We start from the raw sequence: 46845 nt of genomic DNA, 5'->3' as shown, positions 1-46845 counted from the left end.
GGAGGATGGAACTGAGGTCCGGCTTGGGGTGTTTCTCAGCAACAGCAAGAGCCGCCGGGCCAAGCTGACCGCCGACAAGCTGCGTGCGCTGGCCGCCCTCGGACTCAACTGGGCGTGAGCCATCAGTTCAAGGGGAGGGCCGTCTACCGGGCGCTTGCGGGGCGCCGTCGTCACGACCGGGCCGGCATCTCCATCGCTTTGCAGCGGGCTCCATACCGCCGCTCGGCGCGCTGTAGAAGCTGCAAACACGCCTTGGACAGCTTTTCGAGCTTTTCGTCGTCGACCCCGAAGTTCACCAGGTAGCCGTCAGGTCCACGGTTCAAATCAAGGACCTCAGCGGCACGGAGGTTGGGCCAAAAGCGGCCATGCGCGAGGCCGGAGGCCACGCGCCACAGCGCCCGCGTCTGGTCGGGTTCCATCTGGGCGGTCGCCGCAGCTTCAGTGATGATCTTTGTCGCGCTCGGCCTGGGCAACCCCGGAAGGCCCAAGCTGACGGCGAGCTGCCGGACTTCTTCATACCGCTGGGTGCCGGTCCTCCCCCAAGGACTGGTGATGTGATTGACGTCCGCCTCGTGGTCGGCCCGGTTGCGGAAGTCTTCAGCCCACAGAGTGAGCGTGCGGTGCCGACGCTCGACTCGGTCCTTGCCGTCCAGCAGCCACACGGCCGTAGCGAAGTTCTCCAGGGCGGCTCGTAGGAGCGTCCAGGGGCTGACCGGATCCACCTGTCGTGCCTCGGTCACGAGCTGAGTGAGGGCTTCGACATGAAGGAGGCCTGCTGAGAAGGACGAACTGATGAACTTGGATGCACCCCATGGATGCAGCGGCTTGTCGTCTGTGGCCAAGCTGCTGCGGACCTCAGGATCAGGCAACAGCCTGAAGTGGTCCTCAGCTCGATACTCCGCGGCGGCACCGAAAAGCGGGGCCAGGTAGGAAAAGTTGCCCAACTCTGGGGCAGAAGCGTTCATAATTCGGCCAGGTTACGCACCTTCGTGGTGTTGCGCCTTCGGTTATCCCGAACCAGAAGTCCGGGTGTACCCGACGCTGTCAACAGGCCCGGGGGCTTTTGCTGTCCGGGGCCAGCAACCTCGCATCCCAGGGGCTACACGCACTGGAGCGCGATGCCGTGGTTCTGAGCTGGGGCATCGCACTAGCGTGCGTGTAGCCCCTGGGATCTTGGGCCGCTCCCCCTCTGCGGGCTACGTGGCGGCCGGAGTCTGCCGGAATCCGGCGGCGATCTCATGGTGGCGTGCGGGCACCGTGTTCGGGCCGACGCGGACGTAGAACTCCGGGCGCTGTGAGTCACGGTCACGGTAGGCGTACATCTGGCCCCCGCCGGAGACCTCGATCGCGAGGACCTTCTTGCCGTCGTGGTCGATCACGCGTGACTCGTACGGCGGCACCGGCTCCACGCTGTCCCGGATCATGCCGACGACCTGGAGTTCCTGCTTGTCGACGGTCGGCTTCTCGGGCAGGCCCACGATCTGCAGGTCGTCGCGGACGCCGATCAGGACGGTGCCGCCGTCCCGCGATGCGAAGGCGGCGATGGTCTTCAACATCTTCTTCCGTGAGTCGCCCTCCGGGACCTCCCGTTTGCACTCCAGGTACGTTCCCTCTCCGTTCGCCAGGAGGATGTCCAGCTCCGGGCCGGGCTGCTCCCAGACGACCGAGGCATCGCGGGCGCGCCCGTACGCGGGAGCCGGGAAGTGGCGCCAGTCCAGCCACCCGTCTGCGCGGCGGAGCATCAGCAGGCTGTCGTGCGCGAGTCCGTGGGGCAGCGGGAAGCGATAGGTGCCGGGACCGTTGACGGGCTGGGGCTGGTTGCCCGCCGCCCAGCTCAGCGCCAGTTCCGCGCCGTCCAGGGCCTTGCCGGCGACGACGGCCGTCAGCAGGTCGGGCCCGATGGTGATCTGCTCAAGCCAGCCCGCGCGCTGCGGCTGGACGATGCGCCACAGGTCCGCACGGCCCGCGTTGCTGTCGTGGGGGGGCGCTGGTAGAGGAAGGCGCTGAGCGCCTGGTCGAAGTTCAGGAAAGAGGGGCCGTCCCCGACCAGGAGGTCGTGGCCGGGCTGGGGAGTGTTGGTGTCCCGGTTGAGGATCCACTCGGTGCGCGGCCACGGCGTAGTCACCCGGTCCCACTCTTGCTGGCCGCGCAGCCGGGAGGTGGAGGCGCTGGAGGGAGGCGGGCTCGGGGCGACGACTTGGAGGCCGTGGACGTCCTGGTCGTCACCGCGCAGCAGCGCGGCGACCGTCGGGCCGGGCAGGGACAGTTCCAGAAAAGCCGCCGTGCTGTAGCGCCAGGCTCGCTCCGTCACCGGGGTGTCGTCGTCCAAGGTGATCTGGCCATGGTGCAGTTGCCACTGTTGATCGTGAGGAACCAGTGCCAGCCGGACGTTCACGGTGGTGCGCTTGCTGAGCATGGCCACCAGTTCGGCCGTGTCCGTCTGCCCGTTGTTCGCCATGCCCGGCTTTCCTCTCCCTGCAGCGTGTGGAGTGCCGGACCAGACGCATCGTCACGGCCCGTGCTCCCGAGCAGGCTACGCCGGGGGTACTGAGCGGGAGACCAAATGCCTGCTGCCTCAGCGCAGGTGGTAGCCGAGCAGCACGATGCCGGCGGCCCGGCGCTGCGTTGCCCACCTGTGTAGGTTCAATTCCGTGTGTTCGAGACGGAGATTGAGATACTGCCTTCCTTTTGAGACTGGGAGGCCTGGTTGATCATCTTTGATACGAACGCGGTGAACCTTCTGTCACCTGATGGCGCGCGTGCCGACATCATCCGCAAGCTGCGGCAATCGGGACATCACAGGGTGGCCGTGCCGTGGATGGTGCTCGAGGAAATGGCCGCCCATAAGGCGCGCCTCTACCCGGTCAAGCACCAGGCTGTCCTGAACACCCTGGAGAAGCTGCGGGACATCCTGCCCTGGGAGCCGGAAAGCTCGCTGGAACCGCTGGACCTGGAGCGCTTCCTGGATCACTGGCGGAAGGTCTACGGAGAGATCTTCGAGGTGATCGAGACCAGCGACGGGGTCATCCGCAGGGCATTCCAGCGGGAGGCGATGGCCCAGCTGCCAGCGAAGCGCGGCAAGGACCACTCTGAAGGTGGCCGCGATGCGGCGATCTGGTTCTCCGTCCTGGAATTCCTGGAACAGAGCCCGGACCAGCACGTCCACTTCGTCACGAACAACAGCAAGGATTTCAGCGACGGGACCAGCTATCCGTACCCGCTGAACGAAGACATCCGTGGCCTGGAACACCGGCTCACTCTGCTGCAGGACTTCGACCAGGTCGTCTCCCAGTTCACCGAGGCGGTGTCCGGGAAAGACGCGGAGGCCGCTGTGCTCGAACTTCTGAAGTCGGCGTCCGTCCAGGAAGGGGTCGCCCAGGCAGCGGCGGGCCTCAGGCACCCTCACTGGTTTCGCCGGTCTCGGCGACGGCACCACGGTGGAGCAGTGGTGCGCGTGGTGTGAGGAACCCGAGATCGAACTGCTCAGCGTCACAGACGTCACGGGCCACAGGATCGAAGATGACGTCTGGTACACGGCGAAGGCCCGATGGCTGTTGTATGGCCTCGCGGTCGACGAGATGGAGTCGCTCTCCGGGCACATCGCCTGCGTGTGGGAGACGAAGGTCCTCTTCTCCACCCGCAACGATGAGACCCGACGCTCCTTTCGCTGGATGAACCGTCGCCGCCGGACACTGGAGACGAGTCGTGCATGGAGATCCTGCGGGGCCTCAAGAAGCGAGTCGCCGGCATCGCGGCGGATGCCAAGCGCAGCCTTCTGGCAGTTCAGACTCCGCTGGCAGGCTTGGGCACCGACCAGCTGCCTCCCTTGCTCGCAAAGCTCGATCTGGCCTCTCTTCGGCTTGCTCAGGATGCCGCCCGGGCGGCAGCACTCGTGAATGGCCCAGCGCAGCGCCTTGCCCGGCAGATCGCTGCCAACCAGAAGCTGATCGATGGTCCTGGCCTACGGTTCGCCCGGCAGATGGCAGCTCACAGTGCCGCCCTGCAGGCAGCAGCCAACAGTCCCGGGCTGCGCCTCGCTCAGCAGGCCGCTGCCTCGATGGCCAAGCTCGACATCGCCGCCTCAATCCCTCAGATCGGCGTGCCCGTTGTCACTCAGCCGACAAGCGGCGGGGCCGCCGTCGCTGAGGACGGTGAAGAGGAGCTGGAGGTTTCCGATGCCCAAGTCGGGCGGGACGTAACAGCCGAAGAAGGCGACGGCACGGCTGAGTAGACCTTCCGGATGAGCCCACGCGGCGGCTCCGGATCCGGGGGTGCGGCACATCTAGCGTGCGTCCATGGAAAACACCCGGATGCCCGAGCCGCTGCGGCGACACCGTCTCGTCTCTGAGGTGGTCATGCACTGCCAGTAGGTGCTGCGCTACACCGGGCCGGATATCGCGCATGACTGAAAGTCGCAGGGTCGTTGGATCAAGTGACTCCATAAAGCCGGGTCCCGGAGATGTCTTCACTTCCCGGGGCCTGTGGTGTGTCCGGCTGGCGTCACCGGAATTCGAGGGGTTTGGGCCGGCTGTGGCACGGCTCCTTGGTCATCGCCTCCAGGAACCCTGGGGGTCACGTTCGGGCATGGTTCTGGGGTGAGTGAGTTGGCCGGTCGCCGCCTCAGCGAGCCAGGCGGCCCACCGGCCGATGAGCTCGTTCAGGTCCCCGATGACGAGCGGGATGAAGGGCCAGGCCACCTGGTGCATCATCATCCCCGGGCCGACGGCGGCGCGTGATTCGTGGTGAGGGTCGAGCGCGAAGGGTTCCATGGTTCTCGCGGTGCCGCGCAGCGGGGTGTCCATGAAGGCGGTCTCGAACCACTGGTACTGGTCTTCTGTCTTCGCGTCGGCGTACCAGAGGGAGTGGCTGCGGCCCTCGTAGCCGTGGTGGTTGGCGGGAACTTTCAGGGAGAGGGTCGCTGAGGCGATGACGTCGAACGGTGCCGGTGTCGAGGTGGTGCGCCAGACCTCGGGGGCGGTCTCCCTCGGTCCGGACAGGGTCAGCTGGGCGTCGTCGATACGGACGGTCCACCCTCCCTGGTTGCCTCTGCGTACCTCCGCGCTCGGGGCAGCGGTCGTGAGGGTCGTAAGGAAGGCGTCAGCGATGAAGGAGAACGAGGTCGTGGCGGCATCGAGCAGGGCCTTGCGGCGGTCGGCCTCGGTGGCGTGTGCCGACGCCCGGCGGTCGGCTTCGGCTTGGCGCGCGACCGCGCCCTGGTTGGCTTCCGGGAGCGCGGCCAGCCCGCCGGAGAGTGCGGCGACGGGGATCTGCCCCAGCCGGGCGAGCGCGTTGCCGACTGCGGGGCGTGCCTGGGGCGCCTTGTAGAGGCATTCCGTGATCAGCGCGGCCAGGAGCGGGGGCGCGGCAGTGAGCGGTGGCTGGGTTCCGTGCAGGTGCTGGTCCTGGTAGTCGTGCTCGGCCGGTCCGGTGAAGGGCCTGGTGCCCTCCAGGAGCTCGTAGGCCAGGACGCCCAAGGCGTAGATGTCGGTCGCGCCGGTGGCCCGCTGGTACTTCCAGACCTCGGGTGCCATGTACGGCAGGCTTCCCCCGCCCTTGTAGGTGTGCTGGGCGGTGGTCGCTTCGGCGTAGCGGGCGATGCCGAAGTCGGCCAGGCACCAGCGGCCACCGAGCAACAGGACGTTCTCCGGTTTGAGGTCGCGGTGGACGACCTCGCGGTCCTTGAGGTCGTCGAGTGCTTCGGCGACGTCGGACAGGACGGCGACCACCTCGTTGAGGGGCAGCCGTCCGTGCTCCTGGATGTGGTCGCGCAGAGACTTCTCGGCACGGGGCATCACCAACACCCACTGGTCTTCGTGCTCACCGCTGTCGATGACCCGCACCATGTTGCGGACGCCGTCCAGGTCGGTGAACAGCATCTCGCGCTCGGTACCCGGCGCCTTGGGCACGAGCTTCACCGCCGCCTTCTCGCCGGCGGTGCTCTCCGCCTCAAACACGGCGCCGAAGCCGCCATCCCCAATGCGGGCGCCGACGGCCCACTCCTCATTCAGTGCCAGTCTCATGGTGCGCGTTGTCTCCATCGTCAACTGCTGTCCCATGAGGGCGGTTTCGCCCCGCTTCTATGGTCTCAGCCCCCACTGACATCGGTGGATCCATGTTGTCCCGGCCCTTCGGGGCGGGTCCCGGAGATGGCCGGCCTTCTCCGGGACCCGTGGTGGCCAAGGCGGGGCCAGATCTCTCCGGCCGCCGTGGGGATGAGCCAGTCGGCAGCTTCGGCGTCGGTCAGGAGCAGTGCCTGCGCCGGGTGGGCGGTGCCGTCCTGTACGACGTAGTCGCGGCCCGGTGCGCGCAGGGCTTCGGAGCGGGGCCGGCTCTCGGGGCGAAGCGCTGCCAGGTGTCGGCGCCGACCCGCGCGAGGATCACGGTGGCGAACTGCTCGCGGGCGGCGGATCCGAGGACGTCGATGGTGGGCCGTCCGTCGAAGAGGATGTGGATGCAGGCCTAGCATCCCGCGTCGGGACCAGATCAGAAGGAGACGTCGATGTAGTCGATGTCGGTGAATTCGACCTCAAGCTGGTCGGCGCGGCGTCCTCGGTCTTTGAAGTACTCCTCTTGGAGTCCTTGGGCGATGACTTCGTTGGGTGTCTGGTCGCCGATGCCGCGCTGTGCGTCGAAGAGGCGTCGGGCGTAGTCGGCCGGGAGGTGGACGGTGATGCGGCGCTGGCGGCCGTCGTCGGTCGTGCCGATCGGTGCGCTGTAGCCGAACCGGGCGCGGGCCTCCACGGTGATCCCGGTACGGGTCGCGGCCTGCTTGCGGCGCCGGTCGCGGACCCTCGGCTGCCAGCGGGCGCGTACCGCCGCGTCGATACGGTCGGCGATCTCCTTCGGCGGCTGTTTGCGCGCGCCGGTGCGGTAGCGCTCCACGGAACGCTGGGTGATGCCGAGTTCCTGGGCGACGGCCTTGGTCGTCTTCAGCTGCCGCAACAGGAAGTTGATCCGCCCTTTGAGGGTCTTGGGCGGTTCGTGGGTGAAGACTTCCTGGCCGGCGCGCTCGATGGCTTCCTGGACCAGGGCGTCGTCGGCGTCGGCGTTGCCCGGGCGGATCCGTCGCACCACGGGGCTACTCCCCTTCGTCCGCGACGGCGTCGCCGCCCTTGATGTGGCGGGCGGGGTTGTAGCCCTGTTCCATCAGGTCCACCGCCCACGCCATGTCCTGGACGCCCTCGACCTTGCAGAAGCCGGGGTTCGCGCCGATGCGGAACGTGCCGTAGACCGGTGTGCCGTCGCCGTTGCGCGGGAGGAAGTCCAGCGGGGAGGAACCTGGGCTGGCGTAGGCGACGCAGTCGGACAGCACCGCGAGCGGATACAGGCCGGTCAGGGCGGCGAGCTTGGCCATCTTGCGGTGCATGTTCACGCGCGCCTTGGCGATGAGCGTCGCCCGGATGTGCGGACTCCACGTCGCCCGTTCCAGGGCGGGCCAGCGCTCGCCCTCGGTGTAGTGGCGGCCCTGGGGTCGTTCGCGGAGCTTGCCGATGCCGCCCTTGACCGTCGACTTGATGGCGGACAGGACCATCGCGCCCTGCCGGTGCCGGCGTACCGCGGCTGCCAGGTCCTCCTCATTCTGGCCGGCCAGGTGCGCCAAGTCGGCGCGGCCGGGCGCGAGTTCACGCAGTGCAGTGCGCAGCACTTCGACGTCGTCCTGGTGGGCGGCGGCGTAGGTCTTGTGCAGGGCCATCGCGGTGAGGAACGCGTCTTCGTCGGTGTCCTTGTCGGTGGGTACGCCCATGTCGGCGGTCGTCGTGAGGAAGGCGTCCTTGAGACGGTCGTGCCACGGGTCCAGGTACGCACCCGTCCCGTGGCGCAGATATGCCTCGCCCGGTGTGACGTCGTAGCCGAGCTCGACCGCGTATGCCACGGTCGGTGTCGCGTACCAGCCGGGTCCTTCGGGGCGCTGTCCGGTGGGCGTGAACGGGTTCGGCAGACGCGGGTCCAGTGCGATGTGGGAGAGGTCGACCAGCCAGCTGCCGGGGATCTTCTTGTCGAAGGCCGGGGCCATGACGTGGACCGGCTCCGACAGGCCGACGGTGAGGCGGGCGGCGGCCGCGAGGAAGGCGGTATTGATGTCGATGCCGACCGCCCACGGGAGCAGGCACTCCTCATCGGACAGCAGCCGGGGGTCGCGGACCCACTGGTAGGCCTCCTCGTCCAGGAAGCCGCCCGTCCAGCCCTGGGCGGCGGGGTGTTCCGGCGGTGCCTCCGGCGGGGCCGGGTCGATCGGGCGGGTGAGCGCGCCCGGGTTCGGACCGGACACCCACTCGCCGGTCGCCTCGTCCTGCACAGGGCGGGTCGGCGGCCGCGTCGCGGTCATCAGCTCCAGCCCCGATACGGCGGTGGAGCCGCGCGGGGTGATGACCCGGGAGGCGTACACGCCCAGTACCCGGGCGAGGTCTGCGGGGTGCAGGGTGGCGGCGGCGCCCCAGGCGCGGGTGTCCAGGGCGTCCCAGGACAGGATCGCCAGCTGCACGCACTGGCGCTGGCTGCCCTTGGCAGGGCGGTAGATACGGGCCCAGGGGCCGAAGCCGCGCTGGGTGAGTTTCCACTTCGCCTTCGTGATCTGCTTGACGACCGGGTGGTCCTCCGGCAGCCGCAGGTCCCGGCGTGCTTCATGGCCCTCCAGGCACTCCGGCAGGCCGAACCGTACGGCGGCCGCCGCGGTCAGCACGATCAGCGGATCGGAGTCCTTGCCGTTCCTGTTCAGCCTGGGGGCGCCGATCCCGGACTCTTTCAGCGTCCAGTCGGCCAGCTGCGGAATCGTCGTCGCCGCGCACTCCAGCAGTACCCCGCCCAGGCAGAACGCCGTGCCCTCCCCGTCCAGCACCGCGAGCGGGCCATGGGGGAACCGGGGATCCGCCACGGAGGCGACGGCCTTCGGCCGGGCCGGGCGCGGCGATGTCGGTGCCCGCCTGATGGCGCCTGCCGGACGGAAGGCAGCAGAGGCCGGGCGCGGCGGAAGCGGGGAGTCCACAGAGGCTGGCACGGTCACCGGGGCACCGGCCGGACCGGCGGGGAAAGTCCGCGCATCCGGAGCAGCAGCGGCACCGGCCCTGCAGGGGGCGGGGATGACGGCCTCCAACGATCTGGCCGGCGCAACCGGGAGAGACGTTCCGTGATCAGCCGTGAGGAGATCGACGCGAAGAGCGCCGAGCTCGGCGTCGGCCCGTCCCACGTGCAGCGGGACTACGTCTTCGGCTGGCTCCTGGCCGGGCTCTACGGCGAGAGCCGGCTCGGCGACCGCCTCGTCCTCAAGGGCGGAAACGCCTTGCGGAAGGGGTACTTCGGGAACACCCGCTTCTCCGAGGACCTCGATTTCGCCTTCCCGGGCCGCATCGACCCGCAGGACTTCCTCGACGCGCTCAACGACATCGGCCGGATGGCGCAGGCCAGGACCGGAGTCCAGTTCCACTTCGACCGCACCGAGCAGCTCAGCAGGGAGAGCATCAACCGCGAGCAGACGGTCTACACGTACCAGCTGTTCTTCACCGACTTCTACGGCAAGAGCAGCAACGTGCCGGTGAGCCTCCACCTGGACGTCACCGAGTTCACCCGCCTCCAACTGCCTCCGCGGCTCCGATTCCGGCTCGGGCTCCGGCTCCTCCCTCGGCTCCGGCTCCGGCTCGGGCTCCGACCCACAGACGTCGGGCGCCTGCGTGCTCGACCGGGTGGTGTCGTCGTACACCCCGACACTGCGCGCGCTCATCGAGATCCGAGAGGCCCGCTCCCCCGTCGGCCTTCCAGGCAGGCTGCTGACCGTCGGCATGCCGGACACTGCGGGGCTCGAACCCCTGCCGCAGGTGGACGACGAACTCACGGCGCTCCGGGACCTGTTCCCCGCCGTGACGGAACTGCGGGGCACGGAGGCGACCCGACAGGCCGTGCGCGAAGCGCTGCGCGGTCACCCCTGGACACATCTGAGCTGCCACGGCGGCCAGAATCTGGGCCGCCCCTCGCGCGGCGGCATCGTGCTGGCCGAGGGGACGCTGACCATCGCCGATCTGCACACCGACCGCTTCGGACAAGGAGAGTTCGCATTCCTCTCGGCCTGCCGTACGGCCATGGGCGGCGCCACCGTTCCCGACGAGGTGATCACCATGGCGAGCGCGCTGCAATACGCCGGCTGGCGGCGTGTGATCGGCACGCTGTGGCCGGTCGGCGCCGACACGGCGGCCCGGCTGTGCACGCGGCTGTACGCGCGCCTGACCGGCACGGGCCGCTTCGACCCCGAGCCGACCGCGTACGCCCTGCACGACGCCGTATGCGAGCTGCGGGCCGACGATCCCCGACAACCGGCGCGCTGGGCTGCGTTCATCCAGGAGGCTCCCGAGCACATGGCAGTGTCAGAGCCGTCACCCGACCTGTCCCCCGATGTCATCCACCGTTTGGAACTCGCCGTCGAACTGAGCAACGACGGCCTCCACGAGCACGCGGAGCCCGAACTGCGTGCGCTCTTGGCCGACTTCGAACGCCAGCTGGGCCCGTTGCACGAGGAGACTATCGCGCTCTACGACAGACTCGGGCACACGCTCTACCAGTTGGAACGCCTCCCCGAGGCCGAAGCGATGCACCGCGAGGCCCTGTCCCGCAGCCGCCGCGCCCACGGCCTCGACCACGCCGACACGCTTGCCTACGCCCACAACCTCGGCGCGGCCCTGAGCATGGCCGGGCACACCGAGGAGGGCATCGGCCTGCTGACCGACACGGCCGAGCGCCGCGAGCGACTGCTCGGACCCGACCACCCGGAGACGCTCGAGACGTCCGCCGCACTCGGTTCGATCCTCTACTCGGCAGGTCGGACCGCCCACGGCCTGTCGATCCTGGAACGCGCCCACGGCCGATGCCTCGCCGTCCTCGGTCGCGACGCCGATCAGACCATGAGGGTCTGCAGTGACCTGGTCGCCGCCCTCTACACCTCCGGCCGCCGGCAGGAGGCGGCGGCGATGCTGGCGGGTCTCCTCAGAACCTACGAGCGGGTGTTCGGTCCGGACGACATCATGACTCTGCGGACACGGCAGCGGCTGATGGCGATGGGCTGGTTTCCCGGATGACCGAACCGGTCTCGTCCGGCTCCTGAACGTGAATGCGTCATGCCGTCGACATCCACGCCCGGCACGCCGGCAGCTCACGTGCTTCGAGCTCTTGAACTTCTTGATCGCCGGGGAGCGGTGTGCGAAGCTGCCGGTCGCACGGGAGGGGGCGGTGTGGGGCGTAGGCGTGCGGGCGGCAAGCGGCGGCACGGCACGATCGGCGCCGCACAGGCCGCGTTGAGTGTTCTGGTCGTGGACGGAGTCGTCCTGGGAGCACTGCTGCTGCACCCCGTCACGGGCCTGTTCGCATAGGGCCGCGGGCCGCTCGGCGGCAACTCCGTCCTCGTGGTCGGCCTCGCCCTGCTGTCACTCCTCGGCGGCGTCGCACTGCGCGGTAAGTACCTGGAGCAGATCGGCGCCGGCCGGGAACTCGGCCCGGTGGAGCAGCGGTTGGCGGACAGCGTGGCCCGCGTCCTACTGGCCGCACCGCTGGTCGTCCCGCTGCTCGTCCTGGTCCTGCACCGGTTCGGTTCGTCCGGCAAGAGCGACGAAGCCGACCACAGGCCCTTCCGCCCTCCCCACGCGCGGCAGGACCCGGTGCTCACCCCGCCACCGGAACTGCATGCCCCGCACAGTGACAACAGCGCGGACTCCGGGCTGACGCGCATCCTTCTCGTACTCGGCATCGCCCTGCTCGCCGTGGCTGTCCTGGTCACCGGGCTGCGCCTGTGGCGGTACATGACCCGGCCGCCGGCGCCGGAACTCACGGCGACGTACGCGACACCCGACGACGAACAGGAACACCTGGCTGAGGCTGTGAACTCCGGACACCGCGCCCTCCTCGACGGAACCGACGCCCGCGCGGCCGTCATCACCTGTTATGCGGCCATGGAGGAGTCGCTCGCCGGTTCCGGCATGGCCCGGCGCGCCTCGGACAGCCCGCAGGACCTGCTGGAGCGGGCCGTCGCGAGCGCAACTCCGTGTTGGGGGCGCCGGGTTCGGTGCGGCACTCGCTGGCCGTACTCGGCGTCGTCGCGGTCGCGGCAGAAGTACTGCTCGCCCTGGACGACGGCATTGCCGCGGCCTGCTCCGGCTTCGCCCTCATCACCGCCGTTGCGCTGGCCCTGGGGCGCTACGTTGCGGGCGGCGGCGCCCAGGACAGCGGCTACCGCAGGCCGGTGCGTCTGCTGGGCAGCCGCGCGCCGGCACTCGGCGAGTGGCGGCGCATCGTGGCCGACACCCTCACGGACGACAGCGGAATACACCTCCACACCGTCATGCGGCCGCAGTTGCAGCGGCTGTTCGCCGCCCGGCTGGCCGAACGGCACGGGGTGGCGCTGTACCGGAACCCGCAGCGGGCCCGGGTGCTGGTCGGTGCCGCGCTGTGGCCGTGGATCGATCCCGGGGCCGCCGCTCCGCAGCCCACTCTCCCCGAGCCCGTTCTGCGCTCCCTGCTCGACCGTCTGGAAGCCCTGTGAGTGGTGGCGCTGCGGCCCCACCCCGCAGCCCCGGGCACATCGACCCACTCCATCACCGCGCACCCCGCCCCCACGTACCCCATCCCCGCCCCGTGAGGATCCGACCGTGACGAGCCCCGTATCCCACCCCGGACCACCACATACTGACGCCCTGTCAGGCGGGCGAGCGGGCCGCGGCCGTGCTCGACGAGATCCGTACCGCCGTGGTCGGCAAGGCGGAACCGCTGGCGCTGGTGATGCTCGGCTTCCTCGCCGGCGGGCACGTCCTGATCGAGGACCTGCCGGGACTCGGTAAGACGCTGCTGGCCCGCTCCTTCGCCACCACTCTCGGCCTGGACTTCCGGCGCATCCAGTTCACCCCCGACCTGCTGCCCTCCGACGTCACCGGAGCACCGTTCTACGACCAGCGGACCGCCGACATGGTCTTCCGGCCCGGACCGGTCTTCACCCACCTGCTGCTCGCCGACGAGATCAACCGCACCCCGCCCAAGACGCAGGCCGCGCTGCTGGAGGCGATGGCCGAGTCCCAGGTGTCCATCGACGGAAGCACCCGGCCGCTGCCGGAGCCGTTCGTGGTCGTCGCCACCGCCAACCCCATCGAGTACGAGGGCACGTACACCCTGTCCGAGGCGCAGCTCGACCGGTTCCTGCTGCGGGTGCGGATGGGCTGTCTGACGGATTCCCAGGAGGCCGGCATGCTGCGCGCGCGTGTCGATCGGGCGGCGCCCGAAGCCGTTCTGCGCACGCTCAGCGGTCCGGGTGAGGTGCTGGCCATGCGGGCTGCCGTCGAACGCGTCGAGGCGGACGACGACCTGCTGGAGTACGCCGTCGCGCTGGTCGGTGCCACCCGGGCCCACCCGCACGTCCAGGTCGGTGCCTCGCCGCGTGGCGGCCTGGCCCTGGTGCAGCTCGCCCGTGCCCGTGCCGTCCTGGACCTGCGGGACTACGTGACCCCGGAGGACGTCAAGTCCGTGGCCGTGCCGGCCCTCGCGCACCGCGTCACCCTCAAGCCTGAGCTGTGGGTGCGGCAGATCGACGGCGACGACGTGATGCGCGAGATCGTGCAGTCCGTGCCCACCCCGCAGACCCTGCCGCGTACGCCGGTCGCGTCATGACGGAGCCGGTGTCGGGGCGCAGAGCTGCCGCCGCCGTCCAGCGGGCCCTGGACGGCCGCCAGGACGTGAGCGCCGAGCCCCCTCCGCCGCCCCCGCCCGGCCGGTGCATCGGTGAACGCGCGCTGCGGCTGGGCACGTTGGCCGTCGTCGCGCTGGCCGCCGCACTGGTCACCGGGCGCCCCTGGGTGCTCGCTCTCGCCGCCGGGCCTCTGGTGCTGCTCGCCCTCGCCCTGCCGGGCGGGCCGCGCCCGGACGCGGTGACGGCCGAGGCCGAGGTGGAGCCACGGCGGTGCTTCGAGGGCGAGCAGGTGACGGTGCGGATCGCGGTGGCCTACGACGGTGAGCCGGGCCGCCTGGATCCCGGCGTCACCCTCGGTCACGGGGTCCGGCTCGACCACCTCGCGGTCGGCTCGTACCGCGTCGATCTCGTCCTGACCGCGCGGCGCTGGGGCCGTTGGACGCTCGGCACGGTCGACGTCGACGTGTACGACCGTGGCGGGCTGGCCCGGCGAACCGTGCGGGCCGAACTCGACGAGATCGCCGTGTTCCCGGTGCCCGAACACGCGGGCCTCACGCCCGTCCCGGTCCGGTTGCCGCAAGGGCTCGGCGAGCACACCGCCGTTCAGCGCGGCGAGGGCGTCGAGGTCACCGGCGTGCACCCGTATGTGCGCGGCGAACGGCAGCGGCGGATCCACTGGCCGGCCACCACCCGTCGCGGCACCCTGCAGGTCCACCAGTTCGCCGCGGAGCGCACCGCCGACACCGTGGTGCTGCTGGACGTGCTCGCCGATGTGGTCGAGCCGGGCACCGGCGCGTCCTCGCTCGACGAGACCTTGCGGGCCGGCGCCGGGCTGGTGCGCGCCTACCTGCGCACGCACGACCGGGTCGGTGTCATGTCGGTCGGTGGCGCGATGCGATGGCTGCAACCGGGCAGCGGGCAGGGGTACTTCTACCGCATCGTCGAAAGCGTGCTGGGGGTCCGCAAGGACCTCGCGTACCGCACGGCGGGCCTCGGCCTGCTCCCACCGCCCGCGTTGCCCGAAGGAGCGCTGGTGTACGTCGTCACACCGCTGACGGACCAGCGGATCTTCGACGTCCTGCACCAGGTGCGCAAGCGGGCCAACCCGATGGTCGTGGTCGAGATCCCCACCGGCGACCCGGTCGTGGAGCCCGGCGGCACCGAGGGCGAACTCGCGCTGCCTCTGTGGCGGGCCGACCGCGACGCCATGCGCTTCGCCCTCGTGGAACGCGGCATCGCGGTCGTCGCCCACCGGCCCGGTGGGACCCTCGACCTCGCTCTCGCACCGCTGTTGCGCACCCGCACCCGCATCCGCACGGGGCCCGATGACTGCCGCCCCCGCCAGCTCCGCCCGGTCCACCCGGTCCACCCGGTCCGCCCGGTCCACCCGGTCCACCCGGTCCGCCCGGTCCGCCCGGTCCGCCCGGCCGGGCCCGCGTGCCGCCGGCAGCCGAACCGCCCGGCTCCTTACCCGTCTCACCTCCCGCATCACCGACCGGCTGCTCGGAACGGCCCTCGCCGTCGCCGCCTGCAACCCGCCGACCGCCCTGCACGCGGCGCTGCCCGTCAGGGTGCTGGTGCTCGGCGCGGCGGCTGCCGCGTGGTGGGCCGCTCCGATGGTCGACGCGCGCCCCGTCCTGACCTCGATGCCCTGGCGGACCGTCGCGGCCCACCGCAGGACCACGCTGCTGCCGGCCGCGGCGATCGCGGTCGCTGCGGCCACCGGCCCCGCGCTCTGGCTGGTCGTCTGCATCGCCGCCCTGCTGCTCGCCTACCTGCTCGTCACCGGCGCGTGGACAGCCGGTGTCACCGGACCGCCCGGCCGGCCACAGGCGACACCCGCGCTTTCGGCCGCCGCCGCGACCGCGGTGGTCCTGCTTGCCGCCCAGGCGCCGGTCGCGGGCACCTCGTACGCACGGCTGCCCGCCGCACTCGCCGTCATCGCGACCACCGTCTGCCTGGTACTGGCACTGGCACTGGCGTCGGCGCTGCGCACCCGTCGCCGTCCGCCCGGCTGAGACCGGCCAGAGGATCCTCCGTATGACCGTGCTCGGCGCTCGCGCCCTCAACCGCGCCCTGCTCGAACGGCAGTTGCTGATTCACCGTGATCCGCGTCCCGTCACGGAGGCTGTCGTGGACCTGGTGGGGCTGCATGCCCAGATCCCCACCAATCCGTACGTCGGGCTGTGGTCGCGGCTGCGGGACTTCGATCCCGTGGTCCTCTCGGAACTCGTCGAGAACCGCGGGCTTGTGCGGACGGCACTGATGCGATCCACCATCCACCTCGTCACGCCGGCGGACTGCATGGGCCTTCGGTCCGTGGTGCAGCCGGTGCTCGACCGCGATCTGTACAGCAACAGCACCCACGGAAAAGTGGTCAAGGGGCTCGACCTCGACACGGTCGTGGCGGCAGGCCGGTCCCTGCTGGACGAGCGGCCACGTACACCGGCCGAACTCGGCAAGCTGCTCGCGGAGAAGTGGCCGGACAGCAAGCCCGAGTCACTCGCCTACGCGGTTCGGAACCTGGCGCCCCTGGTCCAGGTTCCCCCGCGTGGTCTGTGGGGGAAGTCTGGCCGGCCGAAGCACGCCACGGCCGCACACTGGCTGGACCGGCCCGGCGAGGTCAGCCCCGAACCGGAAGCGATGATCCTGCGCTACCTGGCCGCGTTCGGACCCGCCACGGAAAACGATGTGCAGACCTGGTGCGGGCTGACCCGGCTGAACGAGGTGGTCGAACGGATCAGGCCGCGCCTGCGGACGTTCCTCGACGAGAACGGCCGGGAACTCCTCGATGTACCCGGCGCTCCCCTGCCCGACGAGGACACCCCGGAGACGCCGCGTTTCCTCCCCGAGTTCGACAACGTGTTCCCTGTCGCACGCGAACCGGGCCAGGATCATCCCGGACGGGCTCACCTTCGCCGAATTCTCCAAGAAGTGGGGCTTCTTCATGGCCCCGCGCGGCGGTGTGCTGCGGGGCAACATCCTGGTGGACGGCATGCTCCAGGGGGTGTGGCGGATCATGCGGCAACGCCGCGACCACACCCTCGTGGTCGAACCGTTCGTCCGTCTCTCGGCGCAGGACGCCGCCGCCCTGGAGGAGGACGGCCGAGCACTCCTCGCCTTCGCCGCCGACCGGCCTGCGGCACTGCGCGTCGAAACAGCCCCTCCCGCTTCCTGACCGTCGCCGGGACAGCGGGAGTTCGGTGCCCTGTGCGCCGGCCCGCGACGCTGTGCTGCGCCGCAACCGCAGTGCGTCACAGCGTCGCGGTCGTCCCCTCGCCGGACGCGCTGCCCGCGAGCCACTCGTCCCATCCCAGGTTGAAGTCGGCGTAGCCGTTGTCGGCCGGGGCCTTGGCGCGGGACGAGCCGGTGATGGTGACGGGGTCGCCCTGCTTGACCTGGCCGTAGAACCACTTGGCGTCCGACATGGACAGGTGGACGCAGCCGTGCGAACCGCGGGCGCTGCCGCTGCCCGGGGTGGGGTCGCCGGTCGAGTAGTGCACGTACGTGCCGGACTGGGTCAGGTGGACGTCCCAGGGCAGCGTCAGGTCGTAGTAGTTGGGGCTGCCCTTGTCGCAGCTGATGCCGACGCTGCAGGAGGTCATGTGGACCTTCTTCTGCTTGTCGATGACGGCCATGGTGCCGTTCCACGTCGGATACTGAGGGCTGCCCGCGTTGATCGACAGGGTGCGCACCAGCTTGCCGTTGCGGCGCACCTTCATGGTGTGGCCGGTCACCGAGACATCCGCGCGCACGTCGTCGCCGATCTTGAAGGTGTGCGTGTAGCCGTGCACGCCGTAACGGCCGTTGCCGTTGCTGACGCCCTTCATGTCGGCGTCGATCTTCACCGTCGTGCCGGAGGGCCAGTACGTCTTCGGTCGCCAGTCGGCACGCCTGTCACCGAACCAGTGCCAGGCGCCCGCCACCGGCTGCGAGGTGCTCACCTTCATGTGCTTCTCCACCGTGGCCCGTGCCTTTGCCGCCACAGGGTTCGTGAAGATCACCGAGATCGGCATGGCCACGCCGACCGTGGTGCCCGTCTGCGGGGTGATCGTCTCCAGCAGCATCGGCGGGCCGGCGGGCTTCGTCGGTGACGGAGAGGCACTCGCACCCGGCCCGCCCGACGGCTTCGCGTCGCCACCGCTCGCCGTGTCCTTGCCGCCCTGGCCGCAGGCACTCGCACCCACCAGCATCGCACCGGTGACGAGTGCGATCCCTATGCAGTTCTTGCGCCGTCCCACGACCCGCCCCGCTCTCTCGCTCCTCGGCCCTGACGGGCCCGACTCTCTGTCAGACAGCGAGTATGTGGCCCGCAGTTGCGTGCGTCGCGTAAAGCGTGCGTCAAGGCTTGGCGCGGCGCGTACCGCCGGATCGCGGACGACGAGGGGCGCGACGTCGTCGCCTCGCGGATGAAGGAGGCGGTGTCCGTATCCGAGCCGAGGGGTGCAAGAGCGCGTGGGTGCACGGGTGCGTGGGTGCACGGGTGCGTGGGTGCGTGGTGCACGTCGATGCGCTGATTGCGGGCGGCCCAGGTGTACGGGAGATTGGCCTCATGCGCCGGACTCCCGATCCCGGAACCCTGGCCGGCACGTCCGTGGCCGGGGCGTCCGTGGCCGGGGCCGACGCGGCAGTGTTGATCGTCGGCGGCGGCCCGGTCGGGCTCACCGCTCGCGCCCTGCTGGAGCGCTGGGGCGTGCGGACCCTGTTGGTCGAAAAACACGGGGAGCTGTCACCGCTTCCTCGGTCCCGGCTGGTCAACGTCCGCTCCATGGAGATCTTCCGCGGGCTCGGTACCGCCGCCGCGATCACGGCCAACGCGTTCGCCCCGGAGTACGGCCGCGTCCGCTTCCGCGACACCCTGCGCGATCGCGACTTCGCCTCGGCGGCGATGATCGGGGTGAACGCGCCAATGCGCGAGAGCCCCATGAGCGGCGTGGTCACCTCGCAGGACCGGCTGGAACCCGTCCTGCTCGCCGCGGCACACGGGCCGGTGCGGTTCGGGGCCGAACTCGTCGGCCTGGTCGAAGAGGCCGACGCCGTCGTGGCCCTGCTCGCCGACCGCCGGTCGGGGGAGCGGACGAGTGTCCGGGTCTGTTACGTCCTCGCCGCCGACGGCGCGAACTCCACCGTCCGGCACCTGCTGGGCATCGGCACCACCGGTCCGGGCGCACTGGGGAAGGTCACCACCGTCGTCTTCGACGCCGACCTCGGCCGCTGGTGCGCCGGGCAGCCCGCCGGGGTCTACTTCACCGCGCTCGGCTCCTTCATGCCGCTGTACCCGGAAGGAGGCTGGGCCTGGTTCGGACCCACGCCCGAGGACGCCGAAGGTACCGACTGGGCCGACCTCGTCAGGCACGCCCTCGGTCCCGGCGACGGCGTACGGCCCGAGGTACGGCGGGTCGAGCACTGGGGGATGAACGCGTTCGTCGCCGAGCGGCTCCGGCACGGACGGATCCTGCTGGCCGGAGACGCCGCGCACGCGGTCCCCATCATCGGCGGCCTGGGCATGAACGCCGGGCTGGCCGACGTGCACAACCTGTGCTGGAAGCTGGCCGGCGTGCTCCAGGGGTGGGCCGGGCCGGGACTGCTGGACACCTATGAGGCGGAACGGCGGCCGGTGGCCCACCTGACACTTCGCCAGGCGGTCACCAACGCCCGGCTGCTACGCGACGCCCAGAGCCGACGGCGCGAGCAGCTGCGGGCCGGCGGCGCGGCACCGGACCAGGTCGAACTCCCCTGGACGGAACAGTACTTCGCGCAACTCGGCCTCGTACTCGGAGTCGCCTACCGCTCCGCGGCCGTCCTCACAGGCGACCACACCCCGCCCGAACCGTCCGATCCCTCCACCGACTACGTGCCCACCGCTGAACCGGGCCACCGCATGCCCCACCTCTGGCTCACCCACGACCACTCCACCCTCGACGCCTCGGGCGAATGGTTCACCCTCCTGACCCCGGACCCCGCCACCTGGGCACCCCACACCACTGCGCCGCCGCCCGTGCGTATCGAGCCCCTCCCGCGCGAGCACACCGCCGTCTGCGGCGTGGGCCCCCGTGGCGCACTCCTGGTCCGCCCGGACGGCCACATCGCGGCCCACTGGCCCGCCGGCCCGCGCACCCCGGACACCCTCACGGAAGCTCTTACCGCCCTTACCGCCCTCACGGGCTCTCATGACGGGCGGCGGCCCTGAAACGGCCGGACCGGTCATGCCGAGCACCTGAGGCAGGCCCGGACTTCGCGGCCGCTGCGTGTCTGGTGGACCTCGGTCGACTGGGCGAGGTACTGGACGATGCCGGTGCCGCGGCCGTGTTCGTCGGGGGCGACGTCGGGGTGATGGCGCTCCACTGACATGCCGGAGTCGGTGACCACGATGTGCAGAATGCCGTCGCCGAGGACGAGCAGCAGGGTCATGCGTTCGCGGCCGTACCGGGCGGCGTTGGCGGCGAGTTCGTCGACGATGAGAACGGCCGAGTCCCGCTCCTTTGCGGGAACGCTCCAGGTCTCCAGCAGGTCTGCCGCGAAGTGACGAGCGGCGGAGACGTGCGCCTCCTGCGCGGGCAGGGTGAGCAGCGCCTCGTGGCGGCAGGGCCGGCCGAGCCGTGAACTCGTGCTGGGGGAATCGGTCACATACATGGTCTTCTGGCTTTTCTGTGGATGTGCGCAGAGCGGAACGGTGGGGACCACCGGCAACTTCGGGGGCTGTCGGTAGGCCCGGTCCTGAAGTGGCGCGCTTATTCAGTTCCACGGACGACGCATGCCAAATGGTTCGAGTCATTCATCCCTTTTACTGGCCTTGGACCACCGGCCCCCGGAGAGAGAATGCCCGCCCCGTCGTCACACACAGGTATCAAGTCGGCTGAGTATGCAGTCGGTTCGGCGCACCGGGAGATAGCCCGGCCGCAGGACCGACCAGTGCCGGCACACTGCAGCCGGCCTCGCCTCACGCGTGGATGGTGACCATTCTCTGACCGCTGTCCGCGAGGATCTCGAAGTGATCGATGGCTCCCGGGGACATGGCAACCGCACCTGGGATCGTCGTGCCGGGAGGATACTCGCCCGCACGCCAGGTGGCACCGACCGCTCTGGCTCCGCCGGGCCCGACCGCCTGCAACCGGCACGTGACCCCGGCGGGCGCCCCCCTGGCGGAGACTTGCAGGACACTGCCCCAGACAGAGGGCGAGACCTTCACCGAGGCGGAGACACCGGTGGTGGGATCACTTCCGGAGAAGGTACGCCCGGCAGCCGGTGCGCTCGGCCCAGGCGGTGCCGCCTGACTGCCCACGGTTCCGACGGCCGCCAGCCATGTGCCGCCGGCGGCTGCCGCGATCAACGTCAGCGAGGCGGCCACGCCGGCCAGTTGCATACGCCAGGTCCTGCGGCGCCGGGCCGCGGCCTGCTGGAGCAGCCCCTCCAGCACTCCCCCAGCCGACCCCTCGGACGCCTCCGACGCGGCGGGCGCCTCCGACATCGCGGGCACGGCGGACGCGGCGGGCTCGGCGGGCTCGGCGGGCCGTTCGAGCGGGGAACCCTGCACGCTTTCGGCGGCCCGTGCCACCAGCCGGTCGGCCGGGTCCCCGCCGGTCGTCGGCACCGTCAGACCTGAGGCTTCGGCTTCGGTCACCGTCGACAGCAGCGCCGGCAATCCCGCCAGCCGGGTGTATTCGGCCCGGCACGCGGCGCATTCCGCGAGGTGGACGCGCACCCGTTCCGTTTCCGCCGGGGGCAGCGTCCCCAGGACGTATCCCCCCAGGGCCAGCCGGAAATCGTCATGCTCCGCGCTCATGGTCGCCACCTCCTGCCCGCCACGCTCATGGCTCGATGCCCCGTTCCTGCAACGCCAGCCGCAGGGCGTGCAGGGCGTAGTACGTCCGCGACTTCACGGTTCCCAGCGGGATGCCCAGGACCTGCGCGGCCTCTGCCATGGTCCGGCCCCGGTAGTAGGTCTCCAGCAAGACGGCGCGGTGGTCCGGGGACAGCGACCGTACGGCGTCGGCCACCGCCCAGCTCTGCAGTGCCTGCTCGATCTGGTCCTCGCCCGGCGTCTGCTCGGCGGCCCGCTGAAGGGCGTCGCCGCCGGCCTCGGCCGGTCTGGCCTTCCGGGCCCGGTGGGCGTCGATGACCAGGTGCCGGGCGACCGTACACAGCCATGCCCGAGCCGGGCCACGTGCGGGCTCGAACGCGGCGGGATGCTGCCACGCTCGCAGCAGGGTCTCCTGCACCACGTCCTCCGCCCATTGCCAATCCCCCGAGGTCAGTCGCAGCACGTAGTGGAACAGGGCTCCTGCGTGCTCCGCGTACAGAGTGCGTAGCAGTTCCTCGTCTGCGGTCGAAAGCGTCCCTTTACCAGAGACACGATGCGCGGAGCGATTCGGATCCGTCCTTGGACCACGTTTTCGGGAACTCCAGGGCATAGGCCGATCATCGCGCACATGCACCACTTTGTCCCGTAACGCACAGCACGCCACGGGTGGCGCTCTGTGCGCACGGCGGGTGATGCGCCCCCGCCGGGCCTGGTGGCACCCAGAGCCGGGCCGTGGCACCAAGAGCCGGACCTGGTGGCACCAAGAGCCGGACCTGGTGGCACCAAGAGCCGGGCCTGGTGGCGCCAAGAGCGGTCGATCGCGCACAGCGCCCGGGGGGGGTCGACTGATCTGCGACTACACCACACATCCTCACAAAAAGCGCATATCCACCGAACCGCGGGACTCCTTCCGTCCGTGGAACCGGACAAGAGCCGACCAACGCGCCATTCCTCCTCGATTCCCCCTGCGGCAAAGGACGGATCAGAGGTGACCGAGATACACCACGCGACGGGCGCGTCCATGAACACGGCATCCACCACATGTTCCCGCGGTGACGTGCGCCGAGCCGGCGCAGTCCCCGTCTCCGCCTGATCAGTGAGGAACGGACATCATGCACCTGAACTTTCGCGCACCGGGCAGGCGATCACGCGCTGCGGCCGGGCTGACCGCAGCCGTCATCGCCACCGCCGGCATGGTGGGGCTCCTCAGCTCATGCGGCCAGTCGTCGCACGCCTCGGCCGGTGGAGCCGGCGCCATCACGCCCGGTCCGGGTCAGCACCAGACGGCGGGGATGCCCGGCGAGGCGAGGTCGGGGACGGGCTCCGCACCCGGCGCCTCGCCGATGCCCGGTATGGGCATGCCCATGAGCCCTTCAAGCACGGGCGCACCGGCCGCGCCGGTGGCCGGGAACGCCGTTGCGATCAAGAACTTCGCCTTCTCCCCGGCCACGTTGAAGATCAAAGCAGGCACGAGGGTGACGTGGACCAACCAGGACACCGACGCCCACACCGTCACGAGCGCCGGATCGGGCGGTCCGCTGCGTTCGGCCGCCCTGGCTACCCATGCCACCTACAGCTACACGTTCACCAAGCCCGGCACCTACGCCTACCTCTGCACCATCCATCCGTTCATGACCGCCACCGTGGAGGTGACCCGATGACCGGTTCCTACGACAGTCACGACGGAGCAGTGGCCGGCGACGACGGTCGGCCCGACACCGAGCACGGTATGACGCGACGTCAACTGATGCGGCACGCGGGGTGGTTCGGCGGCGCGGTGGTGCTGACCGTGGCCAGCGGAGAGGTGATCAGCCATATCGCCGACGCGCAGGGCACCAACGCCGGGGCCACTGCCGCTTCCACCGACGCTGCCGCCGCCCCTGCCGCCGCCGTGGGAAGCGACGCGCTGCGGTTCGTGCAGGTCTCCGACAGCCATATCGGGTTCCAGGGCCCGGCGAACACGGATGTGGTCGGCTCCTTCTCCGAAGCGATCAAGCAGGTCAACTCACTCGGATTCAGACCTGACTTCGTCATGCACAGCGGCGATCTGACCCACCTGTCCACGGCCGGACAGTTCGACCAGGTCAAGCAGATGATGACCGGAATGAAGACAGACCGCGTCTTCACCGTGCCCGGCGAGCACGACTCCATCGGCGATGCGGGCCGCGCCTACCGGCGGGCCTTCGGCATGGGCACGCTCGGCGAGGGCTGGTACAGCTTCGACACCCACGGTGTGCACTTCATCGCCCTGGTCAACACTCTGAGCCTGGAGAAGCTCGGCCATCTCGGCACCGAGCAGATCGACTTCGTCCGCAAGGACATCGCCGGACTGCCGCCGGACACCCCCATCGTGGTCTTCAGCCACATCCCGTTGTTCGCCATGTACCCGAAATGGGGCTGGAGCACCGACGACGCCCTCAAGGTCATCGCCCTGCTGCGCCGTTTCTCCTCCGTCACGTGTCTCAACGGGCATGTCCACCAGCTGTTCACCAAGACGGACGGCAACATCACCTTCTACTCCGCCACCACCACCGCCTACCCCCTGCCCAAACCGGGCCGCGCCCCCGCCCCCACGCCTCAGGTCGTGCCCGCCCGGCAGCTCAAAGAGGCACTCGGCATTCGCAGCGTCGGCTACCGCCAGGGCGATCGCGCACTGGCCGTCAAGGACCAGAGGCTGGCATGAACACCCGTAGACTCCCGGCCACCGCCTTGCGGCGGGCCACTGCCGCAACCCTCGCCGCCGGCGGGTACATCCACGCCCAGCTCTACATCGACGAGTATCGCTTCATCCACGTCATAGGCCCGCTCTTCCTCCTCCAGGCCAGCGCGTCCTTCGCCCTCGCTGCCCTCCTGCCGGCAGGGACGCCACCCCTGCTGCTGAGGGTCGTCGCGGCAGGGGTCTCACTCGGGGCCCTCGGCGGCTTCGCCGCCTCGCGCACCGTAGGCGTGTTCGGATTCACCGAGCACGGTCTGCAGCCCGCACCACAAGCCGTCCTCAGCCTCGTCGCCGAAACCGGCACGCTGCTGCTCCTCGCCACCTGGCAGACGACCATGACCACACAACACCGGGCCGCCCGACCACCAGTCAGGTCACCGATCCCAGAGCGGGCCACCACCCGCACACCACCCAGCTGAACCGCCACCATACGGCCGCTTCGTGGTCAGTCGGCGGGTTTCTCCCAGACCGAGACATGCTGACGGCTCTCGCTCGTGAAGGCTTCCCGCGTCCACCCCTCCCACCGCTCACGCGGTCGCAGCCCGGCGAGTTGGGCCATCAGGTCGAGTTCCGACGGCCACACATACCTGAAGGGAATCGATCTGTACGAGCCACGGCCGTCGACGACCTCGACGTAGTTCGAACTCGTCGCCTGGGCCGCGACGTCGTAGACGTCGAAGGCCCATCGCGTCGGGCTCACGTGGTAGGGCACAACGTTCTGTCCGGCCGGGAGCCTGCGCAGTTCGGGGACGATCACCTCGATGACGAAGCAGCCTCCGGGCTCCAAGTGACTCGCGGCATTGCGGAAACAGGCCACCTGCTCCGCCTGCGTCGTCAGATTCATGATCGTGTTGAAGAGCAGGTAGACGACGGAGAACGTCCCCTCCACTCTCGTCGTCGCGAAATCACCGATGGTGACGTCGATCGAGTCACCGCCCGGCTTGTCACGCAGCCGGGCGACCATCGCTCGCGACAAGTCGATGCCGTGCACCGGGACTCCGCGTCGCGCCAGTGGCAACGCGATACGCCCCGTCCCGACTCCCAGTTCAAGGGCCCGGCCACCGTCGGCCAGGCCAGCCAGGCCGGCCAGGCCAGCCAGAAAGTCGACCGTCGTGTCGATGACCCCCGGCTCGAACATCTCCCCCGACGACTCGTCGTAAGCCGCCGCGACCCGCTCACCGAAGTAACCGTCTCGTTCGTCCACCGCCAGACCGTACTGCGGGAACCCTTCACGGCGCGCGTGCATTTCGCTGTCGGAGTGCTTCGCTACTCGGCCATGTCCCCAGCGACCTGTCCGACGCCCGGTGGACTGGTCCCTGATCGAGCCCTGATCGATCCGACATTGACGGCGTGCTGTGGGTGGACGGCGTCGGCCGCCACCCACAGCGTCACGAAGTGAGCCGGATCGGGAAGGGGTTCACCACTGGCAGTGAACGTGCGTGGCGTGGCCAGCGTCTCCGGGACCGAGGACCAGGCTGGCCCCCGACTTGCGGCAGGCGGTCATGAATACGCGGTGAGCAGCGCCCTTGCCCACACGCCGACCGTTGATCCAGGTCCCATCCACGGCACGTCCTTCCTAGTGCTTGGACCCGCCGCTGTGGCGGCCACCGACGAACTCGGAGACCTGGAACTTGAAGTGGTACTGCGTGCCGAGTTTGAGGACACCGCCTAGCCTCGCCGTTTCACTTGGGTACGGCTGGCTTTGGGGCGCAAACGCGAAAGTGCCTTCCTGACCTGGGACGATGAACCTTGTTGAGGGGTTCTGTCGGTCCAGGCGGAGGGCACTTTCTACGTGCAGGCTATCGGGTTGCGTCCCAAGGTTCATGTCAGTGCCGATGGTTCAGGGGTGGCCGGGCATGCCGGGGCACGGTTGCTGGCGGATCTTGCTGATGCCACCGGGCTGACCGCCGCGTACTCCGCCGCGCTCAGGCCGCTTCGGCCGCGCGGGACCGGGCATGATCCAGGCCGGGTCGCCACCGATCTCGCGGTGATGCTCGCCGACGGCGGTGAAACGATCGCGGATCTGGCCGTACTGCGGGACCAGGGCGAGGTGTTCGGCCCGGTCGCCTCCACGCCCACGGCTTGGCGGTTGCTCGCCGACACCGACGAGACCGCACTCGCTTCGCTGCGAGCGGCCCGCGCCACGGCCCGGGAAGTCGCCTGGATGCAGGCCGCCGACAGGGGCGAGGGCATACCTGCCGCTCGGGCCGGCGGACGAGAACTTCCCGGCCTGGTTCTGGACCTCGACGCCACGCTGGTCGCCTGCCACTCGGAAAAGGAACAGGCCGCCCCGACCTATAAGGGCGGCTTCGGCTTCCATCCGCTGCTGTGTCTCCTCGCGAACACCGGCGAGGCCGTGTCGGGGCGGCTGCGGCCCGGCAACTCCGGAGCCAACACTGCCGCCGATCACGTTGCGGTCCTCGACCAGGCGCTCGCGCAGATCCCCGACGCTCACCGGCACGGCACCGACATCCTCATCCGCGCCGACAGTGCCGGATCCGCGAGAGCCTTCCTCGCCCATGTCCGCGACGTACGGAAACGAGGAATCCGTACCTTCTTCTCAGTCGGATACGCGGTCACCGGGCCGGTCCGCCGCGCGATCCGCTCGGTGCCCGACCGCCTCTGGCATCCCGCCCTGGATCAGGACGGGACGCTGCGTGATGGCGCAGAGGTCGCCGAGCTGACCGGGATGGTCGATCTGGACGGCTATCCGCCCGGCACCCGCATCATCGTGCGCCGGGAGCGGCCGCACCCCGGAGCCCAGCTGTCCCTGTTCGATCAGGACGAGGGCCTGCGGCATCAGGTGTTCCTGACCGACACCCCCTACTCCGGTGGTGGTTCCGCCCAGTTCCTGGAGGTCCGTCACCGCGGGCATGCCACTGTCGAGGACCACATCCGATGCGGCAAGAGCACCGGCTTCGGCCGCTTCCCCTCCCGCGGCTTCGGTGTCAACGCCGTCTGGCTCGAACCCAGCCTCGCGGCGATCGACCTGCCGGCCTGGACGCGCGTCCTGCTGCTGGACGGGGAGCTGGCCACTGCCGAGCCGAAGAAGCTCCGCTACCGGCTGCTGCACGTCGCCGCCCGCCTCACCCGCGGCGGCCGACGCCTGCGCTTGCGGATATCGGCGACCTGGCCATGGAGAAACGAACTGGTCGCGGCCTTCCACCGTCTCGCCACACTGCCCCGTCCAGCCGGCTGACCGGCAACCACCCTGCCCGCCCACGACCCGAAGGACCCCGGAGAACCCGACCACCGCGCCGGGATTCCGCCATGTCCGCGCACCGAAATCGCGTCGGCCACCCGACAGTTGTCCCTCCGCGACACCTCATCGCCCCAACCGAAACGGCGAGGTCAGTCGACGGCATCCCTCTTGTCGCGGGTCGCCCCGGCCGCCCGAGACGGCGTCCCGAAGCCCTGCTCGGTGACAAGGGCTACGACTCAGATGCCAACCGCCGCGAACTGCGCAAGCGCCGGATCCTGCCGGTCATCTCCCGCAGGGGCGCTCCCGACATCAAGGGCCTGGGCAAGCTCCGCTACGTCGTCGAGCAGACCTTCGCCCTCCTCCACCAGTTCAAACGCCTCGCCGTCCGCTGGGAACGCCGCACGGAACTCCACGACGCCTTCGTCTCCCTCGCCTGCAGCCTCATCTGCTGGAGACGCCCCAAGAAGGCCCGAACATGATCGTGTTACGAGCTCGTAGCGTCGGTATGTCTGAGTACTGTCACAACAGCCAGCTGAATGGAACCAGTCGGTGCCGCGGAGCGTGGTTAGAGGTGAAGGCAGTAATACTCTCCTGGAGGAAGGTAGCGACAGTGAATGAGTTTCAGCGCTCACACGAAGACGATGCCACGGCTCGCTCAGAGACCGAGTGCACCTCGGAATTCACTGAGGGAGCAGCTGAGCACAGCACTGATCCTGACGAGTTGGCCAACCTTATGAGCGGGGCCGTCTGTTGGTGAGAAGATCACTCGTTCCAGTGTTCGCGGCCGTTGGAACGACCGCCAAGCCACGGTTCTCTTGAGTGACGTAAGAGGTTCGGCAGCATGGTGGGCAGTCTCACACTCTGCCGGGGTATCACGGCAGAGTCCCCTTCTTGACGCCGAGAGCCGCGTACATAGGAACACTGCCCGTCCGCCGGACAACGGATGATCCTTCCGGGCTCCACTCCGTGACTGGGCACAACCCTGGACCGACCAGGGTCAGGTCGTCGACGATCTCAAGGATGGCTTCTCGGGTGCGCCCATTAGCAGACAGCCCAATGGCGGAATACGCCGCGGTGATGAGCTTTTCGTCGAGGGGCGAGAAGTCGTACGTGCCGTGAGTGAGTAGAAGGTAACTGCCAGCGGCCACTCTTCCCATCACGCTCTTTACGACACCCGCTGGGTCGTCGGCCTCGGCGAGAAAATGCAATACGGCTAGAAATGATACTGCTACAGGTCTACTGAAGTCGAGTGTCGCAGCCGCCGAACTCAAGAGCCGATCTGTGTCACCAATATCGGCATGCACGTGATCGACGGCACCGGAAGATGAACTGGCGAAGAGGCGAGAGAGCTGATCACCAGTCGGTCGCCGACTTCCTGCGTAGACGATTCGTGAGCGGGGATTGAGAGATTGCGCGATGTGATTGATATGGGGTTTTGTGGGTATCCCTGTGCCGATGTCGAGGAACTGATCGACACCTTCCCGCACAAGATAGGTTATGGCCCGTCGCATGAACGCCCGGCTCTCGCGGACCCCAGCTTGGACGGTTGGGTACACATTCACCATTCGCGCGGCGGCCGCCTGCTCTGCAGCACTATGGTCGCAACCTGCCGCCAAACAATCAAACACTCCACTTGCAGTGAATGGTTCCGCATTGCTCGACTGCATACCTTCCCCCATGTCTGGCTCATTCCTCCAACAAGTCGGGCTGCTCATGAGTGATGTCATCCCAGAGCAGTTGGAAACTAAACTGGGCCAGCTGGGCGTCCCCGAAGCCGTCCTTTGCCGCCAGGGCTTGCTGATGATTGAAGGGGATGGGTTCGCCGGCCGCAAACGCGAGAAGTTGCACTTGAGCAGCGCTGTCGTAGGTGAAGAACCAGTGAACAGCCTCTTCGAGGGATCCTCCCACGGTGATGAGGCCGTGATGCTGCAGAAGTAGCGCTCTCCGCGACCCCAGGCTCTCTGTAATCTCCTGTCCAACCTCCAGTGTGACGGATGTGCCCTTGTAGTCCGTGTAGAGAACTTGGTCCTCGTAAAAGGCCGAAGACTCTTGATCGAGTGGCACAAGCAGACGGCCTGTGGCACCCAATGCCCTTGAGTGCACTGTATGGGCATGTGCAATTGCACCGGCATCAGCCCTGGCCTGATGTATTTTTGAATGGATCACAAATGCGCTCGGATTGACAGAGTAGCCCCCTTCGACAACTTGTCCCTCGTGGTTTACTCGTATGAGGTCCCGAACTTTCACCCTGTTGAAGGAAACTCCGAACGGGTTGACCCAAAATTCATTCGCGAATTCAGGGTCGCGAACCGAGATATGGCCGGATATTCCTTCGCCGAACCCGAACTTTCCGAAGAGTCGAAGTGCGGCAGCCAGCCGTTGCTTACGGTGTCGTCGCTCCTCTCCCACGGTGTCGAAAACGGCATCTTGAGGGATGGGAAGACCTGTGTGCGTGTTAGCCAGGAATGACGGCCTTGCCTCTGTTCCGGTCATGCTAGTTCCTCCAGGGTGGTTGAGCCCATGTTCCGGTTGTGTAGTGCGATGGAAAAATCCAGATGTATCGGAGGCGGGGCCGTTGCCGCGCTGACGTGGAACGCAAGATCGCGGCAAATGTCACGAGCTCTGTCCGTTATGGCCGGTATGCCAAATGTGAAGAAAAAGGTTCCAAAAGTCAGGTCACCCAACGCGTAGAACCTGCCCTGTGGCCGGTCGTCACCGATAAGTTGACTTGTGCGGGGGTCGACTTCCAAACCGCCTGCCGGGCTGTATGACGCCACGCCTTGCCCAATAAGTGAGTCAACGAGCGAAGCGGCCGATGGCGGAATTTTGTGGGCGGGCGCATTGACCGCATTGATGACCACATCGCAGGACACCGTCCCGTGAGTGGTCACGGCCGTGTAGCTACTACCGTTATACCTGATCTCCTGGATACCATCAGACAAATGCAGCTGTTCACGCTCTATCATGTCCAGGACTTTGGCCGCCGTAGCCGGTGGCATGGGACAACAAAGAGCCAGAATCGCCCTGTAAGAACCACGGAGGAGTCGAAGTTTTTCTTCGCTCGACAGCAGTGGCCACACCTGGGGTCCGGTGCTGGGCACTGCTGTTTGCAGCACGCGCAGCGCGATGCTTTCCGTGTCGACCTCGGCGAGTTGTCGCCTCAGGCGCTGGACCGGGGACTCACCGATTAGGGACTCGATTTCCATTTGGACAGCGGATATGTCCTCACCCGCAGTTTCCAGCTCTTGCCGCAGTAGGCGGACCACCGTATCCAGTGTGATGCCATTCTCCCCAGCCGCCCGCTGGATACCCTCAGAGGTGAAGTGCCTGATTTTGTACTGAATTGGTTTTTGCCGAACGGACGGGAGAACTCCGCCGCGAGAGAGGAAAGTGATAGGTCCGCGGTGTTTGGATTCTCGGAGAGCAAGAACCACGTCCATAGCTGTCAGTCCGCTACCGATAACACCAACGGATGCCTCGGGTTCCACTTCGCCAAGGGTTTGCTGGACAGGGTAGGGATCGGCGATGAAGCGGGGTGAGCCAGCCAGTGCATACTCGTCGGATGGACTTCCACGTCCTACGCAGAGAACCACATAATCGGCCTTTTGCCGACGGCCGTCGAGTGTCAGCAATTCTGTTTTCCCTGCGGACTGTACGACGCTCTTGACATGATGAGGGACCAGCTCAACGTCCCAGCCAGCGGCCCTGAGACGCGTAAGCGCATCTTCTGCGGCGTACTGCAAGTAGTCGCCGTACAAGGCTCTTGGAACGAAACGCGCACCCGAATACGGGTCGAAAGTATTGGCGCTTTGGCCATTGACCGTGTCGCGAGCAGCCAACCATCTGTCAAAGTGCTCGGGATCCGATCCCAACGCCGACATGTCGCCTGGGACCGAGTTCAGTCGCAACACGGGCGCGTCCCGCTGATAAGCTCTTCCTCGCCACAGTCCGGAGGAGCCGTCGTAAAGTCTCAGCCGGCCGACTGGCAAGTCAGTCTCGAGCAGCCCGTTCAGCAAGCAGACCGCAGCCGCCCCGCATCCGATGACTGCCAATTCGAACCGGCTTGTCGGGGCACGACACATATGTTTGCCTCCCGATGAAACGGTCGTCAGTGCTTATTTCGTCGATCGCTCCAAGCCGACGCCAGCTGATGGGCCTCGCGTGAGGGACTCGGTACACACGCCCGCTTGGCTCCACCTGCGAGCTTCATAAGCTCGGCCGCAGGGGTGAAATTAGCAGACTGAAGGCGTCAGGGCTCCCCTGCTGTGGAATAAGTGCCAGTGAATAGCGCAATGTGCCCAAACAGGCGTGTCCCTTTGCACTTTTGGCTCACCGTGGGTACCGCAGAGCGGTCAATCCCGGCATTTCGCGTAGAGGCGAAATGATGCAGGACGATCGGACGTGCGCTGATATGTTCACCAGGCTACGGTTTGAAGCGTTCGACCGGCTGCTGCGAGTGGTGTGGGATCGATGTGGCTTACAACGGCTATCTCAGGTTGAACTCGCGATGTCGGTGATCAACCTGGTCGCGGCCAGGCAGCCGTTGATCAGCTGAGTGAACCGTTCCGGGTTCGGTGGGGACTCGAACACGTGTAAGGATTCGAGTCATGGCACGACCTTCCCGTTACCCGCTTGAGCTGCGCCGTCGCGCGGTGCGCATGTTCGCCGAGATCCGCGGCGACTACCCGAACGAGACTGCGGCACTGCAGGCGGTTACGGAGAAGCTGGGCATCGGTTCCCGTGAGACGCTGCGGAACTGGGTGAAGCAGAACGAGGTCGACACCGGGCAGAGGCCGGGGACGACGACGGAAGAGTCTGCCCAGTTCAAGGCGTTGAAGAAGGAGAACGCCGAGCTGAAGCGGGCGAACGAGATCCTGAAGGCCGCGGCGAGTTTCTTCGCGGCCGAGCTCGACCGGCCACACACGCGCTCGTAGCATTCGTCGACGAGTACCGGGACCGCTTCGGCGGGGTCGAGCCGATCTGCAGGACGCTCACCGGGCACGACTGCAAGATCGCCCCATCCACGTACTACGCCCACAAGAAGCGCATCGAGGCGCCCTCCGCCCGTCGCGTGCGGGACGCGGAACTCAAGGAGAAGATCCAGAAGGTCTACACGTCCAACTACCGTGTCTACGGAGCCAGGAAGATCTCGCGCGAGCTGAACCGGCAGGGCCACGAAGTGGCCCGCTGCACCGTCGAACGCCTCATGCGCGACCTCGGCATCCAGGGAGCGGTACGAGGCCGGCGTGTCATCACCACGATCCCTGGCGGCCAGGTCGAGCGGGCTCCCGACCTGGTTGACCGCGACTTCGTCGCCCTCGCTCCGAACCGGTGCTGGGTGGCGGACTTCACCCACGTGAAGACGTGGTCCGCGGTCGTCTACGTCGCTTTCGTCGTGGATACCTTTTCCCGCCGGATCGTCGGCTGGTCGGCAGCCACCGTGAAGGAGACGGTCTTCGTCCTGGACGCCCTGGAAATGGCCCTCTGGCAACGCGACCGCGACCAACAGCCCGTCAGAGTGGGTGAGTTGATACATCATTCGGACGCCGGGTCCCAGTACACGTCTTTCCGGCTCGCCGAGCATCTGGAGGCTGCCGGCATCGCCGCGTCCATCGGCTCGGTCGGCGACGCGTATGACAACGCCCTGATGGAATCGGCGGTCGGCCTGTACAAAACCGAGTTGATCAAACCCCAGAGGCCGTGGAAGACGCTCGCCCAGGTCGAGCTGGCCACCGCCGAGTGGGTCGGCTGGTACAACCACCGCCGACTCCACGGTGAGATAGGCCACGTCCCGCCCGTCGAATACGAAGCCAACCACTACACCGAACTCACGAAACCCCAGGTCACAATCACAATCTGAGATCTCTACCGAACCCGGTGCGGTTCACCCTCCCAGTGCCCCGGCATCGCACGGTCTGCGGCCTCAGCAGGGCGTTCGCTCAAGACGACGTCCGCGGTGACATGCCCCTGCGGCTTGTTCCGTGACCTCGCCCGAGGCTCTCGAAGTGCCCGTCCGGTGCGCAGGCAGGCGACCAGCTCCCGCCTGAGCGCCCCACGCCCCTCGATGAACAGCGACTGGTAGATCGCCTCATGGCTGATCCGCATGGACTCATCCTCGGGGAAGTCGACCCTCAACCGGTGCGAGATCTGTTCCGGGCTCCATGCCATCGCCCACCGCCTGTCTTGCCGGTGTGGCTTGTTCAGCCCTTTCCACGCAGGCGTCTGCGGTCCCGCGACGACCGTCCCGTCAGGTCGGTGAACGTTCCCGGAGAGCCGCTCCTGCACGTACTGGCGCAACCGGTCGTTGTCCAGGAGCTTCGCGCTCTTCGGGCGCTTGGCCGCCTGCTGAGCCTTCCACTGGGCGACCGTCGCGCGGTATTCCTGCTTGCCGCCGCGCGTGGCGGCGTTGCGGCGCATTTCGCGAGAGATCGTCCCGGGGTCACGCCCCAGGGCGCGGGCGATCTCGCGCACGCCCTTGCTCATCGCCCTGAGGATCGCGATTTCCTCACGCTCCTCGAACGTGAGGTACCGGCCCGTGGGCTCGGCCAACGAGATCGGAGGCATGCCGCCAGCGTGACGAAACCACCTCGCACCCACCGGCCACGACACGCCAACTGCCAGCGACGCCTCCACCGTCGTGACCCCCGTGGCGATCAGCCGCCAGAACTGGCGCTGCACGACCCGAGACGGATCAGGCCGCCCCGGCGAACGCATCGCCGGCCGCAACGCACGGTCAGCCCGCCACTGCCGACGGCGGCCCTCCGGAACATCGCTGGTCTTCAAACTCCAGTCCGCCGTGGCCACGTCGCACGCCTCCGAGATCAGGGTGCTGCGACGACCAGTTGAATTCACCCTGCGATCCGCGATCGCTGTGCAGAATGCATCCGTCGACGTGGTCGCGTCGACGCACGGCGTTGTCCAGAGCGGTCACGGCCAGGCGGGACTTCATCCGCGCATCGATGGAGTAGCCCACGATCCTGTTACTGAAGACGTCCTTGATCGCACAGAGATACAACTTTCCTTCGCCGGTGGCGTGTTCGGTGATGTCGGTAAGCCACAGCCGGTTCCGGCCGGTCGCGGTGAAGTTGCGGCTCACGAGATCGTCGTGCACCGGCGGGCCGGCCTTCTTGCCCCTGCCGCGCTTCTTGCCGAACACGCTCCACCAGCGGTTGTCCCGGCAGATCCGCCACGCGGTCCGGTCCGCCATCACGGCCCCGGCGCCGCGCGCTTCGTCGGCCAGGAAGCGGTGGCCGAATTCCGGGTCGTCGCGGTGGGCGTCGAACAGCGTGTTCGCGCGATACGCCTCCTCCAGCACAGTGTCGGCCACCGGCTTGTCGAGCCAGCGGTAGTAGGGCTGTCTGGCGAGCTTCAGCACCCGACACGCAACCGTGACGGGCACCCCGTCCACGGCCAGCTCCTTTACGAGCGGGTAGATCCTTTTCCCGGCAGATGCGCCTGCGACAGATAGGCCGCGGCCCGGCGCAGGACCTCGTTCTCCTGCTCCAGCAGCTTGATTCGCCGACGTGCTTCCCGCAGTTCCGCACTCTCCTGGCTGGTCACCCCGGGCTTGGACCCGTCATCGATGTCCGCCCGGCGCATCCACTTCCACAACGTCATCGGGTGGACCCCGAAATCGGTAGCCACCTGCTCGACCGTGACACCCGGACCGCGGTTCCTCGCGACTCGCACGACGTCCTGGCGGAACTCTTATCGTGCAGCAAACCCATCCGATTGCCCCTGCTATCGAGGGGGAGCCAGTGCGCAGTGCCCAGTCCGCGGCACGCATCCGGTCGGGGTGGGCCGGGGCTTGGCCGAGGAGGGTGGCGTCGAGGGGTTCGGCGGCGACTTCGTTGACCTCATTTGCGGGGACGATGCGCAGCCATCGCGTGTGCTCCGACTCGCGCCATGGACCTCTGATGGCGTTGAGACCGAGGCTGTGCAACATGCCTTTGGGTAGCCGGACGTGCATTCTGGTGTTCACGCGAAGGGCGCACTGCAGCGCAAGCAGGCGCGCGGCGGCCGAGGCGCCTGCGGGAAGGTCTGCGGCCAGGTACTGACCGTGAATGCGTGATGTCGTCATGGTGGCTGGCGTCGGAGACCGGTGCCGGTGAGGCAGCCGTCGAGGACGTCGGGACGGTACTGGAGCTGGCGTAATCCGCGCCGGACGGCAGTGATCAGGTCATCGGGGTCGGCGAAGGCGCGGTTGGCCGTGGTGGTGCGTCGCAGGACGGACCAGATGCTCTCGACCGGGTTGAGGTCGGGTGCGTAGGGCGGCAGTTGGAAGACGGTGAGCCAGTCGCGGTCGGCGATGTAGCGCCGCATGCCTGCGGTGAGGTGGGTGTTGAGGTTGTCCCAGACCAGCACGATCGGGCCGCCCAGCTGCTGGTGGGCGGTCTGGAGCAGGTCGCGGTAGTCCTTCCAGGAGAAGCTTTTGCGCCCGTCGGGCCGGGCGTCCGGGCAGGGCCGGTAGATGAGCCGCGAGGGCTCACCGGTCTTGTAGCAGGCCAGGGCGGCCACCGATAAGCGGCGGCGGGAACGGCCCCGGACACGGACCACAGGGGTGTGGCCGCGGCGGGACCATGTGCGGGTGGTCGGCGGCGTCATCGAGAATCCGGCTTCGTCCTCGAAGACGAGCCAGGCGTCGAGCGCCGCCACGGTCCTTCCACCTGGGGCCACGTCTCCTTCATCCAGCCGGCCACGGCCGCCTCGTCTCGCTCGATGGCACGGCGGGCGGGAACCTGGCAGGTCCAGCCATGCCGTCTGAGCAGCGCGGCCACACCCTGGACGGTGCAGCTCTTGTGGAACCGGCGCCCGATCAGGGACTTGATCCGCGACAGCGTCCAGGTCTGGTCCGGCCAGCCATGCGCGACCGGTCCCTTGAGCAGTTCCCGCTCGAGGACGGCGAAGAGTTCGTCGCTGAGCAACGGCAAGGACGCCGGCCCCTTTCGAGGCCAGGGCTTTCGGCCCCTCCTGCGACCAGGCCCTGCGCCACCGCTGTACCGACCGGACGCTGACCCGAAGGTCGTGAGCGATGACCGCGTTCTCGTCACCCTGCTGGAAGCGCTCAGCCGTTTCCAACCGCAACTTCTCACGGAAGGCCCGCCGTTCGTCGGTCAGCCCGCCCCCCTGTGCATACCTCATGCACGAGTCGTACCGCAGGGATCATGACCCGTCAGCCCCACCGACACCACGCTTTGAAGGTCAGTAGACACCACAATGATCACGAAGCCCGTGCCTGCTCTGCTATGCGCCCCAACCGGTCACAACCCGACCAGCCGCGCGACTCCGGAACTTGCAACCCTCTGGAATCGGCCAGCTCACCCACTACTTCTGGCCCAAAAGATCATCCTTGTTGTGAAGTGCACAAAGGATGGATATATTGCAGCATCATCTTATTTGTTGAGTGCTGCCCCAAGTGGCCTATGTCGGTGAATTGCCCGCAGGGGAACACGATCTGAATATCCGCCAGTCAGGAGCATCAATGAATGACGACAGCATGGTAGTTAATTTCGATCCAGCCGATGGATTCGCTTTGCTGAACTATTCAACGAAAATCGTCAACCTATTGGGATCATCTTGCCACCCGGACATCTGGGCTGAGGTCGGAAATGCCATCGAAATGCTGCCGAGCAGCCTTTCGGCAAAGCTAGACGGTATCACCTCCGGGTTCGAATTCACGGTGCTGCGCGGCCTTCCGATCGACGATGCAGATCCCGGGCCGACGCCGAGGCACTGGTCCCAGGCGGGCGAGGCCGGAGCGGTCTGGGATGTGGTGCTTCTGATGGTGGCGGGCCTCATGGGGCAGCCCATCGCCTGGGAGGGGCAGCAGGACGGCCGGTTCGTGCACAACATCGTGCCGTCGCCCGGACACGAGAACCAGCAGACGGGAGCGAGCAGCACGGCGTTGCTCAACCCGCACACCGAGGACGGTTTCCACCCAGGCCGGGCGCATCTGCTGCTGCTTGCCTGCATGCGCAACCCCGATCGCGTGCCCACGACCGCGGCCAGTGTTCGACGTGTGTCGCTCAGTGAGCGCGACGTGGAGATCCTCAGCCGTCCAGTGACTCCCATCCTCCCTGACGACTTCTACACAGAAGCGCGTCCCTTCCAGGGCGAGGCGAGGCCGGTCCCGGTTCTTTGGTCGTCACAGGAGGGTCTGATGATGCGGTTCGACCCTAGCTACACCCCTCTTGAACAGGCGCCGGCCGAGTTCCGTGCGGCTTACACGCGGCTGGAGGAGGAACTGGCGAGGGTGAGCGTTGACGTCTCCCTGGAGCCCGGTGACGTCCTGATCGTCCAGAACGACCTTGTCGCGCACGGCCGTGTGCCGTTCAGGGCCCGCTTCGATGGAACCGACCGCTGGTTGAAGCGTGCCTTGGTCCGCACTGTCAGCCGTGGTAGCTCCCGCCCGCCGGAGGAGGCCACGGAGCACGGGTACGGCCAGACCGTGCTGGAGGCAGGGCTGCTACGGCCACGAGTACGGTCCCCGTTCCTCAGCAACTGAAAGGACTTCCACCGGTGTCTGAGATCGAAGTGACCAGTTACCAACTGTCGTTCGTCCAGGAAGAGATATGGAACGCGCTACAGCTCAATCCTCACGCCTTCTATAAGATCGGGGAGTATATAGAAATAGCAGGAGATCTCGACGTAGCGGCCTTCCGGCAGGCATACGCGCAGGCGAGGGACGAGACGGAGAGTATGCGCTCACGGATTGCCTATCGCGACGGGAAGGTCCACCAGGAGATTCTGCCGGACGACGCGCCTTTGCCGGTGGTCGACCTTACTGGCAGTATCGACGCCAGGACCGAGGCCCAGAGCTTCATGTTCGAGGAGCTCTCCCGGCCTCACCGCATCCTGGAGGATCCGCTCTCCACGAGTTTCCTGCTCAAACTTGACGACCAGCTCCACTACTGGGGCTACATCATCCACCACATCGCTTCCGACGGCTTCGCGGGCCTCCTCTTCCGTCAGCGTGTGACCCATCTGTACACCGCGCTGCGGCAGGGGACCGAGCCTCAGCCTCCCCTCGGACCACTGACCCACCTGCTCGATGCCCAGGCATGCTACCGGGCTTCTGAGGAGTTCACTCAGGACCGCGCGTACTGGAGAGAACGGCTCCCCGCCGCTTATCAGGCTCCGAAGCTCTCCGCGGGCGGCGGCACACCCGAAAATACCGGTTTGCCGCTGCGTCGGCGCTCGTCACTACCAGCGGACGTCTTCGACCGGCTGAAGACCTCAGCACGCGGATTGAGGACCACATGGGGGTGTGTGATCACCGCCGCCATGACCGCGTATGTGCACCGAATGACCGGATCGGGCGACGTCGTCCTGGCTGTTCCCGTGCACGGGCGCACGGACAGGACAACCCGGTCCGCCATCGGCATGGCATCCAATGAACTCCCGCTCGCGGTGCGAGTGGAGGCAGCGGACAGTCCGGCAAGCCTGGTACGACAGGTGACCGCAGACATGCGGTCGCTGACACGGCATCAGCGCTTTCCCCGAGAGGAGATCCTGCGCGACCTGGCCATGCAGGCAGCGGACTTCGTCGGCCCCTCTGTGAATATCATGCCGTTCGACAGGATGATAGATCTGGCGGGCTGTACCGCCGTGGTGCGCAACCTCTCCAACGGACCGGTCGACGACCTCGCCGTATCTGTGATGCCTGATCCGGTGAGCGGGTCACTGGAACTGGTCTTCGACGCCAACCCGGCGCGCTACGACTCAGAAGAGGTCGCATGCCACAGGGACCGGTTCACCGACTTCCTGGCGTCCTTCCTGGACAGCCTCGACGGTACCGTCGGTGGTCTCCCTCTCATCAGTGAGGCCGAGCGGGAGAGACTTCTCGTCCACTGGAACGGTGCAAGCCGACCCTTCACCGCCCAAACCGTTGACCACATCTTTCGCGAGCAGGTCGGTAGGACACCTGACGCTGTTGCGCTGGTCGCCGGCGAGCAGCAGCTCACCTTTGCCGAACTGGACGAGGAGTCCGACCGGATCGCCGACCTCCTGACCGCGGCGGGAGCAGGACCCGGGCAGTTCGTGGTAGTAGCCCTGCCGCGTTCGCTGAGTGCCGTGGTGGCTCTCTTCGCGGTGGTGAAGGCAGGTGCTGCCTATGTGCCGGTCGATCCTGCCTTCCCCCCTGAGCGCATCGCTTTCATGCTGTCCGACACTCGCCCCGCCCTGATTGTGAGCGACACGGAGACAATCGCTTGCATCCCCGAGGCGACGCGTTATAGGAAACTGTTCCTGGACAGCACTCGCGCGCCGAGCATTGTCGGAGATATGAAGCGGACGGACGCCGACAAGGGCGGTCGGCTCGTGCCGTCAGACGCTCTCTACGTCGTCTTCACGTCGGGTTCCACGGGTAAACCGAAGGGGGTGGTCATCGAGCACCGCAACATCGCGCATCTATTCCACCACCACAGGGAGCAGTTCATCAGGCCAGCCGTGGCCCGATCCGGCAGAGAGAGGTTTCGTGTCGCGTTGACCGCTTCCTTGTCGGTGGACATCATCTGGGGAGCACTCCTGTGGATGTTCGAAGGGCATGAGCTCCACATCGTTGACGACGCGACCCGCCACGATGCAGGAATGCTCACTACCTATATCGAGACACGTGGTATCGACATGTTCGACACCACTCCCTCGCTCGCCGAGCAACTGGTCGCGGCCGGTCTGCTGGAATCACGCAGGAAGCCTGCGGTCCTGGTACTCGGTGGGGAAGCGGTCGGCTCCAGGCTCTGGAGACTGCTGGGTGCTGATCCTGATGTACAGGCCTACAATTTCTACGGTTCCACCGAGTGCACCATCGACACACTCATCGCACAGTTCGACGCCACACCGCGCCCGATCGTCGGAACCCCCATATGGAACACCCGTGTGTACGTACTGAACGACAAGCGCGAGTTGGTTCCCAGCGGGACTCCCGGTGAACTGTATGTGGCGGGCGACGGAGTGGCGCGCGGATACCTCAACCGTCCCGAACTCACCGCGGAGCGATTCCTGGAGGACGCTTTCGGCCCGCCGGGCGCACGGATGTACCGCACCGGTGACGTGGTGCGATGGACCTCATCGGGGCAGCTCGCCTTTGTGGGCCGTGCCGACGACCAAGTGCAGATCAGTGGATTCAGAGTCGAACCCGGCGAAGTCGAGTCGGTTCTGCTGGCCTATCCCGGCATCGCCCACGCGGCAGTCGTCGCCCGCGACGATACACCGGGCATCTGCCGCCTGGTGGCATATGCCGTGCCTGTAGATGGCTATCAAATCAATTCTCCCGAAGTGCGAGAGTGGATTGCTGAGCGGTTGCCCGCCTACATGGTGCCAGCAGCCATCGTGGCCATTCCGGAGCTGCCGCTGTCCCCGGCGGGCAAGCTTGACCGCGCAGCGCTCCCCATACCCCGCATCACCGGAGCCGCCGGCAGCAGAGCTCCCAGAACCGATACCGAACGACTGCTTGTTACCTTGTTCATCGACCTTTTGGGTCTGGAGCATGCTGGCATCGACGACAGCTTCTTCGACCTGGGCGGCGACTCCATCACCGCCATCCAGCTGACCGTTCGAGCCCGCAACCTGGGTCTACACCTGACCAGCAGCGATGTGTTCACTTACAAGACCGTCGCGGAGCTGAGCCGGCACGCCTGCAGCGTCAAGGTAGGAGCCGAGAACACATCGGAGGACATCGCACACGGCGTGGTTCCCCCCACACCCATGCACCGATGGCTGGAGCGATTCAGCGACACAGCGGACGGGTTCCATCAGGCCCTCGTGCTGCGTACACCGCCCGGACTCACCATGGCCACTCTCCACCACGTCGTGGACGGCCTGCTCGTCAGCCATGACGTCCTGAGAGCGCAATGGACCGGCTCCCCCGGGCACCGCACCCTGACCGTGCCCCTTGAGCCCGCATTCACCGCAACTGACCTCGTCACCCGCCTGGATGTCACCGACGCCCGGCCCGAAGAACTCGCCACCGCGGTGCGGGCGCACCAAGAGTCGTCCCGCCAGCTCCTCGCCCCCCGCTCCGGAGCCATGCTCAGAGCAGTCTTCTTCGACGCCGGTCCTCATCGGCCGGGCCGCCTGCTCCTGATGGTCCACCACCTTGCCGTAGACGGTGTCTCCTGGAACATCTTGCTTTCCGATATCGCCGATCTCGCCACAGCACACGCCGCCGGACAACCCGCTGAGGCAGCCTCTCGCACCACGTCCTGGCGTACCTGGGCACAGCACCTGCACAGCGATGCCCACTCCTCCCGCCGTCTGAAAGAGTTCGACTACTGGGTGGGTGTCCTCACCGGGCCGGACCCTCTTTGGGGCAGCAGAGCCCTGGACACGAAACGCGATACCGTGGCCAGCGCCCGCCACCAGTCTTTGTCCTTGTCACCGCAGACCACCGACCGGCTTCTGACGTCGATCCCCGCCTCGTTCCGCGTCACGGTCGAGGACGTGCTGCTGACCGCGCTGACGCTTGCCGTCGGAGCCTGGCGCCGCGAGCGCGGACAGGACGACGACGGGCAGGTACTCATCATGCTCGAAGGCCATGGCCGCAGTGATGTCCCGGCCGGACTGGACGTGTCACGAACCGTCGGCTGGTTCAGCAGCCTGTTCCCCGTACGCCTGAACCCACTAGCCGACCGGCCTGACGCTCGCTCGCCCCTGGCTGCGGACCAGGCACTCAAGACCGTCAAGGAGCAACTGCGCGCAGTCCCCGACGGCGGCGCTGGGTTCGGAGCGTTGCGTTACCTCAACGACTCCAGCGCCGACAGGCTCGCAGCACTCGGCGAGCCTCAAATCTGCTTCAACTACCTCGGCCGTCAAAACGTGGCCGGCCAGGGCGACTGGACGCCCGACAATGACTTCTTTGAACTCACCGCCGGCGCCGATGCTGACATGCCGTTGGCGCAAGCGATCGAGATCAACGCAATGGTGGTCGATGGGAGCGAGGGCCAGCACCTGCGAGCCACATGGAGTTACGCAGCCAGCGCCCTCGACGGGGATACCGTCCCCACCTTGATCCGGTTGTGGAGTGAGGCGATCGACCAGATCGTGGCGGCCTGCGGCAGCCCCACTGGCAGCACCCACACCCCTTCCGATTTCCCCCTGGTCCGCATCGACCAAGGCACCCTGGATCGCGTCGCTCCCCCGCACCGGGCCGTCATGGACATCCTGCCGCTCACGCCGCTGCAAAAGGGCCTGCTCACCCACGCTCTCTATGGCGAGCCCGACCCCTATGTCCCCCAACTGGCGCTCAACCTGAGCGGCCCGGTCGACGCCGCTGCGCTGCGGACAGCGGCGCGCGGCCTTCTGGAGCGCTACCCCAATTTGAGTGCCCAGTTCCTCCCCACCTCGGCGGAGCCGCTGCAGATCATCCCCCAGCAGTACCAATTCTCATGGACCGATATCGATTTCACGACCGGAGCGGAGAACCCACACGATCAGCAGGTACAACTTCACACGGTGATGCGGGAAGACCGCGAGCGCCCCTTCAACGTCCGCACCGGTCCGCTCCTGCGCTTCACCCTCATCCGGCTCACGCACCAGCACCATGTCTTGGTGATCACCAATCACCATCTCCTGCTGGACGGCTGGTCGACCCCGCTGCTCCTGCGTGATCTCTTCACGCTGTACTCCGCACGAGATGACGTGCTGCCTTCCGCGCCCCGGTTCGCCGACTTCCTGGCCTGGTACAGCGCGGTCGACACCTCCGACGCAGAAAAGGAATGGCGTCGTTACCTCGCGGACTTCGACCAGCCAGCACTCGTGGCTCCCACCGCGTGTCCCCTCCACACCGCGGCCCGGCCGCAGCAGATCATCTCCGACCTTCCCAAAGCAACCGATCACGCGCTCAGGAAGGCCGCACACCGCCACGGCTTCACTCTGAGCGCTTTCATCCAGGCAGCCTGGGCATTGGTCATCTGTCGCCTGACCGAGCAATCCGACGTGGCCTTCGGGTCCGTTACGGCGGGACGGACGCCAGAAATTCTCGACGCCGAGTACATCGTCGGTCTGTGCATCGACACCATCCCCGTTCGTGTCAGCCTCACCCCCGGCGCCACCGTCTTCGACGTCCTCACCCGTCTACGCGAACGACAGGGGACTGTGAGTGACCTTGCCCCCGTCGGCCTGCCCACCCTGCACCAGATCACTGGACATCGGGCGCTGTTCGACACCTGCGTGGTCGTCGAAAATTACCCCTTCGATCCCCAGAAACTCAACGCCGCAGGCTCCTCCGTCGATTTTTCTGTGCTGATCGACCACGACGTCTATCACTACCCCCTGTCCCTTATGGTCGTCCCAGGCGAAGCCACGAGCCTGCGCCTGGGTTACCGGCCCGATCTCTTCACAGACGACCTAGCAGCAACAGTCAGCCAGGCCCTGCACATCATCCTGGCGGCACTCCCCCAGTACCTCGACGAGGACATCACTCACATCGCCGATCTCTTCACACTTACTCGGCATCGGGATGCACACCAGAACCCGGTCTCTTGCACTTTCCCTCCGGCCGCCGCAACCAGCAGCAGCGATTCGACGCCGCAAAACCCGTCCGCGCATCAGCAAGAGACCGAAAACCAAATAGTGGACATCTACCGCTGTATCCTCGGCCAGCAAAACATCACTGCTCACACCGACTTTTTCATTGCTGGCGGAGACTCCCTGGACAGCATGCGTCTAATGGAGCACATCAACGTACAATTCAGCCAAAGCATCACCCTGCGGACCCTCTACGAGCACCGCACCCCGCGCAGCATCGCCTCCGTGCTGCATGCGGCATCAGAAGGCTCATGAGACCCGGGGTGTTCCGAGGCGCCAAGCTGGGTCTTCGAAGTTGAGCGGTGCGCTGGTTCGGCTTGCTGACACGGCGTCACGCTTCGTGTTGGGTCGGCCTGCTTGGCCCTGGACGCAAAGTGCCCGTGGCCCTGCGTGATCATTTCCAGGGAGCTGTCGATTAATAACTCCTGGGTTTCGGAGTCCGTTGGCCCGTAGGATGCGGGTGTGTCGGAAGGGATCGAAGCGGGGCTGACGGAGCGTTCGAGTTGTTGCTGCCGCATCTGGACGAGCGGCAGCAACGGCTGGTCCTGGGGGCCGCTGCCCGTGTGCGTGGGCACGGCGGGACTGGGTGCTTACCCGGCAACGAGTACTACAGCCGGAGATCTTGTGGGTCAGGTGTAACCGCGTTGGGAGGATCTTCGGTCGTGGGATAGATCGAGTCCATGCCGCCCTTGGGGAGGTAGCTGCGGGGGAAGGCGATCCATTCGTCGTGCATCTCGATGAGGACGGCGGTGGTGAGGCGTTCGAGGGCGGCGGGGTTGGGGAAGATCTGGACGACGTCGACGCGGCGCTTGATTTCCCGGTTGACCCGTTCCAGGGGGTTGGTGGACTGGATCTTCTTCCAATGTCGCTCGGGGAAGTCGGCGAAGGCGGTCAGGTCGGTCTTGGCTTCCAGGAGCATGGCTTTGACCTTGGGGAACTGTCGTCCGAGCATGTCGGCGACGGTGTCGAGCTGGGAACGGACGGCCTCGGCGGTGGGCTGGGCGAAGATCGTGCGGATGGTTGCGGCCACCATCTCGCCGGAGTCTTTGCTGATCACAGCGAAGACGTTGCGCAGGAAGTGGAGCTGTAGAGAAACAAGGTGTCGCTTCCACTTGCCGGTGTCGTTGTTCCGGTATGGCGCTTCTGGAGGGGGTGCACGGTCAACTCGCCGTGCGATTCGAGGTGTTGCTGCCGCATCTGAACGAGCGGCAGCGACGGTTGATGTGTGCGACGGAAGCCCGACTGCTCGGGCATGGCGGCATCCGAGCCGTCGCCCGTGCCGCCAAGGTGAGCGAGACGACGGTCCGCCGAGGCGTCTTCGAGCTGGAAGCCGGTGGACTGCCGCTTTCCGAAGGACGGGTACGCAGACCGGGCGGGGGACGCAAACGCGCCGAGGAGGTCGACTCCGGGGTAGTGCCCGCGCTGATGGCGCTGGTTGAGCCGGACGAGCGAGGCGATCCGATGTCGCCACTTCGCTGGACGACGAAATCGCTGCGAAGCCTGGCCCAGGAACTGACCCGCCAAGGTCACCCCGTCTCGGCGATGACGGTGGGCCGGCTGCTGAAGGAGAACGGGTTCAGCCTGCAGGCCCAGGCCAAGACGCTGGAGGGCAAGCAACATCCGGACCGGGACGCCCAGTTCCACTACATCAACGAGCAGGTCAAGCAGCACCAGGCTGTCGGCGAACCGGTGATCAGCGTGGACACGAAGAAGAAAGAGATGCTCGGCCAGCTGCCGAACGTGGGCCGCCAGTGGCGGCCGAAGGGTGACCCGGTCCAGGTGGAGGACCACAGCTTCTTCAGCGGGCCGCAGGGCGATGCGGCCATCCCCTACGGCATCTACGACCTGACCGCCGATGCCGGCTGGGTCAACGTCGGCGTCGACCACGACACCTCCACCTTCGCGGTCGCCTCCATCCGTCGCTGGTGGCAGGCCCGCGGCCACCATGACTACCCGCACGCCACCCGTCTGCTGATCACCGCGGACGCGGGCGGCTCGAACAGCTACCGCTACCGGGTCTGGAAGTCGGAACTGGCCGCCTTCGCGGCCGAGACGGGCCTGGCCGTCACGGTGTGTCACTTTCCTCCCGGTACGTCGAAATGGAACAAGGTCGAACACCGCTTGTTCTCCCACATCGCCATGAACTGGCGAGGCCGCCCGCTGACCAGCCATGAAGTAGTCGTCAAGACGATCGCCGCGACGCGGACCCGCACCGGGCTACAGGTCGAGGCCGAACTCGACCCGGGCTCTTATCCCACAGGCACCACGGTCAGCAAGACGTACCTGGACTCGCTCCCGATCGAGCAGCACCCCGAGCGGGGAACCTGGAACTACACCATCCGCCCCGACGGCCCGGACCCCAGCGAGCGCGGGGCGGTCCGCAGTCCCGGGGAAACGGCCCGCGCCCAGTTCCTGGAGATGCTGGCCGACCCGCTACTGACCGGGATGACGCGGGAAGAGTTGGCCGCGCTGAGCGACCGGCTGGCTCCCGCGCAGGCCGCACAGCGGGAAGAACGCTGCTACCAGCACCGCGGCGGACGACGGCGCAAGGCGCCCGGCGACCACGGCCACCCCCTGTTGACCTGCCCCGACAAGGTCCTGATCACCGTGCTCTACCTGCGGCAAGTCTGTTCCCAGAAGGTCCTGTACGACATGCTCGCGCTCAGCGACCGCACCATCAGCAAGGCCATCGGCGACACGCGCCGGCTGCTGGACGACACCGGCACCACTGTCGGGCTCTCCGCAGTCCGGTTCACCAAACCGGACCACCTGGTGGCGTTCCTGCACACCGGAATGTCACCCACCGAAGTCCGGCCCCCGCTGCCGGAACAGCTCTCCGACCCGGCACTGACCGGCATGAGCCGCACCGACCTCCATGCCCTGATCGACCGGCTCTCGAAACGGCAGGCCGCACTGGTCGAACGACGGCGCTTCACACAGCGCGGCGGGCA

General features: G+C 67.4%; 35 protein-coding genes and 6 pseudogenes. 20 read left to right on the top strand and 21 right to left on the bottom strand.

Features of this window, described 5'->3' with window-relative positions; all coding sequences use genetic code 11:
- Nucleotides 1-170 precede the first annotated feature (170 nt).
- The 3 genes from ACGFYV_RS34745 to ACGFYV_RS34735 form a co-directional block, all read right to left on the bottom strand.
- Nucleotides 171-965, bottom strand: a complete 795-nt coding sequence (locus tag ACGFYV_RS34745) for a hypothetical protein (RefSeq protein ID WP_393882519.1) — start codon at nucleotides 963-965, stop codon at nucleotides 171-173.
- A gap of 231 nt (nucleotides 966-1196) precedes the next feature.
- Entirely contained in the window at nucleotides 1197-1742 is a 546-nt protein-coding gene (locus ACGFYV_RS34740; RefSeq protein WP_393882518.1) for a helix-turn-helix domain-containing protein, read from the bottom strand.
- A 140-nt stretch (nucleotides 1743-1882) separates the two neighbouring features.
- Entirely contained in the window at nucleotides 1883-2458 is a 576-nt protein-coding gene (locus ACGFYV_RS34735; protein WP_393882517.1) for a hypothetical protein, read from the bottom strand.
- A 249-nt stretch (nucleotides 2459-2707) separates the two neighbouring features.
- On the opposite strand from ACGFYV_RS34735, the gene ACGFYV_RS34730 reads away from it, so the two are divergent.
- Both ACGFYV_RS34730 and ACGFYV_RS34725 read left to right on the top strand, forming a co-directional pair.
- On the top strand, nucleotides 2708-3463 hold the full coding sequence (locus ACGFYV_RS34730) for a PIN domain-containing protein (RefSeq protein WP_393882516.1): 756 nt from the start codon (nucleotides 2708-2710) through the stop codon (nucleotides 3461-3463).
- 246 nt (nucleotides 3464-3709) lie between these two features.
- Nucleotides 3710-4231, top strand: coding sequence for a hypothetical protein (locus ACGFYV_RS34725; RefSeq protein ID WP_393882515.1), 522 nt, complete (start codon nucleotides 3710-3712; stop codon nucleotides 4229-4231).
- 316 nt (nucleotides 4232-4547) lie between these two features.
- On the opposite strand, the gene ACGFYV_RS34720 is transcribed toward ACGFYV_RS34725, so the two are convergent.
- The 3 genes from ACGFYV_RS34720 to tap all read right to left on the bottom strand — a co-directional run bounded on the left by ACGFYV_RS34720 (nucleotide 4548) and on the right by tap (nucleotide 9184).
- Entirely contained in the window at nucleotides 4548-6020 is a 1473-nt protein-coding gene (locus ACGFYV_RS34720; protein ID WP_393882514.1) for a serine/threonine-protein kinase, read from the bottom strand.
- Nucleotides 6021-6483: 463 nt separating this feature from the next.
- Entirely contained in the window at nucleotides 6484-7074 is a 591-nt protein-coding gene (gene tpg, locus ACGFYV_RS34715) for a telomere-protecting terminal protein Tpg (protein WP_393882513.1), read from the bottom strand.
- 4 nt (nucleotides 7075-7078) lie between these two features.
- Nucleotides 7079-9184, bottom strand: coding sequence for a telomere-associated protein Tap (gene tap / locus ACGFYV_RS34710; RefSeq protein ID WP_393882512.1), 2106 nt, complete (start codon nucleotides 9182-9184; stop codon nucleotides 7079-7081).
- Here tap and ACGFYV_RS34705 point away from each other — a divergent pair.
- The 3 genes and pseudogenes from ACGFYV_RS34705 to ACGFYV_RS34695 all read left to right on the top strand — a co-directional run.
- Nucleotides 9125-9520, top strand: a pseudogene (locus tag ACGFYV_RS34705) (nucleotidyl transferase AbiEii/AbiGii toxin family protein); the annotation flags it as partial. The gene tap and the pseudogene ACGFYV_RS34705 overlap by 60 nt on opposite strands.
- A gap of 145 nt (nucleotides 9521-9665) precedes the next feature.
- Nucleotides 9666-11060 carry a CHAT domain-containing protein gene (locus ACGFYV_RS34700; protein ID WP_393882511.1) on the top strand — a complete coding sequence of 465 codons (1395 nt, stop codon included), beginning with the start codon at nucleotides 9666-9668 and terminating at the stop codon, nucleotides 11058-11060.
- 153 nt (nucleotides 11061-11213) lie between these two features.
- Nucleotides 11214-11351, top strand: a complete 138-nt coding sequence (locus tag ACGFYV_RS34695) for a hypothetical protein (RefSeq protein ID WP_393882510.1) — start codon at nucleotides 11214-11216, stop codon at nucleotides 11349-11351.
- Between the two features lie 162 nt (nucleotides 11352-11513).
- Here ACGFYV_RS34695 and ACGFYV_RS34690 read toward each other — a convergent pair whose 3' ends face one another.
- Nucleotides 11514-11843, bottom strand: coding sequence for a hypothetical protein (locus ACGFYV_RS34690; RefSeq protein WP_393882509.1), 330 nt, complete (start codon nucleotides 11841-11843; stop codon nucleotides 11514-11516).
- A gap of 176 nt (nucleotides 11844-12019) precedes the next feature.
- On the opposite strand from ACGFYV_RS34690, the gene ACGFYV_RS34685 reads away from it, so the two are divergent.
- From ACGFYV_RS34685 to ACGFYV_RS34665, 5 genes and pseudogenes are all read left to right on the top strand, one after another.
- Entirely contained in the window at nucleotides 12020-12517 is a 498-nt protein-coding gene (locus ACGFYV_RS34685; protein WP_393882508.1) for a hypothetical protein, read from the top strand.
- A gap of 179 nt (nucleotides 12518-12696) precedes the next feature.
- Entirely contained in the window at nucleotides 12697-13632 is a 936-nt protein-coding gene (locus ACGFYV_RS34680; RefSeq protein WP_393882507.1) for an AAA family ATPase, read from the top strand.
- Nucleotides 13629-15695 carry a DUF58 domain-containing protein gene (locus ACGFYV_RS34675; protein ID WP_393882506.1) on the top strand — a complete coding sequence of 689 codons (2067 nt, stop codon included), beginning with the start codon at nucleotides 13629-13631 and terminating at the stop codon, nucleotides 15693-15695. Before ACGFYV_RS34680 ends, ACGFYV_RS34675 begins: the two co-directional genes overlap by 4 nt.
- Nucleotides 15692-16459: pseudogene (locus ACGFYV_RS34670) on the top strand (winged helix DNA-binding domain-containing protein); the annotation flags it as partial. The gene ACGFYV_RS34675 and the pseudogene ACGFYV_RS34670, both read left to right, overlap by 4 nt.
- On the top strand, nucleotides 16443-16829 hold the full coding sequence (locus ACGFYV_RS34665) for a DNA glycosylase AlkZ-like family protein (RefSeq protein WP_393882523.1): 387 nt from the start codon (nucleotides 16443-16445) through the stop codon (nucleotides 16827-16829). The pseudogene ACGFYV_RS34670 and the gene ACGFYV_RS34665, both read left to right, overlap by 17 nt.
- A gap of 76 nt (nucleotides 16830-16905) precedes the next feature.
- On the opposite strand, the gene ACGFYV_RS34660 is transcribed toward ACGFYV_RS34665, so the two are convergent.
- The gene (locus ACGFYV_RS34660; protein WP_393882505.1) at nucleotides 16906-17892 is read right to left on the bottom strand and encodes an Ig-like domain-containing protein; all 987 of its coding nucleotides are present in this window, start codon (nucleotides 17890-17892) and stop codon (nucleotides 16906-16908) included.
- Between the two features lie 311 nt (nucleotides 17893-18203).
- Between ACGFYV_RS34660 and ACGFYV_RS34655 the strand changes: the two genes are divergently transcribed.
- Nucleotides 18204-19841, top strand: a complete 1638-nt coding sequence (locus ACGFYV_RS34655; protein ID WP_393882504.1) for an FAD-dependent monooxygenase — start codon at nucleotides 18204-18206, stop codon at nucleotides 19839-19841.
- Between the two features lie 14 nt (nucleotides 19842-19855).
- On the opposite strand, the gene ACGFYV_RS34650 is transcribed toward ACGFYV_RS34655, so the two are convergent.
- From ACGFYV_RS34650 to ACGFYV_RS34640, 3 genes are all read right to left on the bottom strand, one after another.
- The gene (locus ACGFYV_RS34650; RefSeq protein ID WP_393882503.1) at nucleotides 19856-20284 is read right to left on the bottom strand and encodes an ATP-binding protein; all 429 of its coding nucleotides are present in this window, start codon (nucleotides 20282-20284) and stop codon (nucleotides 19856-19858) included.
- Nucleotides 20285-20591: 307 nt separating this feature from the next.
- A complete protein-coding gene (locus ACGFYV_RS34645) occupies nucleotides 20592-21434 on the bottom strand; it encodes a zf-HC2 domain-containing protein (protein ID WP_393882502.1) in 843 nt (280 codons plus the stop codon).
- A 25-nt stretch (nucleotides 21435-21459) separates the two neighbouring features.
- Complete coding sequence (locus ACGFYV_RS34640; protein ID WP_393882501.1) at nucleotides 21460-22062, bottom strand: sigma-70 family RNA polymerase sigma factor; 603 nt, start codon at nucleotides 22060-22062, stop codon at nucleotides 21460-21462.
- A gap of 754 nt (nucleotides 22063-22816) precedes the next feature.
- On the opposite strand from ACGFYV_RS34640, the gene ACGFYV_RS34635 reads away from it, so the two are divergent.
- Genes ACGFYV_RS34635 through ACGFYV_RS34625 form a run of 3 tightly spaced genes read left to right on the top strand, consistent with a single transcriptional unit; the run spans nucleotide 22817 to nucleotide 24587 of the window.
- A complete protein-coding gene (locus ACGFYV_RS34635) occupies nucleotides 22817-23113 on the top strand; it encodes a plastocyanin/azurin family copper-binding protein (protein ID WP_393882500.1) in 297 nt (98 codons plus the stop codon).
- Nucleotides 23110-24135, top strand: coding sequence for a metallophosphoesterase family protein (locus ACGFYV_RS34630; protein WP_393882499.1), 1026 nt, complete (start codon nucleotides 23110-23112; stop codon nucleotides 24133-24135). Before ACGFYV_RS34635 ends, ACGFYV_RS34630 begins: the two co-directional genes overlap by 4 nt.
- Nucleotides 24132-24587, top strand: coding sequence for a hypothetical protein (locus tag ACGFYV_RS34625; protein ID WP_393882498.1), 456 nt, complete (start codon nucleotides 24132-24134; stop codon nucleotides 24585-24587). Before ACGFYV_RS34630 ends, ACGFYV_RS34625 begins: the two co-directional genes overlap by 4 nt.
- Before the next feature lie 26 nt (nucleotides 24588-24613).
- Here ACGFYV_RS34625 and ACGFYV_RS34620 read toward each other — a convergent pair whose 3' ends face one another.
- Complete coding sequence (locus ACGFYV_RS34620; protein ID WP_393882497.1) at nucleotides 24614-25414, bottom strand: class I SAM-dependent DNA methyltransferase; 801 nt, start codon at nucleotides 25412-25414, stop codon at nucleotides 24614-24616.
- Between the two features lie 516 nt (nucleotides 25415-25930).
- Here ACGFYV_RS34620 and ACGFYV_RS34615 point away from each other — a divergent pair.
- Both ACGFYV_RS34615 and ACGFYV_RS34610 read left to right on the top strand, forming a co-directional pair.
- Nucleotides 25931-27367: an IS1380 family transposase gene (locus ACGFYV_RS34615; RefSeq protein ID WP_393882522.1), complete on the top strand. Its 1437-nt coding sequence runs from the start codon at nucleotides 25931-25933 to the stop codon at nucleotides 27365-27367.
- Between the two features lie 71 nt (nucleotides 27368-27438).
- Nucleotides 27439-27849: a transposase gene (locus ACGFYV_RS34610; RefSeq protein WP_393882496.1), complete on the top strand. Its 411-nt coding sequence runs from the start codon at nucleotides 27439-27441 to the stop codon at nucleotides 27847-27849.
- 393 nt (nucleotides 27850-28242) lie between these two features.
- Here ACGFYV_RS34610 and ACGFYV_RS34605 read toward each other — a convergent pair whose 3' ends face one another.
- Genes ACGFYV_RS34605 through ACGFYV_RS34595 form a run of 3 tightly spaced genes read right to left on the bottom strand, consistent with a single transcriptional unit; the run spans nucleotide 28243 to nucleotide 31452 of the window.
- Complete coding sequence (locus ACGFYV_RS34605) at nucleotides 28243-29049, bottom strand: SAM-dependent methyltransferase (RefSeq protein ID WP_393882495.1); 807 nt, start codon at nucleotides 29047-29049, stop codon at nucleotides 28243-28245.
- 7 nt (nucleotides 29050-29056) lie between these two features.
- The gene (locus tag ACGFYV_RS34600; protein WP_393882494.1) at nucleotides 29057-29863 is read right to left on the bottom strand and encodes a class II aldolase/adducin family protein; all 807 of its coding nucleotides are present in this window, start codon (nucleotides 29861-29863) and stop codon (nucleotides 29057-29059) included.
- Complete coding sequence (locus tag ACGFYV_RS34595; protein WP_393882493.1) at nucleotides 29860-31452, bottom strand: FAD/NAD(P)-binding protein; 1593 nt, start codon at nucleotides 31450-31452, stop codon at nucleotides 29860-29862. Before ACGFYV_RS34595 ends, ACGFYV_RS34600 begins: the two co-directional genes overlap by 4 nt.
- A 525-nt stretch (nucleotides 31453-31977) precedes the next feature.
- Here ACGFYV_RS34595 and ACGFYV_RS34590 point away from each other — a divergent pair.
- Nucleotides 31978-33230 (top strand): IS3 family transposase gene (locus ACGFYV_RS34590; RefSeq protein WP_393882521.1). Its coding sequence is split into 2 segments (ribosomal slippage): nucleotides 31978-32260 and nucleotides 32260-33230, totalling 1254 coding nucleotides; the frame shifts between segments, so codons are not numbered across the junction.
- Nucleotides 33231-33253: 23 nt separating this feature from the next.
- Here the strand turns inward: ACGFYV_RS34590 and ACGFYV_RS34585 are convergent.
- The 5 genes and pseudogenes from ACGFYV_RS34585 to ACGFYV_RS34565 all read right to left on the bottom strand — a co-directional run.
- Nucleotides 33254-33934: pseudogene (locus ACGFYV_RS34585) on the bottom strand (transposase); the annotation flags it as partial.
- A gap of 169 nt (nucleotides 33935-34103) precedes the next feature.
- Nucleotides 34104-34778, bottom strand: coding sequence for a DDE-type integrase/transposase/recombinase (locus ACGFYV_RS34580; RefSeq protein WP_393882492.1), 675 nt, complete (start codon nucleotides 34776-34778; stop codon nucleotides 34104-34106).
- A gap of 11 nt (nucleotides 34779-34789) precedes the next feature.
- A pseudogene (locus tag ACGFYV_RS34575) lies at nucleotides 34790-35062 on the bottom strand (transposase); the annotation flags it as partial.
- A gap of 384 nt (nucleotides 35063-35446) precedes the next feature.
- On the bottom strand, nucleotides 35447-35974 hold the full coding sequence (locus tag ACGFYV_RS34570; protein WP_393882520.1) for a transposase: 528 nt from the start codon (nucleotides 35972-35974) through the stop codon (nucleotides 35447-35449).
- Nucleotides 35971-36511, bottom strand: a pseudogene (locus ACGFYV_RS34565) (winged helix-turn-helix domain-containing protein). The gene ACGFYV_RS34570 and the pseudogene ACGFYV_RS34565 overlap by 4 nt, the downstream one beginning before the upstream one ends.
- Before the next feature lie 340 nt (nucleotides 36512-36851).
- Between ACGFYV_RS34565 and ACGFYV_RS34560 the strand changes: the two are divergent.
- Nucleotides 36852-37874 carry a TauD/TfdA family dioxygenase gene (locus ACGFYV_RS34560; RefSeq protein WP_393882491.1) on the top strand — a complete coding sequence of 341 codons (1023 nt, stop codon included), beginning with the start codon at nucleotides 36852-36854 and terminating at the stop codon, nucleotides 37872-37874.
- Between the two features lie 14 nt (nucleotides 37875-37888).
- Nucleotides 37889-44149, top strand: a complete 6261-nt coding sequence (locus tag ACGFYV_RS34555) for an amino acid adenylation domain-containing protein (protein WP_393882490.1) — start codon at nucleotides 37889-37891, stop codon at nucleotides 44147-44149.
- A 352-nt stretch (nucleotides 44150-44501) separates the two neighbouring features.
- On the opposite strand, the pseudogene ACGFYV_RS34550 reads toward ACGFYV_RS34555, so the two are convergent.
- Nucleotides 44502-44978 (bottom strand): annotated as a pseudogene (locus tag ACGFYV_RS34550) (transposase); the annotation flags it as partial.
- Nucleotides 44979-45028: 50 nt separating this feature from the next.
- Here ACGFYV_RS34550 and ACGFYV_RS34545 point away from each other — a divergent pair.
- Nucleotides 45029-46845: ISAzo13 family transposase (locus tag ACGFYV_RS34545; protein WP_393882489.1), on the top strand; the 1817-nt coding region annotated here is incomplete at its 3' end.

It is taken from the genome of Streptomyces sp. NPDC048297, from assembly GCF_043201585.1.
Classification (GTDB): domain Bacteria; phylum Actinomycetota; class Actinomycetes; order Streptomycetales; family Streptomycetaceae; genus Streptomyces.
Note: the sequence above shows the minus strand (reverse complement) of the source record. Positions and strands in the feature narration are given on the sequence as shown.

Coding starts and splice junctions, on each gene's coding strand:
- ACGFYV_RS34745 (WP_393882519.1), bottom strand. CDS start 965: ATGAACGCTTCTGCCCCAGAGTTGGGCAACTTTTCCTACCTGGCCCCG.
- ACGFYV_RS34740 (WP_393882518.1), bottom strand. CDS start 1,742: ATGCTCCGCCGCGCAGACGGGTGGCTGGACTGGCGCCACTTCCCGGCT.
- ACGFYV_RS34735 (WP_393882517.1), bottom strand. CDS start 2,458: ATGGCGAACAACGGGCAGACGGACACGGCCGAACTGGTGGCCATGCTC.
- ACGFYV_RS34725 (WP_393882515.1), top strand. CDS start 3,710: ATGGAGATCCTGCGGGGCCTCAAGAAGCGAGTCGCCGGCATCGCGGCG.
- ACGFYV_RS34720 (WP_393882514.1), bottom strand. CDS start 6,020: ATGAGACTGGCACTGAATGAGGAGTGGGCCGTCGGCGCCCGCATTGGG.
- ACGFYV_RS34675 (WP_393882506.1), top strand. CDS start 13,629: ATGACGGAGCCGGTGTCGGGGCGCAGAGCTGCCGCCGCCGTCCAGCGG.
- ACGFYV_RS34665 (WP_393882523.1), top strand. CDS start 16,443: ATGTACCCGGCGCTCCCCTGCCCGACGAGGACACCCCGGAGACGCCGC.
- ACGFYV_RS34655 (WP_393882504.1), top strand. CDS start 18,204: ATGCGCCGGACTCCCGATCCCGGAACCCTGGCCGGCACGTCCGTGGCC.
- ACGFYV_RS34650 (WP_393882503.1), bottom strand. CDS start 20,284: ATGTATGTGACCGATTCCCCCAGCACGAGTTCACGGCTCGGCCGGCCC.
- ACGFYV_RS34645 (WP_393882502.1), bottom strand. CDS start 21,434: ATGAGCGCGGAGCATGACGATTTCCGGCTGGCCCTGGGGGGATACGTC.
- ACGFYV_RS34640 (WP_393882501.1), bottom strand. CDS start 22,062: ATGCCCTGGAGTTCCCGAAAACGTGGTCCAAGGACGGATCCGAATCGC.
- ACGFYV_RS34635 (WP_393882500.1), top strand. CDS start 22,817: ATGAGCCCTTCAAGCACGGGCGCACCGGCCGCGCCGGTGGCCGGGAAC.
- ACGFYV_RS34630 (WP_393882499.1), top strand. CDS start 23,110: ATGACCGGTTCCTACGACAGTCACGACGGAGCAGTGGCCGGCGACGAC.
- ACGFYV_RS34625 (WP_393882498.1), top strand. CDS start 24,132: ATGAACACCCGTAGACTCCCGGCCACCGCCTTGCGGCGGGCCACTGCC.
- ACGFYV_RS34620 (WP_393882497.1), bottom strand. CDS start 25,414: ATGCACGCGCGCCGTGAAGGGTTCCCGCAGTACGGTCTGGCGGTGGAC.
- ACGFYV_RS34610 (WP_393882496.1), top strand. CDS start 27,439: ATGTCCGCGCACCGAAATCGCGTCGGCCACCCGACAGTTGTCCCTCCG.
- ACGFYV_RS34605 (WP_393882495.1), bottom strand. CDS start 29,049: ATGGGGGAAGGTATGCAGTCGAGCAATGCGGAACCATTCACTGCAAGT.
- ACGFYV_RS34600 (WP_393882494.1), bottom strand. CDS start 29,863: ATGACCGGAACAGAGGCAAGGCCGTCATTCCTGGCTAACACGCACACA.
- ACGFYV_RS34595 (WP_393882493.1), bottom strand. CDS start 31,452: ATGTGTCGTGCCCCGACAAGCCGGTTCGAATTGGCAGTCATCGGATGC.
- ACGFYV_RS34570 (WP_393882520.1), bottom strand. CDS start 35,974: ATGACGCCGCCGACCACCCGCACATGGTCCCGCCGCGGCCACACCCCT.
- ACGFYV_RS34560 (WP_393882491.1), top strand. CDS start 36,852: ATGAATGACGACAGCATGGTAGTTAATTTCGATCCAGCCGATGGATTC.